The sequence below is a fragment of the Variovorax sp. YR266 genome (assembly GCF_900107295.1).
Taxonomy (GTDB): Bacteria; Pseudomonadota; Gammaproteobacteria; order Burkholderiales; family Burkholderiaceae_C; genus Variovorax.
In genome coordinates this window covers 275,252-331,463 of the sequence record NZ_FNPM01000003.1, presented here as the reverse complement: position 1 = coordinate 331,463, position 56,212 = coordinate 275,252, and the positions used below count along the sequence as shown (strand labels likewise).

The following is a 56,212-nucleotide window of genomic DNA, read 5'->3' as shown; positions in this document are numbered from 1 at the left end:
CCTCGAAGCTCACGGAAATCTTCTGGTCTTCTCCGGCGCTTTCAACGAGCACCTCGACACGGTAGTAGCGCTGGTCGCCGCTGGACAACGTGGCACCGGCCTGCCCGGCGTACGGCACCGCGCTCTGCAGCGCGTCACCGATCTGCTGGCGCAGTTCGGCGGTGCAGTCGCCGAGCTGGAAGCTGCGCGGCTGCGACAGGCCGGGCATGTAGGCCAGCCCGCCCTCGCGCGTCACGCGCACGATGGTCGCCTTGTCCAGTGGCGGCAGGCGGATCATGGCGAAATCACTCCCACGCCTTGCCAGGCATCAGCCACCGCCTTGTGTACCGCGCTGCCAGCGCCGAAGCGCCGCGAGGCGACGTCGGTGCTGAGCGTTGCGAAGGCCTCGAAATCGGCATCCTGGCGCAGGCGCTTGTCGCATACCGCGTCGTACCAGACACGGCCTGCGGTTTCCCATGCCTGCCCGCCGATGGCCATGGCCGCCAGATAGAAGGCGCGGTTCGGAATGCCTGAGTTGATGTGCACGCCCCCGTTGTCCTGCGAGGTGGTGACGAAGTCCTTCATGTGCGCCGGCTGCGGGTCCTTGCCGATCACCGGGTCGTCGTAGGCGGTGCCGGGCTCGGCCATCGAACGCAGGGCCTTGGCCCTCACGCTCGGCATGAAGAGGCCCGCACCGATCAGCCAGTCGGCCTGCTGCGCCGTCTGCCGCAGCGAGTGCTGCTTGACGAGCACGCCGAACACGTCGCAGATCGATTCGTTGAGCGCGCCGGGCTGCCCCTGGTAGACGAGGCCGGCCTCGTGGTCGATCACGCCGTGCGTGAGCTCGTGGCCGATGATGTCCACCGCGATGGTGAAGCGGTTCATGACCTCGCCGTCGCCATCGCCGAACACCATCTGCTCGCCGTTCCAGAAGGCGTTGTCGTAGTCCTTGCCGTAGTGCACGCTGCCGGTCAGCGGCATGCTCGCGCCGTCGATGGAGTCGCGCTCGTACACGTCGTGGTACAGACGCCAGGTTGCGCCCAGGTAGTCGTAGGCCTCGTCGGCCGCGATGTCGCCGGTGGCGGGCTTGCCCTCGGTGCGCACCAGCTTTCCTGGCAGCGTGGTCGTGCGGGCCGCGTCGTGGATGGCGCGCTCGGGCGAATTCGGCCGCGCCGGACGTGGCCGCGCGGCTGTCGTGCTCGCTGTGCCCGAGGCAAGCTTTGGCGGCACGAAGCCGCGCAGCGCGCGGTGCTCGCGATCGATCGTCAGGGTGTTCACTGCACGCGCGCTGATGGACGCGCTGGCGTGCTCGGCAAGGCGGCTCAGCAGGTACGGCGGTATGAAGCCGGGCGGCAGGATCTGCAGCGTGCGCGACGGCATGGGCGGGCCTTTCGTCGGGTGTCGATTGATCCAGAACACCGTAGCAGAAACACCCGTCCGCGCTTGTCGGATCGAAGCTCAAGCCCTCGGCGGCATGTCGTCTTTTCCGAGCGCGGCGGCCATGAAGTCGACGAAAGTTCGCACGCGTGCCGACAGCTGGTGGCGCTGCGGGTACACCGCGTAGATGTCGGCGTCGGGCGTGCGGTAGTTGGCCAGCACCTGCACCAGCCGGCCGCTGCGCAGGTAGCGCGCGATGTCCCACTCGGCGCGCATCAGGATGCCATGGCCGTCCAGGGCCCAGTTGACCGCGATTTCGCCGTCGTTGGTGCTGAGCGCACCGCGCGTCTTCACGGCCTCGGTGCGCTGCGCCGTGCCGCGTCCGGTGCTCAGCCGCCAGATGCCATAGGCCTCGTCGCCCTGGCGGATGCCGATGCAGCGGTGGTGCGTGAGGTCGTTGGGCACCTTGGGCTGCCCGGCGCGCGCCAGGTAGGCGGGCGAAGCGCACAGCAGCCGCCGGTTCGACGCGATGCGCCGCGCGATCACACGGGCCTCGGGCGGCGCGCCGAAGCGGATGCAGACGTCGAAGGCGTCGTCGGTCAGCGGCGGTGGATTGACCGAGAGCTGCAGCTGCACCTCCACCTGCGGATGCCTGCGTGCGAACTTCGAGATCAGCGGCGCCACGTGGCTGCGGCCGAAACCCAGCGTGGCGTTCACGCGCAGCAGGCCCTGCGCCTCGCCCTTCGCGCCGCCCAGCAGCTGCGCCATGTCGTCGATCTCGCCGAGGATGCGGCGCGCGTGCGCCACGTAGAGCTCGCCCTCGGGCGTGAGGCTCATGCGCCGCGTGGTGCGGTTCACCAGCGTCACGCCCAGGCGCGTCTCCATCTGCGCGAGCCGCTTGCTCACCGCGGGCGTGCTGATGCCGAGTTCGCGCGCTGCGGCGCTCAGGCTGCCGCAGGCCGCGAGCGAGGAGAAAAAGCCGAGGTCGGCGGGCTGGACCGGAGCAACCATGAGCGATCCGATTGTTGAATTGAGGTTAATGATGGATTCACTTCTGGCGTGAATCATTCGGCGCATCGGATCCTACAGTGGGCCACCACCACTACAGCGCACACAAGGACATCGATGAGCAGCTACAGCATTGCCACCATTCCCGGCGACGGCATCGGCAAGGAAGTGATCCCGGCGGGGCGCCAGGTGATGGAGGCGCTGGCCGCGGCCTCCGGCGGCGCCCTGCATTTCAGCTTCGAAGACTTCGGCTGGGGCGGCGACTGGTACCGCGCGCACGGCGAGATGATGCCGGCCGACGGCCTCGACGCGCTGCGCAAGAAAGACGCGATTCTTTTCGGCTCCGCGGGCGACCCGCACATTCCCGACCACATCACGCTGTGGGGCCTGCGCCTGAAGATCTGCCAGGGCTTCGACCAGTACGCCAACGTGCGGCCCACGCGCATCCTGCCGGGCATCGACGGACCGCTCAAGCGATGCGCTCCGGGCCAGCTCGACTGGGTGATCGTGCGCGAGAACTCCGAGGGCGAGTACGCCGGCGTCGGCGGCCGCGTGCACCAGGGCCACCCCATCGAAGCCGCCACCGACGTGAGCATGATGACCCGCGCGGGCGTCGAACGCATCATGCGTTTCGCTTTCAAGCTCGCTCGTTCGCGGCCGCGCAAGCTGCTCACCGTGGTCACCAAGAGCAACGCGCAGCGCCACGCGATGGTGATGTGGGACGAGATCGCGCTGCAGATCTCGAAGGAGTTCCCCGACGTGAGCTGGGACAAGGAACTGGTCGACGCCTGCACCGCGCGCATGGTCAACCGCCCGGCCTCGCTCGACACCATCGTCGCCACCAACCTGCACGCCGACATCCTCAGCGACCTCGCCGCCGCGCTGGCGGGCAGCCTGGGCATTGCGCCCACCGGCAACATCGATCCGGAGCGGCGCTATCCGTCGATGTTCGAGCCCATCCACGGTTCGGCCTTCGACATCATGGGCAAGGGGCTGGCCAATCCGGTCGGCACCTTCTGGTCGGTGGTGATGCTGCTCGAGCACCTGGGCGAGGCCGAGGCCGCGCGCCGCGTGATGGCTGCGGTGGAGCACGTCACGGCCAACCCGTCGCTGCACACGCGCGACCTGGGCGGCAGCGCGACCACCGAGCAGGTGACGCGCGCGGTGTGCGCGCACATTGCCGGCGAGCCCGTGCGGCTTGCGGCCTGACCGATTCGAGCGACACGACGGTATCCGCGCGCCTCGATGCGCGCATCACAACAACGAGCCGGAGACAACACCATGACAGCAGCTTCTTTCCCCCAGCGCCACCGGCGCACGGTGCTTCGGGCCGCGGCGCTCGCGCTCGGCCTCGGCGCCTCTGCGCTGGCGCTTGCGCAGCAGGCACCAGCCAACTGGCCGACGCGGCCCATCAGCCTCGTCGTGCCCTTCCCCGCCGGCGGCACCACCGACGTGCTGGCGCGCGCGCTGGCTGACAAGCTTTCGCAGTCACTCGGCCAGCCGGTGGTGGTCGAGAGCAAGCCCGGCGCCGGCGCCACGCTTGGCGCCGACTACGTGGCCAAGGCCAAGCCGGACGGCTACACGCTGCTGATGGGGGCGGTGCACCACACCATCGCGACCAGCGTCTACAAGAAGCTGCCCTACGACTTCCAGAAAGACCTGGCGCCGATCACCGTCGTGGCCATGGTGCCCAACGTGCTGGTCATCAACGCCGCGAACACGCCCGCGAAGAACGTGGCCGAACTGGTTGCGCTCGCCAAGGCCGAGCCCGGCAAGCTGGCCTACGGCTCCAATGGCAACGGCACGGCGCAGCACCTGATCGGCACGCAGTTCCAGTCCAGCACCGGCACCACGCTGCTGCACGTGCCCTACAAGGGCAGCGGCCCGCTCACCACCGACCTGCTCGGCGGCCAGGTGGCGATGTCCTTCGACACCATCACGCCGGTGCTGCAGCACATCAAGGGCGGCAAGCTGCGCGCGCTGGCCGTGACCACGGCGCGCCGCTCGTCGGTGCTGCCCGACGTGCCGACGCTGGAGGAAGCGGGGCTCAAGGGCTTCGACATCGGCACCTGGTTCGGCGTGCTTGCGCCGGCCGCCACGCCGAAGGAGATCGTCGCGCGCCTCAACGCCGAGATGGTGAAGATCATCCACTCGCCCGATTTTGCGCAGCGCATGCAGGCCATCGGCGCCGAGCCGCTGGGCGGCACGCAGGAAGAGATGGCGCGGCAGATCCGGGAAGAGACAGCCCGATTCGCGAAACTCGTCAAAGAGGGCGGAGTGGCGATCGACTAGCGAGCAGTCTGTTACGGGTGTGCACACCTCGCCCGGGCGGGCGTCTTGCCAAGGTCATAGGATCGGGGCTTCCGAATTCACCGCAGCCCTGCCCATGTTCATCGTCACCCTCACCTACATCCGCCCGCTCGAAGAAGTCGACGCGCTGATGGACCCGCACATGGTCTGGTTGAGGAAGCACTACGAAAGCGGGCTGTTCGTGGCTTCGGGCCGCCAGGTGCCGCGCACGGGTGGCGTGATCCTCGCCCGGTCGGGCGACCGTGAAGGGCTGGAGGCCGTGCTGGCGCGCGATCCGTTCGTGCAGGGCGGCGTGGCGCGCGCCGACGTGACCGAGTTCGTGCCCAGCATGACGGCCCCCAGCATCGAGGTGATCAAGACGTTCTGACGAAGAACGTCTTTTTTTTGCTCAGGCTCCCGGCACTTCTTCGTGGCCGCCGGGGTGCCGCGCAAAGCGCGCGGCCTCGCGGTCGTGCACCGGCGCCGGATCGTCCCACGGCCAGCCACCGAACTGCGTGCGGCGGTAGTCGGCCATGGTCTGGCTGATCTCGGCCTGCGTGTTCATCACGAAGGGGCCGTACTGCGCCACCGGCTCGGCGATCGGGCGGCCCTGCAACACCAGGAACTCGCTCGTCTCGTCGTTGCCGTTGACGATCTCGACGGCCGCATCCGCGCGCAGCTCGACAGCGGCCGGGCCTTCCACGCGCTCGCCGGCAATGTGCGCCACCACTCCCTTGAAGAAGTACAGCATGCGCCGCGTGCCTTCGCCCGTGGCGGCCGGCAGCGTCCATTGCGCGCCGGGCGTCATCTTCAGCGTCCAGATCGCCACGTCGGCGTCGGCCTGGGCAGCCCATGAGTCGGGCGGCGGCGCCAGCGGCTGGATCGGGTCCTGTCCGCTGGCGGCGTCGCCGAGCCGGCCCGCGATGACTGCAACCTCGGTGCGGCCGCCCTTCGCATCGTCGGAGGCGAAACGCGGAATGGCGTCGGACCAGAACATCGTGAAGTGCGGCTCGGCCATCTTGCTCCTGGCTGGCAGGTTGAGCCAGATCTGGAACAGCTCCAGCGGGTTCGGCGCGCCGGCGTCGAGCAGCGGGAACATTTCAGAGTGCACGATGCCCTTGCCGGCCGTGAGCCACTGCACGTCGCCGCCGCCGAAGCGCGCGGTGGCGCCCAGCGAGTCGGAATGATCGACCAGGCCCTTGCGCACGATGGTCACGGTTTCGAAGCCGCGGTGCGGGTGCGAGGGAAAGCCCGGCACCGTGTCGCCGTGGTACATGCTCCAGCCGTCCTTGCGGCTGAAGTCCTGGCCGATCTGGCGACCGGCCAGCGAGGCCTCGGGGCCCATCTGGCCGTTGGCCTTCGGGTAGGCGTCGTCGTGGTAGACGCAGAACAGGAACGGGTCGATCGTCTGCCACGGGAAGCCGAGTGGCTTGACCTGGACGACGGGGCCCTTGTTGTTGTCAGACATTTCGATATTCCTTTCCATATGGGGCGCGGCCGATGATGCCGCGCCAGTGGATGGAATATCGGGGCGCCGCCGCCTTCCGGTAGAGGCCTTCCGTGCAACAGTGAAGAGCGCGTATGGAACGATGGGCATCGCTCTGGTTCTTCAGCGGCGTGGCGTTACATCACGGGTTCTGGTGTGTCACGGCGGCGTTCGGGTCCATGTACACCAGCTCCCACAGGTGGCCGTCGATGTCCTGGAAGCCGTGGCCGTACATGAAGCCGTAGTCCTTCGGCTCGCCCGGGATGGTGCCTCCGGCCGCCTTTGCCTTGGCCACCAGCTCGTCGACTTCGGCGCGGCTCTCGCACGAGAGGCACAGCAGCACTTCGGTGCTCTTCGACGTGTCGGTGAGGCTCTTGGTGGTGAAGGTCTTGAAGAACTCCTCGACCAGCAGCATGACGTGGATGCTGTCCTTCTGGACGACCATGCATGCGGCATTGGCGTCGGTGAACTGCTCGTTGAAGGTGTAGCCCAGCGCGGCGAAGAAGGTCTTGGTCTTCTCGAGGTTCTTGACGGGGAGGTTCACGAAGATCTGCTTGGTGGCCATGGTGTCGTCCTGTATCGGTGGATGGATGGATGTGGAGGTGTTTCGCGGTGTCTTGTGTACACCGTCCACAAAAGATATCAAAGAAAATGGACGGCGTCCACATCTTTTTTCCAGGCGAGCATTCAGAAAGCCACGGTCGCCTGCGCCCACAGCCGCGCGCCGCGGCGGCCATCGCTGGCCCGGCCCTCGGTGGCCCAGGCAGAGGTGAGCGAGAACGCCAACTTGTCCGTCGCCCAGCCCACGCCCAGACCGGCGCCGGCCAGATGCGCACGGTTGCTGGTGCTGCCGGTCCGGTTCCAGGCACGGTGGTTGAGCTGCACGCCTCCCGCGTCGTAGAAAGCTTGCAGTTGCCAGCCCGGCGCGGGCTGCCAGCGCAGGGCCGCACTGGCCAGCCAGCCTGCGTCGCCAAGGGCCTCGCCTTGCGCATAGGCCCGCACTCCGTTGTTGCCGCCCAGGCTGAATTTCTCCGCCGAAGCCAGGTTCCTGTCGGCCATCTGGCCGCCGAGGTTGAGTACCAGCGACCAGTTGGGGCGCAAGGCCTGCACGCGTTGCAACTGGTAGTTCAGCTTGCTGAAGTGCCCGGCGCTTTGGGTGCTGGCCGCGTCTTGCGCCAGGCTGTCATTGTCCAGCCGCAGTTGGCCGGTGGTCAGGTTCACGGCCAGGCTGTTGCCGGCAGCACCACCCAGCGTATCCTGCCAGTCGCCGTTCAGCCCCAGCACGACATTGCGCAGCTGGTGCACCGACGTGGTGGCGGTGCTGCCCACGGTGTCGCGCAGATTCTTGGCGTCCACCTGGAGCTGGGCATACCAGTTGTTCTCCAGGCTGCGCAGCAAGGGCTGGCGCACATACAGGCTGACGGTATCGGCCTTGCCGTCGGCATCCAGTGCCGCAAAGTCCTTGCCCAGGCGATAGTCGAGGTGCGACACGGCCACGCCCACGCGCGTGCCGCTGGCGCCCAGCGGCAGCTGGTAGCCCAGGCGCGCGTAGTGCATGCTGGTGTTGCTGGCCTGCAGCCGCAAGCTCATCTGGTCGCCCCGGTCCAGCGGATTGTTCCAGTACAGGCTGGTGCCCACGCGGTACTGCCCGGTGTAGGTGCTGCCGAAGTTGTCGATATCGGCAATGCCCTGGATGGCGCGGGTCTTGTCCACCTCCACCAGCAGGTCCGATGCCCCCACGGTCGTGCCCGGGCGCAGAGTGGACTGCACGCGGGTGCCCGGCAGGTCCGACAGTGTGAGCAGGGTGCGGTCCAGGCTTTGGGCTTGCACCGGGGCGTTCAGCGGCAGGGCGCTCAAGGGAGCAAGGGCCGAGTCCTTGAGGCCGGCGTTGTTGGTGATGCTGACCTGGCCCAGGTTGCCCTCCAGCACGGCGATGTCGAGCACGCCGTTCTTGAGCTCTTGCGCCGGCAGGTAGGCCCGGGCGACAAGATAGCCCGCCTCCCGGTAATGCCGCGTCACGCGCGCGGCCAGGCGGCTGAGGTCGGCAAAGGTCTGTTCCTTGCCGATGGCGTCGGCCAGCAGGCTTTCCAGGGCGGCGCTGCCGAAGGCGGTGTTGCCGCTGAAGTGGATGGCCACCACGCGAACCTGGGCACCGCCCTCGGCCACGCTACCGGCGCCGGGCTTGTCGATGGTCAGGGCCGGAGCTCCGGTGCTGGGGATCGGCTGCGGAGCACGGGGTTCCTGCAGGATCTGGCCGGCATCGGGGAGCGTGCGGACCTGGCCGACGGCGATGGTGGGAACCAGAGCCAGGGCGATAGAAAGCAGGCTCAGCGGGATTCGAGGCGTGACATGCATGAAAGCTTGTTCTCGTTGCGGGTGAAGAAGTCGGTCGCGGGTTGGTCCATGTTCAGACCGCAATACTCGATGCGCAGCGGCTCGTGCGGATTGGCCGGCGGCTTCGGCCAGTCGGCCAGGCTGGCCACTGCGCGCTGCTGCGCATCGCCAAGCGACGGGTTGGCGCTCGACGGCACGGGGCTCAACGGCACGGGGCTCGACGGAGCGGGGCTCGACGGAGCGGGGCTGGGCGCCGCCGCGCTGATCACCAGCGCACCGTCGACATAGCTCAGCGTGTAATTGCCCGAGCTCAGCCCGCCGGCCGCGATGCTGTAGCTGCCGGCCGCGGTGGCGCCCTGGGCGCTGCCGCCATAGACCAGCCTGCCATTGAGCACGCTTGCGGTCTCGCCATTGACGAAGCCGCTGTAGCTGACGCCATTGCCGCCGCTGTAGGCACTGCCGTCGGCGACGCGGCTGTCGTTGTTGGCGGTGACCGTCAACGCGGCGGCGGTGATGCTGGCCGTGGTGGTGGCGCTGTTGCTGGCCAGCACGTAGTTGCCGGCATCGCTGCCGCTGATGGCGAAAGTCTCGGTGACAGTCTTGCCGGTGCCGGCGTTCTTGTCGCTGAAGCTGCCGCTCTGGCTGAGTGTCACCGCGTCGCCGCCGACCAGGCCGCTCAAACTGCCGCCGCTGACCGTGGCGGCAGTCGTGCCGTCATAGGTCTTGTCGGCCGCAGTCGCGCCGCTGACGGTCAGCGTGGCGGCATTGATGTTTGCCGTGGTCGTGCCGCTGCTGCTGGCCAGCACGTAGTTGCCGGCGTCGCTGCCGCTGATGGCGAAAGTCTCGGTGACGGTCTTGCCGGTGCCGGCGTTCTTGTCGCTGAAGCTGCCGCTCTGGCTCAGCGCCACGGTGTCGCCGCCGACCAGGCCGCTCAAACTGCCGCCGCTGACCGTGGCGGCAGTCGTGCCGTCATAGGTCTTGTCGGCCGCAGTCGCGCCGCTGACGGTCAGCGTGGCGGCGGTGATGCTGGCCGTACCCGCTGAAATCAGGTCGTAGCCCTGCTGGCTGGAATACAGGCCGCCGACGGTGATGGCGTAACTGCCCACATTCTTGCTGCTGGTGTCGTAGCTCGCGGTCCCCAAGATGAGGCCGGTGTTGGCACCTGGATCGCTGAGGGTGTAGCTGCTGCTGAAGCTGGTCGTGCCGTCATAGGTCTTGCTGACGTTGCCGGCCGTGACGGTCAGCGCGGTCAGGAAGCTGCGCAGCAAGGGCATGGTGTTGCCCTCGTAGATGCGCCACACCGCGCTGGTGCCGCCGGTGGTGGCGATGTCCCAGCCGGCGGCGCTGTAGATGCTGGCGCTGGTGGCTTCGCTGCCGCTCAGGCCGCGCGTCAGCGCATCGACCGACCCCGCTTGGGTGCCAACGCCAGTGTTGCCCGCACCGAGCCAGAACGATGCCGTGATGCTGCCGGCGTTGTGGCCCACCAGGCTGCCCAGAACGCCGGAGCTGCTGACGGCGCCGGTGGCGTAGGTGTTGAGGACGCTCCCGGCATTCCAGCCCATCAGGCCGCCTGCATAGGCATTGGACGCACTGACGGCCCCGGTGGCGTAGGCATTGCTGATGCTGCCAGCGCCGCTTCGGCCCACCAGACCGCCGGCATAGTCATTGGACGCACTGACGGCGCCCATGGCGTAGACATTGTTGATGCTGTTGGTGCCGCTGAAGTTGAAGCCCACCAGCCCGCCCACGTCGTCCGTGCCCGTGGCGGTGCCGATGGCGTAGGAACTGCCGATGCTGCCGCTGTTGCGGCCCACCAAGCCGCCCACCGCGGTGGTCCCGCTGACGGCCCCCGTGGCGTGGGCGGCGCCGATGCTGCCGTCGTTGAGGCCCACGAGGCCACCGACATTGATGCCGGAACCACTGACGTTACCCGTGGCGTAGGCATCGCTGATGCTGCCGCTGTAGTTGTAGCCCACCAGGCCGCCCAAGGAGGCGACACCGCTGACAGCTCCCGTGGCATGGGCGTTGCCGATGCTGCCGAGGGAGTTGTAGCCCACCAGGCCGCCCACGACCCCAGCCGCGTTGGAACTGCTGACAGCGCCCGTGGCGTATGCATTGCTGATGCTGCCAAGGTCGAGAAGGCCCGTAAGTCCACCGACATGGTTGCCCGCGCTGGTGACGGCACCAGTGGCGTATGAATTGCTGATGCTGCCGCGGTTGTAGCCCACCAGGCCACCGACATCGTTGCCGGTGCCATTGACGGCGCCGGTGGCGTAGGCATCGCTGATGCTGCCGCCACTGCCGGCGCTGTGGCCCACCAGGCCGCCGACATCGTTGCCGGAGCCATCGACGGCACCCGTGGCGTGGGCACCACTGATGCTGCCGCCGAAGTTGAAGCCCACCAGGCCGCCCACACTGTTGGCCCCGCTGACGGTTCCCGTGGCGTAAGCATTGCTGATGCCGCCTTCGTTGTGGCCCACCAGACTGCCCACCTCGTCGCGGCCGGTGACTCTGCCGCCCAGCAGGCCGACGCCTTGGATCACGCTGCTGCTGCCGGCCTGGCCGAACAGCCCGACCTTCGACGTCGTGCCGCGGTTGATCACCAGGTCAGTGATGGTGTGGCTTTGGCCGTCCAGGCTGCCGCTGAACGCCACCGTGTCATTGCCCACCGGCGAGAAGCCGGCCGTGGTCCACATGCCGCTGGGGTTGGCGCCGGCGGTTTCGCTGGCGTCGACATCGGCGGCCAGGCTGTAGCTGGCGGAGAGGTTGTAGGCCATCAGCTGCAGCTGGTGGGCGTTGCGGATGCTGGTGGAGTACTCGCTGTACAGGAACGGGCGGGTCGCGCCTTCGACCATCACCCACTGCGGGTTGCCGCTGCCGTCCTTGGCCACCCACACGCCGGAGCCCGAAACCGTTTCGGTCCAGGTGCCGAGGTTGGTATAGCTGCCGTGGCTATAGGCGGTGCCGCTGGTGACAGCGTTGACGCTGGTGACCGTGCCGCTGTTCGTACCCACCGCGGCGCCTTGGCCCGTGGTGCTGCTGTCCCAGTAGGCGTTGCCGATGCTGCCGTCGTTCAAGCCCACCAGCCCGCCAACGTTGGCGCCCCCCGAGACGCTGCCGGTGGCATAGGCGTTGCTGATGCTGCCAAGGTTCCAGCCCACCACCCCACCGACGTAGCTGGTTCCCGAGGCGCTGCCGGTGGCATAGGCGTTGCTGATGCTGCCAGCGTTCACGCCCGCCAGCCCGCCGACGGCGGTGTCTCCTGAAACGCTGCCGGTGGCATAGGCGTCGTTGATGCTGCCGCCGTTCGTGCCCGTCAGCCCGCCGGCGGAGCCGGCAGTTGCCAAAACGCTGCCGGTGGCATAGGCGTTGCTGATCGTGCCGCCGTCGTTCCAGCCCACCAGCCCGCCGGCGTTGAAGCCGGCCGCCGAAACGCTGGCCGTGGCATAAGCGTCGCTGATGCTGCCGCTGTTCCAGCCCGCCAGCCCGCCGACGTTGTCGCTGGTTCCGGCAACGCTGCCGGTGGCATGAGAGCTGCTGATCGTGCCGTAGTTCCGGCCCACCAGCCCGCCGACGTCGTCGCCAGTTGCCGAAACACTGCCGGCGACATAGGCGTTGCTGATGCTGCCGCTGACGCCGCTGTAGCCTGCCAGGCCGCCGACGCGGTCGCCGCCCGACACACTGCCGCCGACCAGGCCCAGATCACGGAGGGTGCCGAAGTTTTGCGCGAACAGGCCCACGTAGTCGGCGCTGCCGGCGCTGATGGTCAGGTTCGAGATGGCATGGCCCAGGCCTGCAAAGCGGCCGCTGAAGGGGGTGCTGGCCGAGCCCACCAGCGCACTGGTGTAGGTGATGCCGCCGGCATCGAGGTCCTGCGCGAGCGCGTAGTTGCCGCCCAGGCCGGTGCTGTCAATGGCATCGAGCTGCGCCATGCTGTGGATCAGCGTGTAGCTGGTGCCATTGATGCCCAGCGTGGCGTTGGCACCGCTCAAGGTGATGGGCGCCTTCACGTTGTAGTCGGTGCCGCTGGTGACCGTTCCTGTGCTGGCGTAGTTGCCGTGGTTGAGCACCAACCCGGCGCTGGTGCCCGTGGCAGTGATGGCTGCATTGATGTTGATGTCGTGGTACGCATTCAGCGTCAGCGTGGTGTTGGCCCCCCAGCTCACTGCCGCGTTGACGTTGATGTCGCCGCTGTCCGTGCCCGTGCTGTTGTCGGTGGCCAGCGTGACGTTGGTCGTTGCCAGGTTGGCCGACAGCGTGTCGGCGCCGATGCCGCTCGTGGTGCCGGCCGCGCTGCCGGCGCTGACGGTGAAGTCGGTCGGGTCGACCAGCCAGGTGCCGGTCTTGCCTGTCTCCGACAGCGTGCCGACCTTCGCCCCACCGGCCACCTGCACATGCGCGCCGCTGGTCTCGATGAAGCCGCCGTCGTGGGCGCCGCTGGCCGAGGCGTCCAGCGTGCCCGCCACCTTGACGGTGCCGCCGTTGAGGCCGCCCAGCAAGAGGATGGTGCCGCCCGCGGCATCGATGCCCTTGGCTTCGATCACGCCCTCGTTGTTGACCACCGTGTTCAGCAGCGCATCCTTGGCGCTGGCCGTGAGGATCACCTTGCCGTTGTCGGCGCGGATCAGTCCCTTGTTCTCGGCCAGGGCGTTCAGGGTGCCTTCGTCCACCTGCACCGACAGCAGCCTGCTGCCGCTGAAGTCCAGCGTGATCTTGTCGCCCGCGGCCAGTGCCGCCGTGCCGTTGGCGGTGGTGATGGTGCCGCTGTTGCCGGCCTGCTTGCCCAAGAGGGCCACGTAGCCGCCGGTCAGGCTGCCCTGGTTGACCACCGTGCCCTGGCCTCCATTCGCGCTGAAACTGCGTTTGCCGGCCAGGAAGTCGGCATCGCTCAGGCTCAGCGTGGAGGCCACCAGGCCACCGACGTTGACGCTGGCCGTGCTGCCGAACAGCACGCCGTTGGGGTTGAGGATCCACACCTGACCGTTGGCGCTCAGGCTGCCGTTGATGACCGAGGACTCGGAGCCAACGACCCGGTTCAGCGCAATGGCGCTGGCACCGGGCTGCACGAAGTTGACGCGTTCTCCGGCGGCAATGCCGAAGCTGGCCCAGTTGATGGACAGGTTCTGGCTGGCCTGGGTGATGGTGGTGGTGGCGCCGCTCTGGCTGATGCTGCCGCTACCGGCGCTTACGCTGCCACCGCTGGGGCCAGCCCACGCGCCGCTGGCCAGCAGCGCCACACAGAGCGCCACGACGGCAGCGCCACGGCCTGACGACTTGCCGCGCCCCTTGGCGGTCTCGGGGGCAGGCACGAAGCGTGCGGCGGCGTCGCTCCAGACGAGGCGGTAGGCGTGGTTCATGGAGAAATAGCCCCTGTTTTTTGCATGAAAAAATTGCATGCTGCCCAGGGCGCACCGGCCCGCATATAGTCAATATTGACTGATTGAAACTCTTTGCAACCAATGTTTTAATTTGCGCATGTCGCTTATGCATTTGCTGCTCATCGACGACCACGCGCTTTTCCGCTCGGGTCTGCGTCTGGTTTTGCTGCAGGGCATGGCCGACGTCGAGGTATTGGAGGCGGCATCCCTGGAGCAAGCCGTGCGCACGACGGACGAGCCCCCCGCGCTGGTGCTGCTCGACATCCAGCTGCAGGGTGTCAACGGACTGGAGGGGCTGGGGCTGCTTCGGCAGCGCTGGCCACAGGTGCCGGTGGTGATGCTGTCCTCCATCGCGACGCCCGACACCATCGCCCAGGCCCTGGCACGCGGCGCGGCGGCTTTCGTCTCCAAGGGCGATACCCCGGACAAGATCATCTCAGTGATTCGCCAAACCCTGGCGCATCTGCAGCAGCCGCCCCTCGCCGGCACCGCCCCGGCAAAGCCCACCGTGCCCCGGCTGACCCCCCGCCAATGCGAGGTGCTGGACCTGCTGTGCGAGGGTCTGCCCAATAAGCTCATTGCCCGGCGCCTGCAGGTGTCGGAGTTCACCGTGCGCGGACATGTGCAAGCGGTCCTGGGCTTGCTGGGGGTCAACAGCCGCTCGCAGGCCACGTTTGCGGCACGCCAAAACGGGCTGATTGGTTAACCGGACTTGCGCAACGGCCCCTGTCCGCCCGAGGGCGGACAGGGGGCGTTGCGCAAGCAAATCCTCAACGTGAAACAGCGCAGGCCCTGGTAGTTTCCGAAGGTTGCCTAGATGAACCCGTCTCCCGCTCCTTCGCCCCTGTCTTCCAAGGCCGAATCCCAGATCCAGTTGCATCAGTTCATCACGTTGCAGAGCAACGTGCCCTTCATCGTCCTTGGCAGCCTGTTGGTGGCCACTGCACTGCTGTGGGTGATGAACGAGGTTATTCCTCTGGCCGTGCTGCTGGTGTGGAGCGGGTTGCTGGTTGGGCACGCGTTGGTGCGCCTGGCATGCTGGTGGTGGCTGCGGCACCAGAGCGTTACGGAAGCGGAGGTGGGCCGCCGGATTCATCTGCACACGGTCCTGTCGCTCGCCTCGGGATTGCTGTGGGCTGGTGGTGCTCTGTGCTTGCTCCAGTACGGCGACATTGAGCACCGCTTGCTGGTCACCCTCATGCTGGCCGGCATGGTCTCGAGCTCCCTGATTTCGCAGACGATCCATCTGCCGACCTTCCATGCCTTTTTCCTGCCCTGCGCGGTGAGTGCCGTCGCGGGCAACCTGATGCTTGGCAATCGCTTGTACCAGGCCGTCGCCCTGACGATTTTTGCCTATTCGCTGCTGGCGGTGCGCTTTGCCCGGACGCTCAACGACAAGCTGACCGAATCGTTGCGGGCTCGCTTCCAGATTGCTGACCTGGCCGAACGCCTGCATGTCCAGAAAGAAGCGGCCGAACAGGCTAACCTGGCCAAGTCGCGTTTCCTGGCCGCCGCAAGCCACGACTTGCGCCAGCCGATCCACGCCCAAGGCATGTTTCTGGACGTGCTGTCGCGTACCCCGCTGTCACCGTATCAAAGCGAGGTGTTGGTCAGCACCCAGTCGGCCTGGCGCGCCTCCAGCGACATGCTCAACACCCTGCTGGACTTTTCGCGCATCGAAGCCGGTGTCGTGCAGCCCCAGATACAACCCTTTCTCCTGCAAGACCTGCTCTACCAGATCGAGAACGACTTCGCTCCGCTGGCCGATGCCAAGGGGCTGGTCTACCGCTCGCGGGAAACCCGGCTTGCCGTGCAATCCGATGCCATCCTGGTCGGCATGGTGGTGCGCAACCTGGTCTCCAACGCCATCCGCTATACCCAGCGCGGCGGCCTGCTGGTTAGCTGCCGAAAACGCCGGCACACCGTGAGCGTCGAGGTGTGGGACACCGGCATAGGCATCGCGCCAGCCGACCAGCAAGCCATCTTTCGGGAGTTTCACCAACTGGGCAACCCCGAGCGCGACCGGCACAAAGGTCTGGGGCTCGGCCTGGCCATTGCCGACGGACTGGCGAGATCAATGGGCCATGGGCTGACCTTGTCATCCAAGCCTGAGCGGGGCAGCGTGTTCCGGCTGGAGCTACCCCTGTCGGTAGCACCCGTGCCGCCTCCGCGACAAAAAGGGCCGCAGTTGCAACCCATGCGGGTACTGGTGATCGACGACGATGCCGCTGTGCGCAGCGCCATGGCGCACCTGCTGCAAAGTTGGGGCTGCCCCTGCGACAACGCCGAATCCCTGGAGGAAGCACTGCCGCTGGCCCTGCAAAACCCCCCTGCATGCATCATCAGCGACTATCGACTGCGCGGGCCACGCACCGGGGCTCACGCCATCACTGAATTGCGTCAGCAATTGCATCGGCAGGGGGGGCGTCATACACCCGCCCTCATCATCACCGGCGACACTGCCTCGGAGCGCCTGCGCGAAGCCCTGGCCAGCGGTATTCCACTGCTGCACAAGCCGATCTCAGCCGAGCAACTGTACCGGGCGCTGGTGGAGTTGCAGACCGATGAGCAACCACGCTAAACCGGTTGTTCGCAATCGAGGAAGCCATCCCCGTGCTCGCAACGGTTGGCAAGGGCGGCGTGCCCCGGAGTACCCGATGCGACGTTGCGCATGAGAAAAAAGACGGGGCATCATGGCCCCCATGGAAATCGAGTTCAAGTTCTGCATTCCCGCCGACCGCCTGAAGGCCGTCGAAGCCGCCCTGAAGCGTGGCGCCGTCGTGCGCACGCGCCTGCAGGCCCGCTACTTCGACACCGCCGACCAGCGGCTCGCCGCCGACGGCATGGTGCTGCGGCTGCGCAAGGAAGGCCGGCGCTGGGTGCAGACCGTGAAGGCCATCGGCGACAACGCGCTGCACCGGCTGGAGCACAACGTCGACCTGGGTACGGCGGCTGCGGCGCCGCAGATCGATCCGCAGCGCCATCAGGGCACGCCCGTGGGCGACCGGCTTTCGAAGCTGCTGGCCGAAGGGGGCGGCGCGCCGCTGGTCGAGCGGCAATCGACCGACATCGTGCGGCTCACGCGCGACGTGCGCGTCACCGGGCCCGGCGGCGCTGTGGTGGAGATGGCGCTCGACATCGGCAAGGTCGTCGCGCACGCGGGCACGCCCGAGCAGCGCGAATCACCAGTGTGCGAGCTGGAGCTCGAACTCAAGCGCGGCGACGTGCAGGGCCTTGTGTCGCTCGCGCGGCGCTGGTCGCAGCAGCATGGGCTGTGGTTCAGCACCGTGTCGAAGGCGGAGCGCGGCGCGCGCCTGCTCGCGGCGCAGGAGACCGTCGAAGCGGCGAAGGCCGAAGCGCCACGCTTCGCCACGCAGCACCCCGACGGGCGAGCCGTGCAGCAGGCCGTGGTGGCATCGTGCCTGGCGCAGATGCTGCCCAATGCCAGCGAGATCGCGGCGGGGAGTACCGATGAAGAGCAGATCCACCAGCTGCGCATCGGCATCCGCCGGCTGCGCACGGCGTTGCGCGAGCTGCCGGAGCTGGGCCAGTTCGACACGGCCGAATGGGAGCCGCCGCTGGTCGACGCCTTCCGCGCGCTGGGCGCATTGCGTGATCGCGAACAGGTCGTGAAGCTCGCGCAGCCCCGGCTGCGCGAGGCGGGCGCGCCGGACTTCGATCCGCTGGCCGGCGGCGACACGGCGGCCAGCACGCTATCGCCCGGTGACATCGTGCGTGCCCCGGCGTTCCAGAACGTGCTTGTTTCGCTGATCGGCTTTACCGCGGCGGAGCCTGCAGAAGCAGCACCGGCGACCGTCGCCACCGAAGACAGCCCGGCAGTTCCTTCGGCACCCGCGCCCATCAATGCCAACGCCGTGCGCCGCCTGCTGCGCAAACGCCTGCAGCGTCTGCACAAACAGGTGCGGCGCGACGGCGAGCGCTTCGAGTCGCTCGACACCGAAAGCCAGCACCGCGTGCGCAAGCGGCTCAAGCGCCTGCGCTACCTCGCCGAGTTCGTGGCGCCGCTGTTCGAGAAGGAAGACGGCAGCGCCGTCGCGCGCTACCTGAAAGCACTGCGCCCCGCGCAGGATGCGCTGGGCGAGTTCAACGACGAGGCCGTCGCGCTCGCGCTGTACCGAGAGGCCACCGCGCGCGATGCGCGTGCGTGGTTTGCGGTGGGATGGTTCACCGCGCGGCATGCAGCCGGCGCGAAGGCCTGCCACAAGGCGCTGGTGAAGATCGGGGATGCGCCGCGGTTCTGGAAGAAGCGCAGCTAGATGGGCAGATCCAGGCTCAGCTGGGAACCTGGGAGCGATGGGTCAATGCGGCGCTTTGCCAAGTTGTGAGCCGCGAATCCGGCCGCCCATGCAAACAGGCCGATCCATGAGAGCCACACGGAGAACGCTACTAACATCACCAGAGCCCAGCGCTGATCGCTCAATGCCTTCCTCGTGAATTCGGGCATGGTTTTCGATTTCAGAACATCGCAAAGAATGCCGACTTCCTGCTCGCTGAATGTCGTGCGTGCCGCGTTCGCACTTGCGGCTTGCGAACAGTCGCTGACTCCGAGTGCTGCGGCTCCCAGGGGCCAGAGCGGTTTCACCTCGGTAGGGCTTGCCCAGAAATATCTCTGCGTGCTCTTCAGCGAGAGAAGCGGTTGAGACGCGAAAAGACTCATCAAGCTGCCGCAGCCGACCGCCACGGCCGTGAAGAATCCGATCAGCCTCCAAGCTTGTGAAAAGCTTGATGGCAGCTTGTGAACCTTGACTTGACGAAGTTCTGGATCGAAGAGGTCTCCGCAAACGCTCAAGGTGCGCATCTGCACCCCGTTCAGCTTGGTCCACTCAATCAGCTGATGTGCCTCGTTCAGACTGGCGACGGGCACACCCGCAAACATGCGGAATGAAATCAGGCTTGTCTGTTCGTCGACAAATTCGCGGATCTGCGGGTCAGAGATTTCCTGCTTTCCGTGAACCAGCTGCCACAGGCGACTGAGCAGCACATAGCGCGATTCGGTGCGCCAGATAACCCACAGGAAAGCCGCCCCAATGAGCAAAGGCGCGACGACGCCGAAAATGCTGGATACGTTGGCAGCGTCCGGGAAATCCATGGCCCGCTATGCCTCAGTGATGGTGCCCGTGCGCCCCATGAACATGCCGGTGCTCGATTTCCACCGGCAGCGCCGCACGCACATCCGTCACCTGCAGGCTGAAGCGCAGCGCCTTGCCGGCCCATGGATGGTTGCCGTCGAGCAGCACGACCGGGCCCTTGATTTTCATGACGGTGAAGACATGCTCGGTGCCGTCGTCGAGCCGGCCCTGCAACTGGCCGCCGACCTTCACGCCCGGCGGAAAGTCGGTCTTGGGGATGCTGCGCACCAGCGTCTCGTCACGCTGGCCGAAGGCGTCTTCGGGCGCGAGGTTCAGCACGGTCTGGTAGCCCTTTTCCTTGCCATCGAGGGCTTCCTCGATCTTGGGCAGCGTGTTCTCGTAGCCGCCATGCAGGTAGGCCATCGGCTCGGGGCTCGCTTCGATGAGCTTGCCCTGGGCGTCGGAGACCTTGTACTTGATGGTGACGACGGTGTCTTTTTCGATTTTCATGGGGTGGCATTTTCAGTGGAAACGAAAAGGCCCTGAGCCTTCCCGGAAGACGGCAGCTCCTGCAGCATGTCCATCTGGTCGAGCTTGCCCAGCACCAGGTCAATGAACGCCGACACCGCCAGCGGCAGATGCTTGCGGCTCGGGTAGACCACGCTGAGCCCCCGGCCGGTGTACTCGTACTGCGGCAGCACCCGCACCAGCCGCCCTTCCTGTTCGTCGCGCGTCGCCATCGCCGGCGGCAGCTGCGCAATGCCGAGCCCGGCCAGCGCCGCCTTGCGCAGTGCCTGGGCGGTGTTGCCGGTGAACCGGCCGGTGACCTGCACTTCTTCTTCCACGCCCCCGGGACCCGTGAGGCGCCAGATCGTGTGGCCGCTGGGGTGCGGTGGCGTCACGCAGTCGTGGTCCGCCAGCTCCTGCAATGTTGTGGGCTCCCCGCGTTGCGCGATGTAGGCGGGGCTTGCCAGCAGGCCGCCGCTGCGGGTGGCCAGCCGCCGGCCGATGTAGCCCGAATCGCGCAGCACGCCGCCGCGGAAGGCCACGTCGATCTGCTCCGCGATGAGGTCGGCGGCCGCGTCGCTGAGCACGAAGTCGAGCTTCACCAGCGGATGCGCGGCCAGAAAGTCGGACACCCACTCCATCGGGAAGAAATCGAAAAAATCCGCCGGCGCCGCCACCCGCACGAGGCCGCTGGGCTCCTGGCCTCCGGCCACCAGCGCCTGCCCGGCCGCAGCCAGCCCGTCGACCAGCCCCGCGCACCGGTCATGAAAATCCTGCCCGGCGCCGGTCAGCGTCAGCTTGCGTGTCGAGCGCTGCATCAGCCGCGTGCCCAGTTGCGATTCGAGCTGCTGGATGCGCCGGCTCACGGTGTTGGGCGGCAGGCCCAGCCGCCGGGCCGCCTCGGCAAAGCTGCCGTGGCGCACCACCTGCACGAACATGGCGACGTCGTTGAGGTCGAACATGGCGGGTTGATCCCTTCAATTTTTGGACGAGTGCAATCCGACTCTACCGTCTAGTCGATCAATGGGTGCGTGCCTAACCTTATGCCCATGACTTCTTCATCTACTTCCTCTTCCATGCAGCGCCGCATCGTCTGGGGCGTTCGCATCCTGCTCGCGCTGGCTTTCGGCGCCGCCGGCGCTTCCAAGCTGGCCGGCGTGCCGCAGATGGTCCAGGTGTTCGACGCGATCGGCTTCGGCCAGTGGTTCCGCTACGTGACGGGCCTGGTCGAGGTCGGCGGTGCGCTGCTGCTGCTCGTGCCCGCAACCGGCTTCTTCGGTGGCCTGCTGCTGGCCGCGACCATGGTCTGCGGCGTGGCCACGCACCTGGTGCTGATTGGCGGCAACCCCGCGCCGGCAATGGTGCTGGCGCTGCTGTCGGGCTTTGTCGCCTGGCGCCTGCGACCCGTGCCCCGGCTGGCCGTCACGGCGGCCTGACCTCTTCATCTTCTTCAACTTTATTTGGAGTACCCCATGACCCAGCAGCAACCCCGCATCGGCATCATCCTCGGCTCGACCCGCGAAGGCCGCTTCGGAGAGAAGCCCGCGCAATGGATCCACGAGATCGCCAAGCAGCGCACCGACCTCGCCTTCGAGCTGGTCGACCTGCGCGACCATCCGCTGCCCTTCTTCAACGAGGCGGGCGCGCCGGCCTGGGGGCCGGTGAAGAACGAAGCCGCGCAGCGCTGGCAAGCCAAGCTGGCCACCTTCGACGGCCTGGTCGTCGTCACGCCCGAATACAACCACGGCCCGAGCGCGGTGCTGAAGAACGCGATCGACTGGGCCTACAAGGAATTCATCCGCAAGCCGATCGGCTTCGTGGGCTACGGCGGCGTGGGCGCGGCGCGGGCCGTGGAGCAACTGCGGCTGGTTGCGGTCGAGATGCAGATGGCGCCGGTGCGCAACGCCGTGCACATCGGCATGGTGGAGTTCCTCGGCATCTGGCAGCAGGGCAAGAGCTTTGATGACTTCCCGCACCTCGCGCAGTCGGCCACCGGCATGCTCGACGACATCGCCTGGTGGGCTCAGGCGCTGAAGACGGCGAGGGAGGCTGTATGACCACCGCTGCTGTCGAAACGCTGGCCCGCGCCATCGTCTACCGCACGCGCGGTTCGCAGCACGGCGGCATCGTGCGGCTGATGAGCCCCGGCGACCTGGGCGAGTTTCTCAAGCCCTTCGTGTTCCTCGACCTCTTCGGCTTCGACACCACGGGCGGCCACAAGGGCTTCGGCCTGCACCCGCACTCGGGCATTGCCACGCTCACTTATCTGATCGAGGGCGACACCCTCTACGAGGACACGACCGGCGAGCAAGGCACGCTGCTCGGCGGCGGCGTGGAATGGATGCGCGCCGGCAACGGCGTGTGGCACACCGGCGGACCCGCGCCGGGCGTGAAGCGCGTGCGCGGCTTCCAGCTGTGGGTGGCGCTGCCCGCCTCGGAAGAGAACGCACCGGCGCAAAGCATGTACCTCGCGCCCTCGCAGGTGCCGCAGGAGGGCCCGGCGCGCGTGCTGCTCGGGCGCTACGGCGCGGCGCAGAGCGCCATCGCGGCACCGGCTCCGATCAACTACCTGGCCGTGCAGCTGAAAGACGGCGAGCGCTGGAGCTACGTGCCGCCCGCCGGCCACACGGTGGGCTGGGTTGCGGTCAACGAAGGCGCGCTCGAAGCGGGCGACGACAGAGGCGGCCCGATCGGCAGCGGCGAGCTCGCGGTGTTCGAGGAGTCGAGCGCGGTCATCGACTTCGTGGCCCGTGGCGACACGTCCTTCGTGCTGGGCTCGGCGGCGAAGCACCCGCACGAGCTGGTAATGGGCCACTACTCGGTGCACACCAGCCGGGCGACGCTCGACCAGGGCGAGGCCGAAATCCGGCGCATCGGCGCACGGCTGCGCCAGGAAGGGCGCCTGCCCTAGCACCCCATCGGTGCGCTTGGGCGCACGAACGACAGCCTCCAACCACGCCGGCGGCGCGCATTTTCGGGTGCGCGCTGCCGGCTTTTTTGCGTTCCGCCCTCTGAACGGCGCCGGTCTGGAGGGCCATCCAAGGGCTTACCCCATCACGCGGGCCCGCATATTGCTTAAGACTGTCGCTGGTTGACTGTCGACAGCTCGCAGTCAATCCGACGAACCCATCAACAAGGCAAGGCCCGCCCGGCCGGGCCTGTGGAAAGGAACGCGATATGCAACTGCACGCAGTGGACCGCAAGGCCCCGCCCGTCTCAGACGCCGAGCGCCAGGTCCGACAAGACCTGGCCGCGGCCTACCGGCTGGTGGCGCACTACGGCATGGACGACAGCATCTACACGCACATCTCCGCGCGTGTGCCGGGAACCGAAGACCAGTTCCTGATCAACCCCTTCGGGATGCTATTCCGCGACATCACGGCCTCGTCGCTGGTCAAGATCGACCTGGAAGGCCGCATCCTCGACGACTCGCCCTACGACGTGAACCCGGCCGGCTTCACCATTCACAGCGCGGTGCACGCGGCGCGCCACGACGCGGCCTGCGTGCTGCACACCCACACGGTGGCGGGCGTGGCGGTGTCGTCGCTGGCCGGCGGGCTGCAGCCCTGCAACCAGTGGGCGCTGCAGTTCTATCAGCGCGTGGTCTATCACGACTTCGAGGGCATCGCGCTCGACCCAGAGGAGCGCGAGCGCCTCGTAGCCGACCTGGGCCCCACGGCGCGCGCGCTCATCCTGCGCAACCACGGCCTGGTGACGCTGGGCCGCACGGTGTCGGAAGCCTTCATCCTGATGCTGAACCTGGAGCGTGCCTGCCGCGTGCAGGTGGCCATCCAGTCGAGCGGCCTGCCGGTGTACCCGGTGCCGGCCGAGGTCTGCGAAAAGACCGCGCAGCAGTACGAGGCCGGCGGCGGCAGCCACCTGCCCGGCCAATCCGACCCGAACGCGCGCGAATGGCGCGCGATGCTGCAGCGCATCGAGCCCGCACCGGCCACGTCGTTCCGCGACTGAGCCGCTGCCCCCCGCTTTCCCATCCCGTCCCCCTGACCCTGTCCACCACCTCGAAAGAGCCAGAAGGAGTTCGCCCTCATGAAACGTCGCAACCTCATCCAGATGGGTGCCGCTGCCACCGCCGGCCTGACGCTGGCCGGCGTTCCCCTGCACCTCCTGGCCGCGGGCAGGAAGGGCGGCGTGATCAACGCCGTCGTCCAGCCGGAGCCGCCGGGGCTGATGCTGGGCATCACGCAGAACGGCCCCACGCAGATGATCTCCGGCAACATCTACGAAGGCCTGCTGCGCTACGACGAGAAGATCACCCCGCTGCCCTCGCTGGCCACCGCGTGGACCGTCAACAAGGAAGGCACGCTCTACACCTTCAAGCTCAAGCCCGGCGTCACCTGGCATGACGGCAAGCCCTTCACCTCGGCCGACGTGGTGTTCTCGGCCGACGTGTTCCTGCGCAAGACGCATGCGCGCCTGCGGGCCAACCTGGCTGCGGTGGAAAGCATCCGCGCGGTCGATCCGCTCACCGTCGAGTTCAAGCTCAAGTACCCCTTCGGCCCCTTCATCGGCATCTTCGAGGTCGGCAGCATGCCGATGATCCCGAAGCACATCTACGAAGGCACCGACTTCGCGACCAACCCCGCCAACGCCACGCCCATCGGCACCGGGCCGTTCAAGTTCAAGGAGTGGGTCAAGGGCTCGTACATCCAGCTCGTGGCCAACGACAAGTACCACGTGAAAGACGTGCCGTTGGTCGACAGCGTCTATTTCCACGTCATTCCCGACGCGGCCTCGCGCGCCGCGGCCTTCGAATCGGGCAAGGTCGACCTGGTGCCCGGCGGCGCGGTCGAGTACTTCGACGTGCAGCGCCTGTCCAAGCTGCCGGGCGTCGCGGTCACCACCAAGGGCTGGGAGTTCTTCGCGCCGCATTCGTGGCTGTGGCTGAACAACCGCAAGGCGCCGATGGACAACGTCAAGTTCCGCCAGGCCATGATGTTCGCCATCGACCGCGAGGCCATGGCCAAGATCGCATGGCAGGGCTTCGCCAAGCCCGCCACCGGCCCCTTCAACAGCAACATCAAGTTCTACAGCACCGACGTCGCCAAGTACCCGCGCAACGTGGAAACGGCCAAGAAGCTGCTGGCCGAATCGGGCTACAAGGGCGAGACGCTGCGGCTGCTGCCGCTGCCCTACGGCGAGACCTGGTCGCGGCAGGCCGAGATCCTGAAGCAGAACCTGGCCCAGGCCGGCATCAAGGTCGAGATGACCGCCACCGACGTGGCCGGCTGGAACCAGCGCCTGAATGACTGGGACTACGACCTCGCCTTCACCTACGTCTACCAGTACGGCGACCCGGCGCTGGGCGTGGCGCGCAACTACACCACCGCCAACATCGCCAAGGGCTCGCCCTTCAACAACGTCGAGGGCTATTCCAACCCGAAGATCGACGAGCTGTTCGATTCCGGTGCGCGCGAGACCGACCCGGAAAAGCGCAAGGCCATCTACCTGCAAGCGCAAAAAATCCTGCTCGACGAGGTGCCCGTGGCCTGGCTGCTGGAGCTCAACTTCCCCACGCTCTACCGCACCAAGCTCAGCAACATCGTGAGCTCGGGCATCGGCCTCAACGACAGCCTCGGCAACGCAAGCGTCGGCTGACGCGCGGAGTGACGACCGAATGAAACGTACGCAGTTCATGTTGACCCGCGTGCTGCAGGGCCTGGTGGCGATCCTGCTGATTGCGACGGTCAACTTCATGCTGGTGCGCGCCGCGCCGGGCGATCCGGTGTCGGTGCTGGCCGGCGAGGCCGGCGCGTCCGACCCGCAGTTCGTGGCGCAGCTGCGCGCGCAGTTCGGGCTCGACCAGCCGCTGTCGACGCAGCTCGCCACCTACGTCGGCAAGGTGGTGCGGCTCGACCTCGGCTATTCGTACCGCCAGCAGCAGCCGGTGCTGAAGCTCATCATGGACCGGCTGCCCGCCACGCTGCTGCTCACCGGCACGGCCTTCGCGCTCTCGCTGCTCTTCGGCATCACGCTGGGGGCGCTGTCGGCGCGGCGCGCGGGCACGTGGGTCGACAGCGCCATCACCGTGGTGGCGCTGCTGTTCTATGCCACGCCGCTGTACTGGCTGGCGCTGATGGCCGTGCTGGTGTTCACGGTGCAGCTCGAATGGCTGCCGGGCTTCGGCCTCATGACCGTGGGTTCGGGCCACACCGGCTTCGCGCTGGCGCTCGACGTCGCGAAGCACCTGGTGCTGCCGGCGCTCACGCTCGCGCTGTTCTACATGGCCGTCTACGCACGCATGACGCGCGCCGCGATGCTCGAGGTGGCGCAGATGGACTTCGTGAAGACCGCGCGCGCCAAGGGCGTGAAGCCCGGCCGCATCCTGCGCGCGCACGTGCTGCGCAACGCGCTGCTGCCGGTGGTCACGCTGGCGGGCATCCAGGCCGGCGGAATGATCGGCGGCGCCGTGCTCACCGAGACCGTGTTCGCCTGGCCCGGCATCGGCCGCCTGATGTTCGACGCGCTGCTTCAGCGCGACTACAGCCTGCTGCTCGGCGCCTTCCTGGTGACGGCGGCGATGGCAGTGCTCTTCAATCTCATCACCGACCTGGTCTACACCCTGGTCGATCCGCGGATCGAGCTGACATGACGACGACGATGCAAAGCGATTTCTGGCGGCGCTTTCGCCGCAACAAGGGCGCCGTGGCCGGCATGGTCGTGTTGCTGATCGTGGCAGCGGTTGCATTGCTCGGGCCGTGGCTCGCCACCAACGACCCGTGGGCCATGGTCGAGCAGCCCTTCGTGCGCCCCTGGACCGAGCCCGGCTTCCTGCTGGGCACAGACACGCTCGGTCGCGACATCCTCGCGGGCCTGGTCTACGGCGCGCGCATTTCGCTGTTGATCGGCGTGGTGTCGACCATCGTGGCGCTGCTGATCGGCGTTACCTTCGGCGCAATCGCGGGCTACTTCGGCGGCTGGATCGATGCGGCGCTGATGCGCTTCACCGAGCTGTTCCAGGCGGTGCCGAGCTTCGCGCTGGCCATCGTGCTGGTGGCGATCTTCGAGCCTTCGATCAAGTCCATCGTCGTGGCCATTGCGATCGTCTCTTGGCCGCCGGTGGCGCGCCTCGTGCGCAGCGAGTTCCTCACGCTGCGCCAGCGCGACTTCGTGCAGGCCGCGCTGCTCGCGGGCCAGTCGACGCCGCGCATCATCCTCACGCAGATATTGCCCAACGCCATGTCGCCCATCATCGTGATGGCCTCGCTGATGGTGGCCACGGCCATCCTGCTCGAAAGCAGCCTCAGCTTTCTGGGCCTGGGCGATCCGAACCAGATGAGCTGGGGCTACATGGTCGGCGCCGCGCGCACCGTGCTGCGCCAGGCCTGGTGGATGGCGCTGTTCCCGGGGCTGGCCATCGTGCTGACCGTGCTCGCGCTCAACCTCGTGGGTGAAGGCCTGAGCGACGGCCTCAACACGCGGCTGCACGGAAGGGGCAAGTAAGAAATGAACGCCACCGTGACGCCCATGAAACCCCTGCACCCCGTGCTCGACATCGTCGACCTGAGCATCTCGCTGCCCTCGGGCGCCGACCGCGCGCTGGCCGTCGAGGGCGCCACGCTCTCCGTGCTGCCGGGCCAGACGCTGTGCGTGGTCGGCGAGTCCGGCTCGGGCAAGTCGATGATCGCCAACGCCGTCATGGGCCTGCTGCCGCGCCCGCACGTGGCGCCGGTGGCGGGCCGCATCATGTTCGAGGGCCACGACCTGCTGCAGCTCACCGAGCCGCAGATGCGCGAGCTGCGCGGCCGGCGCATCGGCATGGTGTTCCAGGAGCCGATGACCGCGCTGAACCCTGTGATGCGCATCGGCGAGCAGATCGGCGAAGTGTTCGACGCGCACGGCAGCGTGCCCGCGGCCGAGAAGCGACGCCGCATCCTCGCGGCGCTGGCCGACGTGGGCCTGCCCGACCCCGAACTGCTGATCGACGCCTACCCCTTCCGCCTCTCGGGCGGCCAGCGCCAGCGCGTGATGATCGCCTGCGCGCTGGTGCTGGAGCCCGTGCTGCTGATTGCCGACGAGCCCACCACCGCGCTCGACGTGACCACCCAGGCGCAGATCCTCGCGCTGATACGCGAGCTGCAGCAGCGCCGCGGCACGGCAGTGCTCTTCATCACGCACGACTTCGGCGTGGTCAGCGAAATCGCCGACCACGTGGTGGTCATGCAGACCGGCCACGTGGTCGAGAGCGGCCCGGCCGCGCAGGTGCTCGGCGCGCCGCAGCATCCCTACACGCGCAAGCTCATCGCCGCCATTCCCGACGGCCAGGCGCAGACCGTGCCGCACGACGACCTCACGCGCGTGCTGCAGGTGCAGGACCTGTGCAAGACCTACCGTTCGAGCGGCGGCCTGTTCAAGCGCGGCCGTGCGGTGCAGGCGGCAAAGGACATCAGCTTCGAGCTGCACCGCGGCGAAACGCTGGGTCTCGTGGGTGAGTCGGGCTCGGGCAAGTCGAGCGTCGGGCGCTGCCTGGTGGGGCTCGCGCCTTTCGACAGCGGCCGCATCATCTTCAAGGGCCGTAATCTCGCGCAGGGCCGCAACTTCCGCAGCGCGGCGGCCGGCAAGATCCAGATGGTGTTCCAGGACCCATATGCATCGCTCAACCCGCGCCACCGCGTGGGCGCGGCCATTGCGGGTGGACCCATCGCGCAGGGCGTGAGCAAGGCCGAGGCAATGGCGCGGGCCATGGAACTGCTGCAGCTCGTGGGCTTGGGCGCCGATGCAGCGCAGCGCTATCCGCACGAGTTCTCGGGCGGGCAGCGCCAGCGCATCGGCATTGCCCGCGCGCTCGCGATGCAGCCCGAGCTGCTGGTGGCCGACGAACCCGTGTCGGCGCTCGACGTGTCGGTGCAGGCGCAGGTGCTGGAGCTCTTCGCGCAGGTGCGCGCGCAGTTCCAGCTCGCGATGGTGTTCATCACGCACGACCTGCGCGTGGCCGGGCAGATGTGCGACCGCATCGCGGTGATGCAGCGCGGCGAAGTCGTGGAGTACGGCGAGACGCAGAAGGTGCTCAACGATCCGCAGCACGCCTACACGCGCAAGCTGATCGACGCCGTGCCGCGCCTTGCGCCGCAGGCCGACATGTCTGCGAAGGTGGCCTGATGCCTTGCGTTGCGCTCCTGAGCGATGTGCTCGACATGCACTACCTGGCGCCCGCTTTTCGCGAGCATTGCCCCGACATCGATTTGCGCCTTGGGTCCGACCTCGGCCCGCTCGATCAGATCGATGCGGCCGTCTGCTGGTTTCCGCCGCATGGCCTGCTCGCGAGCCTGCCGCAGCTGCAGCTGGTGCAGTCGCTGGCAGCGGGCGTCGACCACATCACGGCCGACCCCCGGCTGCCGCGCGCGCTGCCGCTGTGCCGCATCGTCGATCCGGAGATGGCCACGGGCATGAAGGCATACGTGTGCTGGGCCGTGATCCAGCACCAGCGGCAGATGCCCGCGTACCTTGCGAGCGCGGCCCGGCGCGTGTGGGAAGAGCAACCGATGAGCCCGCCCGGGCGCCATCGTGTCGGGATCGCGGGGCTCGGCACCCTGGGGCTGGCCTGTGCCGAGGCGCTGGCCGCCATCGGCTATGCGGTGCGTGGCTGGAGCCGCAGCGCCAAGGCCGAACTGCCGGCCGGTGTCACGGGCTTTCACGGCGATGCGCAGCTCGACGAATTCCTCTCGGGCTGCGACACGCTGGTGTGCCTGCTGCCGCTCACGCCGCAGACGCAGGGCTTCCTGGACGCCGACCTGTTCGCGCGGCTGCCGCGTGGCGCGCACCTGGTCAACGTAGGGCGTGGCGCGCATCTGGTCGAAGCCGACCTGCTGCGCGCGCTGGACCTCGGCCAGCTCTCTGCCGCCACGCTCGACGCCTTCACGCAGGAGCCGCTGCCGGCCGACCACCCCTTCTGGGGCGACCCGCGCATCCTGGTCACGCCGCACATCGCCACCCGCACCGACACCTCTGTGATCGCGCGGCAGACACTTCACAACCTCGCGCTCGTGCAGCGCGGCGAGCGGCCCCACACGGCCGTCGACCTCGACCGGGGCTACTGAGCCGCGAGGTTTTCTTCTCTATCGCAATTCAAGCAAGAAAAACGGAGCAGGCCCCATGAACGCATCGATTCCCAACGCCGCCCTGCAATCGGCACACGCCGAGCGCGCGGCGAACGACATCGCGGCCCATCTGCACCCCTTCACCAATCTTGCGGCGCATCCGCAGGTCGATCCGCTCGTGATCGAGCGCGGCGACGGCATCTACGTGCAGGACGACCAGGGCCGCCGCTACCTGGAAGCCATGTCGGGCCTGTGGTGCGTCTCGCTGGGCTTCAGCAACGCGCGCCTGGCCAAGGCCGGCAGCGAGGCGCTGCACACGCTGCCTTGCTATCACACCTTCAACCACCGCTCGAACGCAGCCGCCATCGCGCTGGCCGAGAAGCTGATTGCGATGGCGCCGGTGCCGATGTCCAAGGTGTTCTTCGCCAACTCGGGTTCGGAGGCGAACGACACGGCCGTCAAGCTGGTCTGGTACTACCACAACGCCATCGGCAAGCCGGCCAAGAAGAAGATCATCGCGCGCCGCAACGCGTACCACGGCGTCACCGTGGCGGCGGCCAGCCTGAGCGGGCTTGTTCCCAACCACCGCGACTTCGACCTGCCTATCGACCGCATCCTGCATGTCGACTGCCCGCACCACTACCGCTATGCCGAGCCCGGCGAAACCGAAGAAGCCTTCGCCACGCGGCTGGCCGATGCGCTGGAGCAGCGCATCCTGGCTGAAGGGCCCGACACCGTGGGCGCCTTCATCGCGGAGCCGGTGATGGGCGCGGGCGGCGTGCTGGTGCCGCCGGCCACCTACTTCGAGAAGGTGCAGGCCGTGCTGCGCAAGTACGAGGTGCTGCTGATCGCCGACGAGGTGATCTGCGGCTTCTGCCGCACCGGCGAGATGTTCGGCTCCACCACCTTCGGCCTGCGGCCCGACATCCTCACGGCCGCCAAGGCGCTGTCGTCGGGCTATGTGCCGATCTCGGCCGTCATGGTGTCCGAGCAGGTGCATGCGGCCGTGGCCGCCAACAGCGGAAAGATCGGCACCTTCGGCCACGGCTTCACCTACTCGGGCCATCCGGTGACCGCCGCGGTGGCGCTCGAAACACTGCGCATCTACGAAGAGGAAAAGGTGCTCGCGCATGTGCAGTCGCTGGCGCCACAGTTCCAGGCTGGCCTGCGCCGCTACGCCGGCCATCCGCATGTGGGCGAGGTGCGCGGCGTGGGGCTGATCGGCGCGATCGAACTCGCAGCCGACCCGGCCACTCGCACGCCGTTCGATCCGGCGATGAAGGCCGGCGCGCGGCTGGCCGAGCTTGCATTGCAGGAAGGCCTGATCGTGCGCGCCATGGGCGATGCCGTTGCCTTCTGCCCGCCGCTGATCATCACGCCCGCGCAGGTCGACGAGATGTTCGAACGCTTCGACCGCGCGATGGCCCGCTTCGAGGCTTCGCTGGCGTGAACACAGCGAACGCCGCAGTGCTGTTGCGACCGCCGGGCTCCAGGAGCACCGGCGTTGCGCTGTTCTTCTGCGCGCTGATGGCCTTTGCGAGCTACGACGCCTTCTGCAAGCACATGCTGCAGTTCTACCCGGCGCCGTTCATCAACCTGATGCGCTACCTGTCGGTGATCTGCATCGCCTTTGCCATGCTGCTGCGCCATGGCGACCTGCGCATCTGGCGGGCGCCGCAGAAAAAGCTGCTGCTGTTGCGCGGCACGATGCTCGCGACGGTGGCCACCTGCTTCATGACGGCGCTGATCTGGATGCCGCTGGCCGAGGCCACTGCGATCTACTTCACCGCGCCGCTGCTCATGGTGGCGCTGTCGCCCTGGCTGGTCGGCGAACAGGTGCAGCGCAGCCGCTGGGTGGCGGTGAGCGTGGGCTTTGCCGGCATGCTGCTGATCGTGCGGCCCGGCGGCAATCTGCCCTGGGTGGGCACGGTGCTGATGGCGGTGTCGGCCGTCTGCTATGCGATTTTCCAGCTGCTCACGCGCCGCCTCGCGGGGCTCGTTGAAAGCCCGGTGCAGTACGCGTACACGGCGCTCGTGTGCCTTGTGGTCACGGCCGTGCCGGCACCCTTCTTCCTGCCGGCCGAGCGGCCTGCCGCCGGCGCCGTGTTGCTGTTGCTCGCGGGCGGCGCGTGCAGCGGGCTCGCGCAATGGCTGCTGCTGGCTGCCTTCGAGCGCGTCGAGGCCGCGACGCTGGCGCCGCTCAACTACTTTCAGCTGCTGCTGGCGGTGGCCTTCAGCACCTTCTGGTTTCACAGGCCGCCCGATGCGCTGGCAATGGCGGGCATTGCGCTGATCATGGCGGCGGGCGTGTACCTGGCCCGGCGGCCGATCAAGAATAAGAACCCGATCCCTCTCACATGACGAGACAAACACCATGGCTTTTTCTTCTTCCACTGCCGACAGCGCCGGCTTCGAGTCCGTCGAGGCGCAAGACCTCGTCGGGCTGGTCGAAGCGCAGCTGACGCGCGCGATCGTCGAAGGGCGCCTGGCCCCCGGCAGCCGCATCGTCGAGGCCGAGATCGCACGCCGCATGGGCGTGAGCCGCGCCCCGGTGCGCGAGGCCGCGCGCCGGCTCGAACGCCAGGGCGTGCTGGTCGCGCGGCCGCGCCACGGCTTCGCGGTGCGCACCATCAGCGTCCAGGAGATCGACGACCTGTTCGAAGTGCGCATCAGCCTCGAGATGACATCCGTCGAACTGGCCTGCCGCAAGGCCGACGACGCGGGGCTGCAGCGCCTGCGCACGCTGGTCGACGGCATGGTGCGCGAGGCGCCCACGCAGCCGCAGCACGTGCGCATCGCGACCGACCTGGCCTTTCACACGCTGATCTGCGAGCTCTCGGGCAACGCGCACCTGCACCGCATCTTCTCGAACACGCAGACCGAGATGCAGATGATCATCGCGCTCATCGACGCGGTCTACCACGACCCCGAGACCATGGCCAACACGCACTACCCGATCGTCGATGCGCTGATGAGCCGCGACGTCGATGCCTCGCGCCTGGCCATGCGCGAGCACCTCGACGACGCATGGCAGCAGGTGCGCGCGCTGTTCGTGAAGCAGCACGGCACGGTTTCTCCATCTACCCCGACGCAAGGCCCCGCGCGATGAAGATCGTCTACAGCGACGCCCACAAGGACCACGACCCACAGCTCTTCATGGTGCGCGGGCGCCTGAAGCGCAGCAACGAGCAGCCCGAGCGCGCCTTCCGCCTGCTGTCGGCGGTCGAACATGACGGCCACGAGGTCATCGCGGGCGAAGACTTCGGTGCCGGCCCGCGCGCCGCGATCCACACGCCCGAGTACCTGCGGTTCCTCGAGACGGCCTATGCGCGCTGGCGCCTGCTGGACGACCCCTCCGACGAGGTCATGCCCAACATCCATCCCTTTCCGGGAGAGCCCTGTACCTACCCGGAGAGCGTGGTCGGGCAGGCCGGCTACCACATGGGCGACAACGCCTGCTCCATCGGCCCGCACACCTGGGCAGCGGCCGTGGGCTCGGCCCACGTGGCCACGCATGCGGCACAGCTGGTGCTGCAGGGTGAGCGCGCGGCCTATGCGCTGTGCCGTCCGCCGGGCCACCACGCGTATGCAGACCGGGCCAACGGCTTCTGCTACCTGAACAACACGGCCATCGCCGCGCAGCAGCTGCGCGCGGCGCACGAGCGCGTGGCGATCCTCGACATCGACGTGCACCACGGCAATGGCACGCAGGGCATCTTCTACCGCCGCGCCGACGTGCTGACGATCTCGCTGCACGGCGATCCGCGCAACTTCACGCCCTTCTTCACTGGCTACGCGCACGAGCGCGGCGAAGGCGCGGGCCTGGGCTACAACATCAACAAGCCGCTAGCGTTGGGCACTGACATCGATGGCTACCTGCCTGCGTTGCGCGATGCCTGCGAGAGCATTCGCGCCTTCGCGCCCGGCGCGCTGGTGGTGGCACTGGGCCTGGACACGCACGAGCGCGATCCCTACAAGGGCATGAAGATCACCACGCCGGGCTTCGCGCAGCTGCTCGCCGAGATCGCGCGTCTGGGCTTGCCGACCGTGCTGGTGCAGGAGGGCGGCTATCTCTCCGACGACCTGGGCCCCAACCTCGCCAGCGCGCTGCGCGGCTTCGCGGGCGCCGCATGACGGCAGCGGACGGGTTCGACGATGCGGAAGTCCTGAGCGAAGGCTCGCCCGAACTCGACGCCGAATGGGTGCGCGCGTTCGCGCTGCGCCATTACGGCATCGAGGGCGAGATGCGGCCGCTGACCGGCGAGCGCGACCGCAACTACCGCCTTGAATCGGCGCTGACCGGCGAGCACTTCATGCTGAAGATCTCGCACCCGAGCGAAACACCGCTGGTGGCGGACTTCCAGACCCAGGCGCTGCTGCACATCGCGGCTGCCGACGCGGGGCTGCCGGTGCAGCGCATCGTGCCCACGCGCGAGGGCCAGCCCTCGCTGCTGTGCGATCCGGGCGACGGCCTGCCGCGCGTGGCTCGGCTCTTCAGCTATCTGCCGGGCCTGCCCTTGCCCGAAGCGCCGCGCACAGCCGCGCAGCAACTGAACCTGGCGCGCATGCTGGCCCGGCTCGACCTCGCGCTGCGCGACTTCGACCATCCGGCCGGCGCGCTCGCGCTGCCCTGGGACATCCAGCGCGCCGACAGCGTGCGCGGCCTGCTCGCGCACATCGGCGATCCGCAGCGGCGCGCGCTGGCCGGGCGCTCGCTCGACCGCTTCGAGCGCGATGCAAAGCCCGTGTTGGCGGGCCTGCGCACGCAGCCCATTCACAACGACTTCAACATCTACAACGTGCTGGTCGACCCCGCCGACACCGACCGAATTGCCGGCATCCTCGATTTCGGCGACATGGTGCGCGCGCCGCTGATCGACGACCTGGCAGTGGCCGCGGCCTACCAGCTCGATCCGGCGGGCGATGCGCTGGCCGGCATCGTGCCCTTCATCGCCGCGTACCACGCCGTGCTTCCGCTGACGCGCGAGGAGGTCGACGTGCTGTTCACGCTGATCACCGCGCGGCTCGTGATGGTGGTGGCCATCAGCGGCTGGCGCGCTGCGCGCCACCCCGACAACGCGGCCTACCTGCTGCGCAACAACGCGCTTTCGTGGGCCCGCCTGCAGGCCTGCGACCGCATCGGCAACGAAGCCGCAAGCACCGCCTTCCGGCGCGCCTGCGGCATGAACCAGAGTCACGCAAATGCCTGAAGAATCGCTCCTGGAGCGCCGCGCGCGGCTGCTCGGCCCGGCCTACCGCCTGTTCTACGAAGCGCCGCTGCATCCGGTGCGCGGCGAGGGCGTATGGCTCGACGCCGCCGACGGCAAGCGCTATCTCGATGCGTACAACAACGTCGCGTCGGTGGGGCATTGCCACCCACACGTGGTGGAGGCCATCGCGCGGCAAGCCGGCGTGCTCAACACCCACACGCGCTACCTGCACGAGGGCGTGCTCGACTATGCCGAGCGGCTGCTCGCCACCATGCCGCGCGAGCTCGGCCACGCGATGTTCACCTGCACCGGCAGCGAGGCCAACGACCTCGCGATGCGCATCGCCAAGGCCCACACCAAGGCAGAAGGGCTGATCGTCACGCGCTTCGCGTACCACGGCGTGACCGAGTCGATCGCGCAGGCCTCTCCTTCGCTCGGGCGCTTCGTGCAGCTTGGCCGTGCGGTGCGCACCGTGCCGGCGCCGGACAGCTATCGCGTGCCGGCCGGGGAGCAAGGCGCGGCGTTTGCGGCCGGTGTGCGTGCAGCGATTGCCGACTTGCAGGCTCATGGCATTCGGCCTGCCGCGTTGATGGTCGACACGGTGTTCTCGAGCGACGGCATCTTCACCGACCCGGCGGGCTTTCTCACTGAGGCGGTGGCGGCGATCCGCGAAGCCGGCGGCATCTTCATTGCCGACGAAGTGCAGCCGGGCCTGGGCCGCACCGGCGATGCCTTCTGGGGCTTCATGCGCCACGAGGGCCTGGTGCCCGACATCGTGACCATGGGCAAGCCGCTGGGCAACGGCCACCCGCTGGCCGGGCTGGCGGTGCGCCCCGAGGTGCTGGCCGCGTTCGGCCGCGAGTGCCGCTACTTCAACACCTTCGGCGGCAATCCGGTGTCGATGGCCGCCGGCATGGCCGTGCTCGACGTGATCGAGCGCGAAGGCCTGATGGCCAATGCGCAGCGCGTCGGCCGCCATCTGCGCTCGGGGCTCTCGAAGCTTGCCGAGCGCCACGAGTTGATCGGCGACGTGCGCGGCGCGGGCCTGTTCGTGGGCCTGGAGCTCGTGACGGACCGTCGCGCGCGCACGCCTGCCACAGCCGAGACCGTGCGCGTCGTCAACGGCCTGCGGGAGCGGCAGGTGCTGCTGAGCGCCACCGGCGAGCATGCCAACACGCTGAAGATCCGTCCGCCGCTGGTGTTCTCCGAAGCCAATGCCGATCTGCTGATCGACACGCTGGACGAAGTGCTGGCCGGGCTTTGACCCAACGCCATAGCGGCGAACGCCGCCTTGCGCCAGAATCGTCCGCCTCCCACGACAGCGCCCTTGCCGCCATGAACATCGCCGATTCCTTCCTCGCCAACGCCGCCCGTTTCGTCGAGATCCGACGCGACATCCACGCCCACCCCGAACTCGGTTTCGAGGAGCACCGCACCTCCGAGAAGGTCGCGAACCTGCTGACCGGATGGGGCATCGAGGTGCACCGAGGCATCGCCGGCACGGGACTCGTCGGCGTGCTGCGCAAGGGCACGGGCTCGCGCACCATCGGCCTGCGCGCCGACATGGACGCGCTGCCATTGCACGAAGCCAACGAGTTCGCCCACAAGTCGACCAACCCCGGCCGCATGCACGCCTGTGGCCACGACGGCCACACGACGATGCTGCTGGCCGCCGCGTGGCACCTGTCGCAGCAGGGGCCGGACGACTTCGACGGCACGGTGCATTTCATCTTCCAGCCCGCCGAGGAGATGGGCAAGGCGGGTGCCAAGAAGATGATCGACGAAGGCCTGTTCGAGCGCTTTCCGTGCGACGCGGTCTTCGGGCTGCACAACTTTCCGGTGGGCGACGTGGGCCGCTTCGCGCTCAATGAGGGCGCGCTGATGGCGTCGAGCAACACGTACAAGATCACCGTGCATGGGCGCGGCACGCACGCCTCGATGCCGCACACGGGCATCGACCCGGTGGCGGCGGTGGTCACGCTCGCGCAGCAGCTGCAGACCATCGTGGCGCGCACCATTCCGAGCACCGAGCGTGCGCTGCTTGCGGTCACGCAGCTGCAGGGCTCCGATGCGCCGAACGTGATTCCCGACGTGGCGACGGTGGGCGGCACCATCCGTACCTTCTCCATCGAGGCCATCGACAAGATCGAGGCCCGCCTGCGCGAGGTGGCCGCGGGCGTGGCGGCGGCGCATGGCTGCACGGCCGAGGTGTATTTCAACCGCTCGTCGCCGCCGACCGTGAACCACCCAGCCGAGGCGCGTTTTGCCGCCGGCGTGATGCGCGAGGTGGTGGGCGACGACATGGTGACCGACAACTTCCCCGCCGTGATGGGCGCCGAAGACTTCGCGCACATGCTGCTCGTACGGCCCGGCTGCTATGCCTTCCTGGGCAATGGCGATGGCGACCACCGGCTGGACGGCCACGGGCCCGGCCCTTGCATCATCCACAACACCTCGTTCGATTTCAACGACGAGATCATCCCGATCGGTGCCAGCTACTTCGTGAAGCTGGTGCAGCGCTGGCTGCCGTCGGGCGTTTGAATTTTTCACTGTCGACGATGACGAAGAAAGAAGTGGCCACCCAGATGACCTCCACCCCGTTCACCCGACGTTCATTGACCGCGCTTGCAGCCGCGGCGGTGCTCTGTGCCGTTGCACCGGCGCATGCGCAGCAGCGCGTGATCCACATCGTCGTGCCCTTCGCCACCGGCGCGGTGCAGGACACGGTGGCGCGCGCCTTCAACAACGAGCTGGGCGCGGCGCTGAATGCCAGCGCCATCGTCGAGAACCGCGCGGGCGCGGGTGGCACCGTGGGCGCGGCCCTGGTGGCGCGCGCGCCGGCCGACGGCAACACGCTGATCCTGGCGGCCGCGAGCCACAACATCGCGGGCTTTCTCTACAACAAGCTGAGCTACGACCCGCTGAAGGATTTCGTCGGCGTGGCCAACGTCGGCAACGCGGGCTATGTTCTGGCGGTGGCCAGCGGCATGAATGTGTCGAGCACGGCCGACTTCATCAAGGAGGTCAAGGCCAACCCCGGCAAGTACAACTACGCCTCGGCGGGCAACGGCAGCGCTACGCACCTCGCGATGGCGTCGTTTCTCGCGAAGGCGGGGCTGCAGATGACGCACATCCCGACCAAGTCGACCGGCGAGGCCGTCAACGAGGTGCTCGCGGGCCGCGTGCAGGCGGTGATCTCGTCGAGCATCGGCGTGATCGGCTTCCAGGACGACGCGCGCATGAAACTGCTGGCTTCCACCGGCCAGTCGCGCAGCCCCTTCCTGCCGAAGCTGCCGACGGTGGCCGAAAGCGGGCTGCCGGGCTACGCCTTCGATTCGTGGATCGGTCTGCTTGCGCCGGCCGCCACGCCCAAGGCGGAGGTCGAGCGCCTGAACGCCGCGGCCAACAAGGTGCTGGCCGACCCGGCGATCCAGGAACGCTTCAAGCGCTTGGGTGTGGAGCCGCGCAGCCAGAGTGCGGAGGAATTCCAGAAGCTGCTGCGTTCGGATTGGGATGCGATGGGGGTTGTGGTGAAGGCTTCCGGGGCGAAGATCGACTGAGGCGGTGATCGAATAACGGCCAGGCCTTGTTTCGGAGAAAACAAGACAGGGCTTGTAACTTATAAAAATATCCCAAAGCTGATATTTTGACAAAATAAGCTACAGCCGATACTCTGGTCGGCGATGGACTATCCCCTTCGTTTCGTCGACCAGCTGCGGCCGCACCTCAAGGCACTGCGGAAGAAGCGCGGCCTGACGCAGGCGCAGGCAGGTGCGCTGGTCGGTGTCAGCCAGGCCCGGATCGCGGAGATCGAAGCGAATCCCGGGGCGGTCAGCTTCGAGCAACTGATGAAGTTGATGGCGGCGTTGGGGGCATCCTTTTCCCTGCAGGACGGGACGTCCCCAAGTCCCATCGCGGACGCCGCGCAGCAGCATCCCGGGGAGCGCGACTCGCTGCCGGACGATGCCGTGAACCTTCCGGAGGGATGGATCGCCAAGAGGATGAGCGATCAATCGGTGCTGGTCCGCCTGCCTTCCGGGCAATCGAGCGCTCCAGGCGCATCGCTTCGTGCGCTTCAGGCGCTGAATCCCGGCAAGGACATCAAGCCGACGTCTCGCCGGAGCTTCGTCGTCCGGCCGAAGAAGGAGTCATGGTGACGCAAGCGCTCGGCGCGTGGATGAACGGGGAGCCCGTTGGCACCTGGTCCGTCGACCACGGCGTCCACACCTTCCGGTACGACCCCCGATGGCTCGAATCGCCCCGGCGGCGCTCGCTGTCGTTGTCGATTCCGCTCACCGGCACGCTCGAAGTCCGCGGCGAGGTGGTCCGCAACTACTTCGACAATCTGCTGCCCGACAACGACAGGGTCCGCGCGCGTCTGCGCAATCGCTTCAAGCTCAAGGACGCCAAGACTTTCGACCTGCTCGAAGCCATCGGCCGCGACTGCGTCGGGGCCGTGCAATTGCTGCCCGAAGGCGCCGCGCCGGAACGCTGGAATGCCGTGAACTGCGAGCCCCTGGACGAAGAGCAGATCGCCGCGCTGCTGCAAGCCGTTCCGTCCGAAGACACCCCGGAAGGCATGCGCGACGAAGACCTGTTTCGCATTTCCCTTGCCGGTGCGCAGGAGAAGACCGCCCTGACTTTCTGGAACGGCGAATGGTGCCGGCCGCATGGCGCCACGCCCACCACGCACATCATCAAGCTGCCGCTGGGATTGATCGGCGGCTCCAAGCGCGTGGACGCCTCGGACTCGGTGCAGAACGAATGGCTGTGCGCACAGATCGTCGAGGCACTCGGCCTGCCAGTGGCACCGACGTCCATGGCCACTTTCGGCGGGCAGACGGTCCTGGTCGTGGAGCGGTTCGACCGCGAGTGGATGGACGGTGGCGCCTGGATCGCGCGCCTGCCGCAGGAAGATTTTTGCCAGACCATGGGCCTGCCGTCCGACAGGAAGTACGAGCAGCACGGCGGCCCCGGCATGAGCAAGTGCCTGCAGCTTCTGCAAGGCAGCGGGAGCGTGGATGACGGCGCCCGGTTCCTGCTCGCGCAATTGGCCTTCTTTCTGCTCGCCGCCACCGACGGCCATGCCAAGAACTTTTCGATTCACCTCCTGCGCGGCGACGCCTACGAGATGACGCCGCTCTACGACATCATTTCGATGTGGCCGTACTTCGGCAACGGGCCCAATCAGTTCCAGCCGCGCAAGGCGGGTCTGGCCATGACCATCCGTTCCAAGAATGCGCACTATGTCTTTCACACCATCCAGGCTCGCCACTGGCATGGGCTGGCCATGAAGAACGGTGGCATCGACGTCTGGAACGCCATGCTGGACATGGTGGCCTCGGTGGAGGACGCACTGAGCGAGGTCGAGGCCCTGTTGCCGTCGGATTTCCCTGCATGGACCTGGGAGTCCATCTCGCGGGGCATGCGAAGCGAGGCCGAGCGGTTCCTCTCAGGTGTGGCCGACATCGCTGTGTAGGACGCCGGTCAATTGACAACGCGCCGCCCGCGTTCATGCTTCCTGATGGGTTTCGGGGCATTCCGCTTCGGACCGTAAAAGGGGCTTTTCATGGATCCGACGTCGCCATTCAACCCGCCTCCGGGCCAGCCGGCGGGCAAGTCGCCCAAGGCGCTGTGGGCCGTGATCGGCGCATTGAGCGTGGCCGTGGTGGCGCTTGGCGGCGTGTTGCTTCACCGGCAGGAGCCGGTCGCGAGTGCGAGTGTTCCGCCGCCAGTCGTTGCCGCAGCATCACCCGCCGCACCGGACGATTTCAAGCCTGAAGCCATGCCGCCAGCGCCCGCAGTGCCGCCCACGGCGGCAGGCCCGGCGCCACAAGCGAGGGCGGCTGCGCCGATGCCCGCTCCCATGCCAGCCCCGGCTATCGAGCCCGGACCTGCGCCAGGCGTGATGAATGCACCACAGGTCGCTGCCGCGCCTCCCGCCCCGCCACCTTGCGCGGTCTGCGGCCATGTCGAATCGGTTCGCCCGGTTCAGAAGCGCATCCAGAACACCTCGGGCGTGGGGGCCGTGGCCGGCGGCGTGGTGGGTGGCCTCGTCGGCAACCAGTTCGGCCATGGCAATGGGCGCGTCGCGACCACGGTGCTCGGCGCGGTGGGCGGCGGCTTCGCGGGCAACGAGATCGAGAAGCACGTGCGCACGGTCACGGTCTACGAGGTGGGCGTGCGCATGGACAACGGCACGCTGCGCACGGTCGAGACGAAGACCGCGCCGCCCATCGGCAAGCCGGTGACGCTCAAGCGGGGCCTGCTGCGCCCCGCGGACGGCCGCAAGTAGCGCGACCTACCCGCTCCCGGATATCACAGAAAAACCGGGCGCGGAAGAGCGCATGCCCGAAAGATATCTTGACCATATATCCTTAATATATTTAAAGTGCGACGCTTCCACACCACCGCACATCCACAAGGAGCGATCAAGTGAGCAATCCCCGCTGGCAAGGCATCTTCCCCGCCGTCACCACCAAGTTCCACGCCGACGAGAGCATCGATGCCGAGGGCACGGCCCGTCACATCGACTTCCAGATCCGCAACGGCATCCACGGCCTCGTCACCTGCGGCTCGCTCGGCGAAGCCAGCACGCTGACGCTGGAAGAAAAGCTGCAGGTCGCGAAGATCGCGCTCGAAGCCGCCGACGGCCGCATCCCGGTGCTGGCCAATGTGTCCGAAACCAGCACGCGCGAAGCGCTGCGCTACGTGGACGGCGCCAACAAGCTCGGCGTGGCCGGCTTCATGGTGATGCCCTCGGTGATCTACGTGGCCGACGCGCGCGAGGCGATGCTCAACGTGCGCACCATCGCCAATGCAGCGCAGAAGCCCATCATGGTCTACAACAACCCGGTGGCCTACCGCGTCGACCTGAAGCCCGAGCACATGGTCGAGCTGGCCGACTGCGAATGGATCGCGGCCATCAAGGAAAGCACCGACGACATCCGCCGCATCACCGACCTGCGCAACACCGTGGGCGACCGCTACCAGCTGTTCCTGGGCGTGGACGACCTCGCCTATGAGGGCCTGGCGCTCGGCTGCGACGGCCTGCTGGCCGGCGTGGGCTGTGCCTTCCCGCGCGAGACCGTGGCGCTGTACGACCTGATGAAGGCCGGCAAGTTTTCCGAAGCGCTCAAGCTCTACCAGTGGATGACGCCGATGCTGCATCTCGACGTGTCGACCAAGCTGGTGCAGAACCTCAAGCTCATCGACGTGCTGGTGGGCGTGGGCAGCGAGCACATGCGCCGTCCGCGCCTGCCGCTCATCGGCGAGGAGCGCGGCTTCATCGAAGCCATCGTCAAGAAGGCGCTCGCGACGCGGCCCACTCAGTACCAGTCGGTCATGTAATCGCACACAACGAACGTCCTTTTCATCGTCCCCAACCTAGGAAGAAGCATGAAGACAAAAGCAGGCATGGTTCCGTTTCTAAGCCTCGTGGCCCTCGCCCTTGCAGGCCAGGCGTACGCGCAGGAGCAGGTGGTCAAGATCGGTCACAGCGGTCCGCTGTCGGGCCCCAATGCCTTCGCGGGCAAGGACAATGAAAACGGCGTGCGCCTCGCCGTCGAGGAGCTCAACGCGAAGAAGCTTGTCGTCGGCGGCAAGACGCTGAAGTTCGAGATGGTGTCGGAAGACGACCAGTGCGACGCCAAGACCGGCGTGAGCGTCGCGCAGAAGTTCGTGGACGACGGCGTCAAGTACGTCATGGGCCCGTACTGCTCGGGCGTGGCCATCCCGGCTTCGCGCATCTACAGCGAAGGCGGCACCATGGTCTCGACCGTGGGCACGAATCCGAAGGTCACGCAGGGCGGCTACAAGAACCTCTACCGCATCATCGCGAGCGACAACCAGATCGGCTCCAGCATGGCCGTGTATGCGGCCAAGGTGCTGAAGGTGACGAAGGTCGGCGTAATCGACGACCGCACCGCCTTCGGCCAGGGCCTCGCCGAAGAGTTCACCAAGGAAGCGAAGAAGCAGGGCCTGACCGTGGTCGGCCAGGAGTTCACTACCGACAAGGCCGTGGACTTCACCGCCATCCTGACCAACATGAAGGCCAAGGCGCCAGAGGCCATCTTCTTCGGCGGCTATGCACCGCAGGCCGCGCCCATGGCGCGCCAGATGAAGCAGCTGGCCGTGCCCGGCAAGCTGCTGGGCGGCGACACCGTGTGCAGCCCCGCCACCGGCAAGCTCGGCGGCGATGCGGTCAACGACCTGGTGTTCTGCGCGCAGGGCGGCTCCATCCTCGAGAAGGCGCAGAGCGGCCCGGCGTTCAAGGAAAAATTCAAGAAGCGCTTCAACGCCGACCCTGATGCCTACGCTGCTTCGTACTACGACCAGGTGCTGTTCATCGGCGAGTCGATGAAGAAGGCCAACTCCATCGACCCAGACAAGGTGGGCGCGGAGCTCTACAAGGCAACGTACAAGGGCGTGGCCGCAACCTATGCCTACGACGACAAGGGCAACATGAAGCAGGCGCCCATCACCGTGTTCACGTTCAAGAACGCGGCCCCGGTACCCATCGCCAGCTACTGAACGAACGAACGGACGACGCCACATGCAACGCATCCAGGTCATCGACTCGCACACGGGCGGCGAGCCCACGCGCCTTGTGATCGGCGGCTTCCCTGATCTGGGCGGCGGCAGCATGGCCGAGCGCCGTGCGCTGCTGGCCGACCAGCACGACAAATGGCGCGCGGCCGCCGTGCTGGAGCCGCGCGGCAGCGACGTGGTGGTGGGCGCGCTGCTGTGCGAGCCGGTGTCGCCGGATGCGGCTGCCGGCGTGGTCTTCTTCAACAACGCCGGCTACCTCGGCATGTGTGGCCACGGCACCATCGGGCTGGTTGCGAGCCTCGCGCACATGGGGCGCATCGGCGTGGGCGAGCACCGCATCGAAACGCCTGTGGGCACCGTCACGACCACGCTGCACGAAGACGGCTCGGTGAGCGTGCGCAACGTGCCCGCGTACCGGCATCTGCACCAGGTGGCGGTCGAGCTGCCGGGCCATGGCACCGTGCGCGGGGATGTGGCCTGGGGCGGCAACTGGTTCTTCCTGGTGAGCGAACACAGCCAGCGCGTGGCGAGCGACAACCTCACGGCGCTGACCGACTACACCGCGGCGTTGCGCAAGGCGCTCTCGGCCCAGGGCATCACGGGCGCGGACGGCGCGGAGATCGACCACATCGAACTCTTCGCCGCGGACGATGAAGGCGCCGACAGCCGCAACTTCGTGCTGTGCCCCGGCAACGCCTACGACCGCTCACCCTGCGGCACCGGCACCAGCGCCAAGATCGCCTGCCTCGCGGCCGACGGCAAGCTTGCGCCCGGCGAGGTGTGGAAGCAGGCCAGCGTGATCGGCAGCGTCTTCGAGGCCAGCTACGCGATGGACGGCGACAAGGTCATTCCAACGCTGCGTGGCCGCGCGCACATCAGCGCGGAAGCCACGCTGCTGATAGACGACGAAGACCCGTTCGGCTGGGGCATCCGGCTCTGACGCCGCGCGGCATGGACGCGGATGTCATCGTCATCGGCGCCGGCATCGTCGGCGCGGCTTGCGCGCAAGCGCTTGCACAGGCGGGGCGCCGTGTGCTGGTGCTCGATGCGCGCATCGGCGGCGCCACCGGCGCGGGCATGGGTCACCTCGTGGTGATGGACGACAACGCGGCCGAACTCGAACTGAGCCGCCATTCGGTCGCGCAATGGCGCGAGCTTGCACCGCGCATGAGCGAAGACTGCGCGTACAGCGCCTGCGGCACGCTGTGGATTGCCGCCAACGACGAAGAGATGGCCGAGGCCGAGCGCAAGCAGCAGCGGCTGCGCGCGCACGGCATCGACAGCCGGCTGCTCGATGCACGCGAACTGGCGAGCGCCGAGCCCGCCTTGCGCAAGGGCCTGTCGGGCGCGCTCGAAGTGCCGGGCGACGGCATCCTCTATGCGCCGAATGCGGCGCGCTGGCTGCTTGCGCAGGCCGCTGATTTGGTCCGTGTGGAGCACGCGAAGGTCGATGCCATCGAAGACGACGGCGCGCTGCGTCTCGCGGACGGCAGCCGCCGCACCGCGCCGCAGATCGTGCTCGCCAACGGCATCCAGGCGACGACGCTGTGCCCCGAACTCCCGATACGCCCGAAGAAGGGACACCTGCTGATCACCGACCGCTATCCGGGCACGGTGCATCACCAACTGGTCGAGCTCGGCTACGTGACCAGCGCACACCACAGCGACGGCGACTCAGTCGCCTTCAACGTGCAGCCGCGTCCCACGGGGCAACTGCTGGTCGGTTCGTCGCGCCAGTTCGACACGACCGATCCGACGGTCGAGGCGCCGATGCTGGCGCGCATGCTCCAGCGCACGCTGGACTACCTGCCGGGGCTCGCGAATATCAACGCCGTACGTTCGTGGACCGGTATGCGCGCGGCGTCGCCCGATGGGTTGCCGCTGCTGGGCAAGCACCCGTGGCGCGAGAAGCTCTGGCTTGCCGTTGGGCACGAAGGCCTGGGCGTGACCACGGCGCCGGGCAGCGCGCATCTGCTTGCTGCGCTGATGACCGGCGCGACTCCTGATTTCGATGCGGCGCCATACGCGCCGCGTGGACTGCGGGAGATCGCATGAGCGCCCACACCCTGTTGAACATCGACGGCCACCTGGTCCGCGTGAAGGCGGGCAGCTCGGTCGCCGCCGCGTTGCGTGTGGCTGGTGGCATGGGCGTCGCGCGCACGTCGGTCACGGGCCAGCAGCGCGCGCCGTTTTGCGGCATGGGCGTGTGCCAGGAGTGCCGTGTGCTGATCGATGGCCGGCGCAGGCTCGCATGCCAGACGGTCTGCGTCGAAGGCATGCGCGTGGAGACGGCGGAATGAACATGGAATATTGCGATGTGCTGGTCGTCGGTGCGGGCCCGGCTGGCATGGCGGCGGCGGTGGCTGCCGCGCAGGGTGGCGCATCGATCGTCGTCATCGACGACAACCCCGCGCCCGGAGGACAGATCTGGCGCGACGGCCCCGGCGCGACGCTGCCGCCAGCGGCGCGCAAGTGGCGCGATGCGCTCGAGCGCCACGCCAACATCCGCGTGCGCAGCGGCACCCGCGTTGTCTCCGCACTTTCGCCCAACGAGCTGCTGCTCGAAGACGCGGAGCGCGCCACGCGCATGCAATGGCGCAAGCTCATCCTCTGCACCGGCGCGCGCGAGCTGCTGCTGCCCTTCCCCGGGTGGACGCTGCCCGGCGTGACCGGCGCGGGCGGCCTTCAGGCGCTCATCAAGGCCGGCATGCCGGTCGAGGGCGAGCGCATCGTCATCGCGGGCAGCGGTCCCTTGCTGCTCGCCGCCGCCGCAACGGCACGTGCGGCGGGTGCGAAAGTGCTGCGCATCGCCGAACAGGCTTCGTTCGCCTCGGTCGCGCGCTTCTGTGCCAGCCTCGCGCGCTGGCCGGGCAAGGCCGCGCAGGCAGTGACGCTCGCCGATCCGCAGTACCGCACTTCGTCGCGCATTGTCTTGGCGCAGGGCGCGACGCAGGTCGAGTCGGTTCGCCTTCGACAAGGCAGCGGCAGAGAAGTCGAGATCGCCTGCGAGCGCATCGCCTGCGGCTTCGGCCTTACGCCCAACACGCAGCTGGGGCAACTGCTCGGCTGTGCCCTCACGCCCGCGGGCCCAGGTGCGCAGGCCCTGGCGGTCGATGCCTCGCAGGCCACCAGCGTCGCTGGCATCTATGCAGCGGGCGAGTGCACCGGCTTCGGCGGCAGCGAACGCGCGCTGGCACAGGGCACCATCGCCGGCCATGCCGCCGTCGGCAACGAGCGCGCTGCAAAGACGCACGAGGGCGAGCGCGCCCGCTGGAACGCCTTCGCCGACCAGCTGCACCGCAGCTTCGCGCTGGCCGCCGACATCAAGGCCATGCCGCAACCCGACACGCTCGTGTGCCGTTGCGAAGACGTGCCCTTCTCCGCGCTGGCAGCCTGCAGCGGCTGGACAGACGCCAAGCTGCACCGCCGCTGCGGCATGGGCGCCTGCCAGGGCCGCGTCTGCGGCGATGCCGCGCAATTCCTCTTCGGATGGACTCCGCCCGTGCCGCGCCCGCCGCTGTCGCCGGTCCGCATAGCGACACTGGCGGGTCTCGTGGGTCTCGCGAACGACGGCGACGCCCGACAATGACGCCGCCGCATCCGCGGAAAAAGAAAACCATGGCCGCCCCGAAGAAGACTGCTCCAAAGAAGACAAGCTTGCGCGCACCGCCCAAGCGCCGCGCCGCCGACATGGCCTACGACGCCATCGAGACGCTGCTGTCGACCATGCTGCTGAAACCCGGCAGCCAGATCGTCGAGGCCGAACTCGCCGAGCGCACGGGGCTGGGCCGCACGCCGGTGCGCGAGGCGCTGATGCGCATGGTGTCCATCGGCCTCATCGTGCAGCAGCCGCGCCGCGGACTGCTGGTGTCGGCCATCGACCTGGCCGACCATCTCGACGTGATCCAGACCCGCCGCGTGCTCGAACTGCTGATTGCCGCCTGCTCCGCGCGCCGGGCCACCGCGCAGCAGCGCAAGGAAATCGTTCATTGCGCCGAGATGATGGTCGAGGCCGCGGGCCGCGGCGACCTGAACGACTACATGCAGGCCGACCGCGCGCTGGACCTCGTCAACCACCAGGCGAGCCACAACGATTCAGCGGTGAAGGCGGTGGTGCCGCTGATCGTGCAGTGCAGGCGCTTCTGGTACGCGTACCAGCATGAAGGCGAGATCGTCGAGGGCGCGAATGCGCACCTCGAACTGGCGCAGGGCATCGCGACGGGCGATGAGGCCGCGGCCATCGCGGGCGCCAACCGGTTGATGGACTATCTCGAAGTCTTCGCCCGCAAGATCATCGACAAGTAGCGGCGAGTAGGCCGAAGGGCCTCGCCCGGCACCCGGGGAATTCCGTGTGTTCCACAGCGGCTCGCGGCGCCATACTGGCCTCATGGCCGCAGCTCCCCGTGCCCAACCCGAAGACTTCTTCACCACCGACGAGTGGCAGTCTCTCACCGCGCGCTCGTCGTGGAAGGGCCTGTGGCTGGTGCTGCACTGCTGGGGCGTGATCGGCGCCGCCATGCTGGCGGGCATCGTGTGGCCGTGGACCATTCCGCTGGTGGTGCCCGTCGTCGGCGCGCGGCAGCTGGGGCTCTTCATCCTCATGCACGACGCGGCGCATGCGGGGCTGCACCGCAACCGCAAGGTCAACGACTGGGTGGGCTACTGGCTGTGCTCGTCGACACTGCGCGACTACCGGCCGTACCACCTGCAGCACCACCGCTTCGTGCAGCAGACCGAAGACCCCGACCTCGTGCTGTCGGCGCCCTTCCCGATCACGCGGGCCTCGATGTGGCGCAAGGTGGTGCGCGACCTGAGCGGGCAGACTTTCTACAAGCAGCGCTTCGGGCACATCGCCGAGGGCATTCGCAAGCGTGCGGCGGGCGAGTCGGCCTTGAAGGTGCTGGGCCGGGAGCTTGCGAAAGACCGCCGCTTTCTCGTCGCCAACGGCCTAGGCTTCCTGGCCTTTGCCGTGGCCGGCTACTGGTGGGCATGGCTGCTGATGTGGCTGCTGCCGATGGCGACATGGCTGCCGCTCGTGAGCCGCGTGCGCAACATCGCCGAACACGCGCTCGTCGCGCAGAACGAGGCCGATCCGCTGCGGCAGGCCCGCACCACGCACGCCGGCTGGCTCGAACGCATCCTGGTGGCGCCCTACTGGGTCAACTACCACTGCGAACATCACATGTTCACCAACCTGCCCTGCTGGGCCCTGCCGAAGGCGCACCGCCTGCTGCAGCGGCAGGGCGCGATCGTGCGCATGGAAGTGCAGCCCGGCTACCTGAGCCTGCTGAAGCGCGCCACGGCGCTTGCCGCCTAACGGGTGGCCGCGGCAGGCCGCACCAGCGGCTGCGCGCCGCGCTGCGCATGCTGGCTGAGCCAGATGCTCGCGATCACGATGCCGATTCCCGCCACCTGCCACGCTGAAAGGCTCTGCCCCAGCAGCGCCCAGCCGAGGATCACGGCCGTCACCGGGCTGAGAAAGGCCAGCGGCGCGATCGCTGATGGCTCAAGCTTGGCCACGCCACGGAACCACACGATGTAAGTCAGCGCGGCGCCCACGAGGCCGAGCCAGCCGAAGCCGATCCAGTTCTGCACCGTGAGCGCGGGCAGCGGCGGCTCCAGCAGCAGTGCCACCGGCAACAGCAGCAGGCCGCCCGCGGTGAGCTGCCAAGCGGTGAAGGTCAGCGCCGACACCGGCGGCTGCCAGCGGCGGCTCAGCACTGTGCCGAAGGCCATCGACACGGCCGCGGCGATGGCTGCGGCAATGCCGATGGCGTCGAGCGCCGCATTCGGCGTGAGCACCAGCAGCGCGACCCCGCCGATGCCGACCACCGCCGCCGCCACCGACAACGCACGCACCGGCGAGCCCAGGAAGACGCTCGCGAGAAACACCACGAGCAGCGGCTGCACCGAGGTGATCGTCGCCGCCACACCGCCCGGCAGTCGATACGCCGCGAGGAACAGCATGGCCCAGAGGATCGAGAAGTTCAGCGCCCCGAGCACGAAGATGCGGCCCCACCAGGCGCGTTCGGGCAGCTTGCGCACGATCAGCAGCAACAGCAGGCCCGCGGGCAATGCGCGAAGCAAGGCGACGGTCAGCGGGTAGTTCGCCGGCAGCAGCTCGGTGGTGACGATGTAGGTGCTGCCCCAGATGGCGGGCGCGGTCGCAGTGAGGAGGATGTCGGTGGTGCGGCTGGTCATGCCTCGAATCTAGTGAGTTGACCCTTGGTTGTGAATGCTCGAATAATGAATTGATTCTTTACTGTCGGTCGTCAATCCAGCATGGACCATCTCACGGCTCTCAAGGTCTTTCGCACCACCGCCACCGCGGGCAGCTTCGCCGGCGCCGCGCGGCAGATGGGGCTCTCGGCCGCGGCCATCAGCAAGAACATCGCGGAGCTGGAGGCGCATTTGAAGGTGCGGCTCATCAACCGCACCACGCGGCAGATGAGCCTGACCGAAGCGGGCGCGGCGTACTTCGAGCGTCTGTCGCGCATCCTCGACGAACTCACCGAGGCCGATGCCGCGCTCGCGCCCATGGGCAGCAGCCCCGGCGGCGTGCTGCGCGTGAGCGCGCCGCTGACTTTTGCGCTCACCTCGCTGTCGCCGGCCATTCCCGAGTTCATGAAGCGCTACCCGAACCTGCGGCTCGAACTGAACCTGCAGGACAGCCGCTCGGACATCATCGGCGAGGGCTACGACCTCGCCATCCGCGGCAGCGACCGGCTGGAAGATTCGAGTCTCGTCGCGCGCAAGCTGATGACCATGACCCACGTGCTGTGCGGCGCGCCCGGCTACTTCGCCTCCGCCGGCCGGCCTGCGCAGCCTGAAGATCTGAAGGCCCACGAGTGCGTGCAGTTCACGCTCTCGGGCCACGCGAACAAGTGGACCTTCAGCCGCGCCGGCCGCAGCGTGGTGGTGCCCATCGACGGGCGCTACAAGGTCAGCTCCAGCATCGCGACGCGCTGCTTGCGGGCTTCGGCCTGAGCCTGATCCCGCGCATCTATGTCGAGAGCGAGCTGGCTTCAGGCCGGCTGCAGGCTGTGCTCGAAGACTGGGAGGCCGATCGGACGCCCATCTATGCCGTCTACCCCTCGCGTCACTTGGCGGCCAAGACCCGCGCCTTCGTCGACTTCCTGGTCGAGCGCTTTTCCGCGCGCTGACCGTTCAGCAGCGTGCCGAGGCGGGTGTGGCGCACCAGCAGCTGGTAGCTGGCGAGCGCCACCAGCGACGTGGCCGCGATGTTCAGGCCCATCTTCGCGACCGCGCCGAGGGGCGCGTTGAACAGCAGGATGCCGAAGCCGATGGTGCCGAGCATGTGCACCAGGTACACCCAGTACGAGCTTTGCGACAGGTAGGCCAGCACGGCGTTCTGGCGCGGCAGGTAGCGCACGAAGCCGCCGATCAGGGCCAGGCTCCAGAGCCATGCGGTCGCGTCGTAGACGAAGGCGATCCAGAACTCGGGGTGCGGCAGCGACTGGAGACGGTTGTCGCGGAATGCACCCAGCAACACCACCGTTGCCACCAGGAATGCGAGGCCGGCCACCGCGTGGCCTTTGCAGCGCGACGCGAACAGCGCCAGCAGCCGCTCCTGCTGGCCGTGCACGTACCAGCCGACCACGAAGAAGAGTCCGCTCTGCACCCATTCGGCCAGCGGCGGCAGGAACGAGCCGCTTTCCGTGACCATGCCGGACGGATAGAAAGTGCCGACGAGCGCCAGGGGCAACGCCAGCACAGCGAAGCCCCAGCGCCGTTCGGCCAGCGTCACGAAGCTTCGGGCCAGCGCCGCGCGCAGCCGTATCGGCACGAAGCGCTGCAGCCGCACGCCGGCCCAGGCCATCACGCTGAACCAGAACAGCTGGTACAGGAACCACAGGTGCATGGTGTTGAAAGGCGAGCCGCCAGGCTGCCGCGCGGGCGTCAGCGCGGGGTCGATGCCCGGCACGCCGCGCGCCGTCAGGTGGATGTAGACCATCGCCAGCACGGTGGTCGCCACGAACAGCGGCGGCCAGAAAATCGCGAAGGGCAGCGCCAGCCGCAGCGCGCGGTTTCGCAGCATGCCGCCGGCACCGCGTCGTGCAACCAGCAGCGCGACGAAGAAGCCGGCCAGCATGAAGAACACCGGCATGCGGAAGCTGTGGATGAAGAGCAGCAGCAGGTCGGCGACCGGCGATGTCTTCGGGTCGCGCCATGGCAGCGGCGAATTGATCGTGAGGTGGTTGATCGCCACGTGCAGCACGATGCCGAGCCACATCATCAGGGCGCGGAGGTTGTCGAGCGCGTGGAGCCGTTGGGGTGTGGTTGGGTTGTTCATGCGGCCACTGTCGGGCCTCACGCAACGTCAGGGTCAAGCGCTGCCGGCGGATGGCGGCGGATTTTTCTGCTGCAGCACGGCCATGGCGCGCATCAGGTACTCGCGCACTTCGGGCGTGGTCACGGCGGCGGCCTGCAGCACCGGCTCCGCGTTCATCGCCCGCATCAGGCGTGCCGCCAGGCCGGGGTCGTGGTTGGTGAAGGCGGCGAACAGGCGCGCCCATTCGCGCGCGATGGCCTGCACCGACTCGTCTTCAGGAGGGACGGCGCGCGCCCGCAGCACGGCGAGTTCGCCCGCCAGGCGCCGCCATTCGTCCTCGGGCGGGCGGCTCAGGTGCGCGAGATCGTCGGTGCTCAGGTGGCGCAGCAGCGCGGCCATGCGCATGCCGATGGCTTCGCCGATGTACTCCACCAGTTCGGCGGGAGGCCCGTCGTCGCTGCGAGCCACGGGCTCGCGCCGGTACATCTCGCCCCAGCGCGTGATGAGGTCGAAGCTGCCGTCCATCCACTGGCCCATCAGCGTCATCCAGCGGGCGGCCAGCGGCTGCACCTCGGGGGCGCCGGCCGGCACGCCGCGCGACATCAGCGTGGCCACCTCGGCCACCAGCGGCGGCCACCGGTCGGCCACGTCCTTCCAGTTGGCCATGAACGACCTGATCTCGGCGGGGCTGAAGTAGCGCCCGTAGGTGGTCATCTTCTCGAGCGTGTCCAGCCAGTCCTTCATGTCGGGCTGGGCGCCTTCGTCCAGGCGCTGCTGCAGCAGGCCGAGCCGTTCGCGCAAGGCCGTGGCCTGTGCGATCTGCTGGTCGAGCGATTCGATCTGCCGCGCGATGATGGTGGGCAGCGAGCTGCTCTCCGCGCCCAGCAAGGCGCCGATCTCCGCCAGCGGCAGGCCCAGCAGCCGCAGTGCCTGGATCGCGTGCAGGCGGGCGATGTCGGCCGCGTTGTAGAGCCGGTAGCCGGCCTCGGAGCGTGCCGAGGGCGCGAGCAGGCCGATAGCGTCGTAGTGGTGCAGCGTGCGCACCGTGAGGCCCGTGTGCCGGGCGAGTTCTCCGACCTTGAGCAGCATGGGTCGCTCCGGCAGGGGCTCAGTCCGCTTCGGGCGCCGGCTCGGGCCCTTGCCAGCCCAGCAGCTCGGCCAGCCGCTGCACGATCCAGCCCGCCTCGGCCGCCGATACGCCCGATTCAGGCGTGGCCAGCCCCACGTGGATGCGCCGCAGGATCTCGCTTTCGACCGGCACCTCGGTGTGGTGCTGGATCTGCGCATGGCCCACGAGGTGGCTGGCGAGGTCTTCGCAGATCTCGTAGCGCTCGCGCACCACGCCGATCGGCTCGCTCAGGCGCTGGCGCGCGTCGGTGTACACCGCGAAGAACGAGGGCGGGATGAGGATCTGGTTGTCGTCGGACATTGCGATTTATAGCTGCCCCAATGACAAAACGCGCCCTGGGGCGCGTCTGTCGTGGCTCAGGTGGGAGCCAGGCGGGGGCTGATGGATCAGCCGCCCTTCTTGGCGCGCTTGCCAGGGTTCTTCTTGCTGCGCGTTGCGGTGCCGCGTTCCAGGCTGACCTTCTGGCCGCCACCGGAGCGAGGCGCCGTGTAGCCGGGCAGGGGCGTCGGCTTCGGGGTGGCAACGCGGTCGGCTTCGGTACGAATTTTCTTGGGCATGAAAAGCTCGGGTAAAAGTAATGTTCGAGCCGCAATTAGGCCACATCGAGAATTTCACATGCCAATAGCCGAAACAACCGGCGGTGTCGAGCGCGCGCGCTTCGTTTCGGGGTCGCTGCTGCGGCATGTCTGCGTGATGGCGGGCACGGGGGCCATCGGACTGATCGCGGTGTTCGCGGTCGACCTGATCAACCTGTTCTACATCTCGCTGCTCGGGGAGAAAGCGACGGCCGCGGCGGTCGGCTTCGCGGGCGTGGTGGGGTTCTTTCATGCGTCGCTGTGCATCGGGTTGACCATCGGCATCGCGGCGGTGGTGTCACGCACGGTGGGGGCGGGACGCACCGAAGACGCGCGGCGCATCGGCACCTCGAGCCTCGTGCTGATGACGGCGGTGTCGGTAGTGGTGGGCACGGGCACGGCCTTCTTCCTGCACCCAGCGCTGCAGGCGCTCGGCGCCGAGGGCGAGACGGCGCGGCTCGCGCAGCGATACCTCTCGGTGACGGTGCACACGCTGCCCCTGCTGGGCATCGGCATGGCGACTTCCGCGCTGCTGCGTTCGATCGGCGACGCACGCCGCGCGATGACGGTGACGCTCGCGGCCGCCTTCGTGACGGCGGTGCTCGACCCGATATTGATCTTCGGCTTCGGGCTGGGGCTCGACGGCGCGGCCATCAGCGCGGTGGTCTCGCGCATGGTGCTGGCGGCCATCGGGCTGCATGGCGTGATGGTGAAGCACCGCATGCTCGGGCGCTTCGATGCGCGGCAGTTGGCCGACGACGCGCGCGCGCTCGGCATGGTGGCCGGGCCGGCTGTGCTGACCAATCTTGCGACGCCCGTGGGCGCGGCCTTCGTGACGCATGCGGTCGCGCAGTTCGGGCCGTCGGCGGTGGCGGGCGCGGCCACCATCGACCGGCTGACGCCGGTGGCCTTCGGGCTGGTCTACGCGCTCAGCGGCGCGGTCGGGCCGATCCTTGCGCAGAACCTGGGCGCAGGGCAGTATCGCCGCGTGCAGGAGGGGCTGCGCGACAGCCTGCTGTTCATGGTGGCGTCGGTGGCCGTGGCGTGGCTGGTGCTGGCACTGGGCCAAGGCGTGCTGATTCGCGCGTTCTCGGCCGACGGGCTGGCGGCGGAGCTGATCTCGCTGTTCTGCAGCTGGCTGGCCGCGAGCTTCTTCTTTGCGGGCGGGCTGTTCGTGGCGAATGCGTCGTTCAACAACCTCGGGCATCCGCTGTTGTCGACGGCGTTCAACTGGGGGCGCGCCACGCTGGGCACGATTCCGTTCGCCTGGTGGGGCTCGCACTACGGCGCGGCCGGCGTGCTGATCGGGCAGGCCGTGGGCTCGTCGATCTTCGGCTTGCTGGCGGTGGTGGTGGCGTTCCGGCTGGCCGCGAAGCTGGCGCGGCAGGAGGCGCCCGATGCGGCACCGGCACCGGTGCTCGACGCACCGGTGGCGCCTACGTCGGCGCTCGTCACGCCGCAGCCTGCTGCGGCTGCTACAGGTCCTGCAGCGTCAGCAGCCGCACCTTGACCGACTTGCCCTTCACGCGGCCGCTGGACAGCTTGCGCGCCGCCTCTTCGGCAATGGCGCGGTCCACCGCCACGTAGGTCGAGAACTCGTTGACGTTGATCTTGCCGACCTGGTCCTTCGCGTAGCCGCAGTCGCCCGTGAGCGCGCCCAGCACGTCGCCGGCGCGGATCTTTTCCTTGCGCCCGCCGACGATCTGCAGCGTGGCCATCGGCGGCTGCAGCGGCGCGCCCTTGCCCGGCGTGAGCTCGGCCAGTTCGTGCCATTCGGACTCGCGGCCCTGCAGCTGCTCGATCTTTCCGACGCTGCCCATCTCGTTCATGCTGGCGAGGTTCAGCGCCAAGCCCTCGGCGTCACCCGACTGGCCCACGCGGCCGGTGCGGCCGATGCGGTGGATGTGGATTTCCGAATCGGGCGTCACGTCGACGTTGATTACCGCTTCGAGCTGCGCAATGTCGAGCCCGCGCGCCGCCACGTCGGTTGCCACCAGCACCGAGCAGCTGCGGTTGGAGAACTGCACCAGCACCTGGTCGCGCTCGCGCTGCTCCAGTTCGCCGAACAGCGCCAGCGCACTGAAGCCCTGGGCCTGCAGCACCTCGACGAGGTCGCGGCACTGCTGCTTGGTGTTGCAGAAGGCCAGCGTGCTCACGGGGCGGAAATGATCGAGCAGCAGGCTCACGGTGTGCAGCCGCTCGCTGTCCTTCACCTGGTACCAGCGCTGGCGGATCTTGCTGCCTTCATGCTGGGCCTGCACCGTGATCTGCTCGGGGTTCTTCATGAACTGCTGCGCGAGCTTGGCGATGCCTTCGGGATACGTGGCCGAGAACAGCAGCGTCTGGCGTTCCTTCGGGCACTGGCGCGCCACCTTCACGATGTCGTCGAAGAAGCCCATGTCCAGCATGCGGTCGGCTTCGTCGAGCACCAGCGTGTTGAGCGCCGAGAGGTCGAGGTTGCCGCGCTCCAGGTGGTCCATCAGGCGGCCGGGCGTGCCGACCACGATGTGGGCGCCGTGCTCCAGGCTGGCGATCTGCCCGCGCAGTGCGACGCCGCCGCAGAGCGTGACGACCTTGATGTTTTCCTCTGCGCGCGCGAGGCGGCGGATTTCGGTCGTGACCTGGTCGGCCAGCTCGCGCGTCGGGCACAGCACCATCGACTGCACCGCGAAGCGGCGGGGGTTCAGGTTGGAGAGCAGCGCCAGGGCGAAGGCGGCGGTCTTGCCGCTGCCGGTCTTGGCCTGGGCGATCAGGTCCTTGCCGAGCAGCGCCGGCGGCAGGCTGGCCGCCTGGATCGGCGTCATCTGCGTGTAGCCGAGCTGCGTGAGGTTGGCCAGCATCTGGGGCGAGAGCGCCAGCGCGGCGAAGCCGTTGTCGGCAGGGGCCTGGGCTTGCGGGCCGCCGGCTGTGGGATTGGGTGTGGTCATCGTTCAGCAGCCGGACAGACGCACG

Annotated in this window: 51 protein-coding genes and 1 pseudogene (1 of these 52 only partly in view); 36 read left to right on the top strand and 16 right to left on the bottom strand. The window is 67.9% G+C overall.

Features of this window, described 5'->3' with window-relative positions; translation table 11 throughout:
- The 3 genes from BLW48_RS10715 to BLW48_RS10705 all read right to left on the bottom strand — a co-directional run.
- A protein-coding gene (locus tag BLW48_RS10715; RefSeq protein ID WP_093174557.1) for a protealysin inhibitor emfourin crosses the window boundary here: on the bottom strand, window positions 1–277 show its 5' portion. The gene continues 62 nt to the left of window position 1, outside the view; only the first 277 of its 339 coding nucleotides appear in the window; it begins with the start codon at window positions 275–277; its stop codon lies off the left edge, out of view.
- Window positions 274–1,359 (bottom strand): M4 family metallopeptidase, encoded by a 1,086-nt coding sequence (locus tag BLW48_RS10710; protein WP_093174555.1) that lies wholly within the window; start codon window positions 1,357–1,359, stop codon window positions 274–276. The genes BLW48_RS10715 and BLW48_RS10710 overlap by 4 nt, the downstream gene beginning before the upstream one ends.
- A gap of 78 nt (window positions 1,360–1,437) precedes the next feature.
- Window positions 1,438–2,367, bottom strand: a complete 930-nt coding sequence (locus BLW48_RS10705; protein ID WP_093055080.1) for a LysR family transcriptional regulator — start codon at window positions 2,365–2,367, stop codon at window positions 1,438–1,440.
- Between the two features lie 114 nt (window positions 2,368–2,481).
- Here BLW48_RS10705 and BLW48_RS10700 point away from each other — a divergent pair, with 114 nt between their 5' ends.
- From BLW48_RS10700 to BLW48_RS10690, 3 genes are all read left to right on the top strand, one after another.
- Entirely contained in the window at window positions 2,482–3,573 is a 1,092-nt protein-coding gene (locus tag BLW48_RS10700; protein WP_093055082.1) for a tartrate dehydrogenase, read from the top strand.
- Between the two features lie 72 nt (window positions 3,574–3,645).
- Window positions 3,646–4,656, top strand: coding sequence for a tripartite tricarboxylate transporter substrate binding protein (locus BLW48_RS10695; RefSeq protein ID WP_093174553.1), 1,011 nt, complete (start codon window positions 3,646–3,648; stop codon window positions 4,654–4,656).
- A 94-nt stretch (window positions 4,657–4,750) separates the two neighbouring features.
- Entirely contained in the window at window positions 4,751–5,041 is a 291-nt protein-coding gene (locus BLW48_RS10690; protein ID WP_093055086.1) for a YciI family protein, read from the top strand.
- A gap of 21 nt (window positions 5,042–5,062) precedes the next feature.
- On the opposite strand, the gene BLW48_RS10685 is transcribed toward BLW48_RS10690, so the two are convergent.
- The 4 genes from BLW48_RS10685 to BLW48_RS10670 all read right to left on the bottom strand — a co-directional run bounded on the left by BLW48_RS10685 (window position 5,063) and on the right by BLW48_RS10670 (window position 13,830).
- Window positions 5,063–6,121: a pirin family protein gene (locus BLW48_RS10685; RefSeq protein WP_218137502.1), complete on the bottom strand. Its 1,059-nt coding sequence runs from the start codon at window positions 6,119–6,121 to the stop codon at window positions 5,063–5,065.
- Between the two features lie 160 nt (window positions 6,122–6,281).
- Window positions 6,282–6,704, bottom strand: coding sequence for a VOC family protein (locus BLW48_RS10680; RefSeq protein ID WP_093174549.1), 423 nt, complete (start codon window positions 6,702–6,704; stop codon window positions 6,282–6,284).
- A gap of 122 nt (window positions 6,705–6,826) precedes the next feature.
- On the bottom strand, window positions 6,827–8,494 hold the full coding sequence (locus BLW48_RS10675; RefSeq protein WP_093174547.1) for a ShlB/FhaC/HecB family hemolysin secretion/activation protein: 1,668 nt from the start codon (window positions 8,492–8,494) through the stop codon (window positions 6,827–6,829).
- On the bottom strand, window positions 8,467–13,830 hold the full coding sequence (locus BLW48_RS10670; RefSeq protein ID WP_177142312.1) for a beta strand repeat-containing protein: 5,364 nt from the start codon (window positions 13,828–13,830) through the stop codon (window positions 8,467–8,469). The genes BLW48_RS10675 and BLW48_RS10670 overlap by 28 nt, the downstream gene beginning before the upstream one ends.
- Window positions 13,831–13,957: 127 nt before the next feature.
- Between BLW48_RS10670 and BLW48_RS10665 the strand changes: the two genes are divergently transcribed.
- The 3 genes from BLW48_RS10665 to BLW48_RS10655 all read left to right on the top strand — a co-directional run bounded on the left by BLW48_RS10665 (window position 13,958) and on the right by BLW48_RS10655 (window position 18,128).
- On the top strand, window positions 13,958–14,557 hold the full coding sequence (locus BLW48_RS10665; RefSeq protein WP_256216731.1) for a response regulator transcription factor: 600 nt from the start codon (window positions 13,958–13,960) through the stop codon (window positions 14,555–14,557).
- A 111-nt stretch (window positions 14,558–14,668) separates the two neighbouring features.
- Entirely contained in the window at window positions 14,669–16,432 is a 1,764-nt protein-coding gene (locus BLW48_RS10660) for an ATP-binding response regulator (RefSeq protein WP_256330750.1), read from the top strand.
- Between the two features lie 112 nt (window positions 16,433–16,544).
- Window positions 16,545–18,128, top strand: a complete 1,584-nt coding sequence (locus BLW48_RS10655; RefSeq protein WP_093174543.1) for a CYTH and CHAD domain-containing protein — start codon at window positions 16,545–16,547, stop codon at window positions 18,126–18,128.
- Here the strand turns inward: BLW48_RS10655 and BLW48_RS10650 are convergent.
- From BLW48_RS10650 to BLW48_RS10640, 3 genes are read right to left on the bottom strand one after another with little or no spacing between them, the layout of a single operon-like run.
- Complete coding sequence (locus BLW48_RS10650) at window positions 18,125–18,961, bottom strand: DUF6216 family protein (RefSeq protein ID WP_093174541.1); 837 nt, start codon at window positions 18,959–18,961, stop codon at window positions 18,125–18,127. The genes BLW48_RS10655 and BLW48_RS10650 overlap by 4 nt on opposite strands.
- A gap of 13 nt (window positions 18,962–18,974) precedes the next feature.
- Entirely contained in the window at window positions 18,975–19,451 is a 477-nt protein-coding gene (locus BLW48_RS10645) for an FKBP-type peptidyl-prolyl cis-trans isomerase (RefSeq protein ID WP_093055094.1), read from the bottom strand.
- Window positions 19,448–20,410: a LysR family transcriptional regulator gene (locus BLW48_RS10640; protein ID WP_093174539.1), complete on the bottom strand. Its 963-nt coding sequence runs from the start codon at window positions 20,408–20,410 to the stop codon at window positions 19,448–19,450. The genes BLW48_RS10645 and BLW48_RS10640 overlap by 4 nt, the downstream gene beginning before the upstream one ends.
- An 87-nt stretch (window positions 20,411–20,497) precedes the next feature.
- On the opposite strand from BLW48_RS10640, the gene BLW48_RS10635 reads away from it, so the two are divergent.
- The 28 genes from BLW48_RS10635 (at window position 20,498) to BLW48_RS10500 (ending at window position 48,580) form a co-directional block, all read left to right on the top strand.
- Window positions 20,498–20,884: a DoxX family protein gene (locus BLW48_RS10635; protein ID WP_093174915.1), complete on the top strand. Its 387-nt coding sequence runs from the start codon at window positions 20,498–20,500 to the stop codon at window positions 20,882–20,884.
- 36 nt (window positions 20,885–20,920) lie between these two features.
- Window positions 20,921–21,505 (top strand): NADPH-dependent FMN reductase, encoded by a 585-nt coding sequence (locus BLW48_RS10630; protein WP_093174537.1) that lies wholly within the window; start codon window positions 20,921–20,923, stop codon window positions 21,503–21,505.
- Window positions 21,502–22,359, top strand: a complete 858-nt coding sequence (locus BLW48_RS10625) for a pirin family protein (RefSeq protein ID WP_093174535.1) — start codon at window positions 21,502–21,504, stop codon at window positions 22,357–22,359. Before BLW48_RS10630 ends, BLW48_RS10625 begins: the two co-directional genes overlap by 4 nt.
- A 266-nt stretch (window positions 22,360–22,625) precedes the next feature.
- Window positions 22,626–23,417, top strand: coding sequence for a class II aldolase/adducin family protein (locus tag BLW48_RS10620; protein WP_093076365.1), 792 nt, complete (start codon window positions 22,626–22,628; stop codon window positions 23,415–23,417).
- Between the two features lie 78 nt (window positions 23,418–23,495).
- Complete coding sequence (locus tag BLW48_RS10615; RefSeq protein WP_093174533.1) at window positions 23,496–25,064, top strand: ABC transporter substrate-binding protein; 1,569 nt, start codon at window positions 23,496–23,498, stop codon at window positions 25,062–25,064.
- A 19-nt stretch (window positions 25,065–25,083) separates the two neighbouring features.
- On the top strand, window positions 25,084–26,058 hold the full coding sequence (locus BLW48_RS10610; RefSeq protein ID WP_093076361.1) for an ABC transporter permease: 975 nt from the start codon (window positions 25,084–25,086) through the stop codon (window positions 26,056–26,058).
- On the top strand, window positions 26,055–26,909 hold the full coding sequence (locus BLW48_RS10605; protein WP_093076359.1) for an ABC transporter permease: 855 nt from the start codon (window positions 26,055–26,057) through the stop codon (window positions 26,907–26,909). Before BLW48_RS10610 ends, BLW48_RS10605 begins: the two co-directional genes overlap by 4 nt.
- A gap of 3 nt (window positions 26,910–26,912) precedes the next feature.
- Window positions 26,913–28,565 carry an ABC transporter ATP-binding protein gene (locus BLW48_RS10600; protein WP_093174531.1) on the top strand — a complete coding sequence of 551 codons (1,653 nt, stop codon included), beginning with the start codon at window positions 26,913–26,915 and terminating at the stop codon, window positions 28,563–28,565.
- Complete coding sequence (locus BLW48_RS10595; RefSeq protein WP_093076355.1) at window positions 28,565–29,503, top strand: 2-hydroxyacid dehydrogenase; 939 nt, start codon at window positions 28,565–28,567, stop codon at window positions 29,501–29,503. Before BLW48_RS10600 ends, BLW48_RS10595 begins: the two co-directional genes overlap by 1 nt.
- 55 nt (window positions 29,504–29,558) lie before the next feature.
- Window positions 29,559–30,953: an aspartate aminotransferase family protein gene (locus tag BLW48_RS10590; RefSeq protein ID WP_093174529.1), complete on the top strand. Its 1,395-nt coding sequence runs from the start codon at window positions 29,559–29,561 to the stop codon at window positions 30,951–30,953.
- Complete coding sequence (locus BLW48_RS10585; protein ID WP_093174527.1) at window positions 30,950–31,864, top strand: DMT family transporter; 915 nt, start codon at window positions 30,950–30,952, stop codon at window positions 31,862–31,864. The genes BLW48_RS10590 and BLW48_RS10585 overlap by 4 nt, the downstream gene beginning before the upstream one ends.
- A gap of 13 nt (window positions 31,865–31,877) precedes the next feature.
- Window positions 31,878–32,612: a GntR family transcriptional regulator gene (locus BLW48_RS10580; protein ID WP_093174525.1), complete on the top strand. Its 735-nt coding sequence runs from the start codon at window positions 31,878–31,880 to the stop codon at window positions 32,610–32,612.
- Window positions 32,609–33,637, top strand: coding sequence for a histone deacetylase family protein (locus BLW48_RS10575; RefSeq protein ID WP_093055120.1), 1,029 nt, complete (start codon window positions 32,609–32,611; stop codon window positions 33,635–33,637). The genes BLW48_RS10580 and BLW48_RS10575 overlap by 4 nt, the downstream gene beginning before the upstream one ends.
- Window positions 33,634–34,713, top strand: a complete 1,080-nt coding sequence (locus tag BLW48_RS10570; protein ID WP_093174523.1) for a phosphotransferase — start codon at window positions 33,634–33,636, stop codon at window positions 34,711–34,713. Before BLW48_RS10575 ends, BLW48_RS10570 begins: the two co-directional genes overlap by 4 nt.
- A complete protein-coding gene (locus BLW48_RS10565; RefSeq protein WP_093174521.1) occupies window positions 34,706–35,977 on the top strand; it encodes an aspartate aminotransferase family protein in 1,272 nt (423 codons plus the stop codon). Before BLW48_RS10570 ends, BLW48_RS10565 begins: the two co-directional genes overlap by 8 nt.
- A 71-nt stretch (window positions 35,978–36,048) precedes the next feature.
- Window positions 36,049–37,254, top strand: a complete 1,206-nt coding sequence (locus tag BLW48_RS10560) for a M20 aminoacylase family protein (protein ID WP_093174519.1) — start codon at window positions 36,049–36,051, stop codon at window positions 37,252–37,254.
- Window positions 37,255–37,271: 17 nt separating this feature from the next.
- A complete protein-coding gene (locus BLW48_RS10555) occupies window positions 37,272–38,273 on the top strand; it encodes a tripartite tricarboxylate transporter substrate-binding protein (RefSeq protein ID WP_093174517.1) in 1,002 nt (333 codons plus the stop codon).
- 123 nt (window positions 38,274–38,396) lie between these two features.
- Window positions 38,397–38,870: a helix-turn-helix domain-containing protein gene (locus BLW48_RS10550; protein ID WP_093174515.1), complete on the top strand. Its 474-nt coding sequence runs from the start codon at window positions 38,397–38,399 to the stop codon at window positions 38,868–38,870.
- On the top strand, window positions 38,864–40,192 hold the full coding sequence (locus BLW48_RS10545; protein WP_177142311.1) for a type II toxin-antitoxin system HipA family toxin: 1,329 nt from the start codon (window positions 38,864–38,866) through the stop codon (window positions 40,190–40,192). Before BLW48_RS10550 ends, BLW48_RS10545 begins: the two co-directional genes overlap by 7 nt.
- A gap of 90 nt (window positions 40,193–40,282) precedes the next feature.
- Window positions 40,283–41,008: a glycine zipper 2TM domain-containing protein gene (locus BLW48_RS10540; protein ID WP_093174513.1), complete on the top strand. Its 726-nt coding sequence runs from the start codon at window positions 40,283–40,285 to the stop codon at window positions 41,006–41,008.
- Between the two features lie 140 nt (window positions 41,009–41,148).
- Window positions 41,149–42,063 (top strand): dihydrodipicolinate synthase family protein, encoded by a 915-nt coding sequence (locus BLW48_RS10535; RefSeq protein WP_093174511.1) that lies wholly within the window; start codon window positions 41,149–41,151, stop codon window positions 42,061–42,063.
- 48 nt (window positions 42,064–42,111) lie between these two features.
- Window positions 42,112–43,245, top strand: coding sequence for a branched-chain amino acid ABC transporter substrate-binding protein (locus tag BLW48_RS10530; RefSeq protein WP_093055138.1), 1,134 nt, complete (start codon window positions 42,112–42,114; stop codon window positions 43,243–43,245).
- 22 nt (window positions 43,246–43,267) lie between these two features.
- Window positions 43,268–44,203, top strand: coding sequence for a 4-hydroxyproline epimerase (locus BLW48_RS10525; RefSeq protein ID WP_093174509.1), 936 nt, complete (start codon window positions 43,268–43,270; stop codon window positions 44,201–44,203).
- Window positions 44,204–44,214: 11 nt separating this feature from the next.
- A complete protein-coding gene (locus BLW48_RS10520) occupies window positions 44,215–45,318 on the top strand; it encodes an NAD(P)/FAD-dependent oxidoreductase (RefSeq protein ID WP_093174507.1) in 1,104 nt (367 codons plus the stop codon).
- Entirely contained in the window at window positions 45,315–45,563 is a 249-nt protein-coding gene (locus BLW48_RS10515) for a (2Fe-2S)-binding protein (protein ID WP_093174505.1), read from the top strand. Before BLW48_RS10520 ends, BLW48_RS10515 begins: the two co-directional genes overlap by 4 nt.
- Window positions 45,560–46,852, top strand: a complete 1,293-nt coding sequence (locus BLW48_RS10510; RefSeq protein ID WP_093174503.1) for an NAD(P)/FAD-dependent oxidoreductase — start codon at window positions 45,560–45,562, stop codon at window positions 46,850–46,852. Before BLW48_RS10515 ends, BLW48_RS10510 begins: the two co-directional genes overlap by 4 nt.
- Before the next feature lie 29 nt (window positions 46,853–46,881).
- Window positions 46,882–47,568: a GntR family transcriptional regulator gene (locus BLW48_RS10505; RefSeq protein WP_093174501.1), complete on the top strand. Its 687-nt coding sequence runs from the start codon at window positions 46,882–46,884 to the stop codon at window positions 47,566–47,568.
- Window positions 47,569–47,650: 82 nt separating this feature from the next.
- Complete coding sequence (locus BLW48_RS10500) at window positions 47,651–48,580, top strand: fatty acid desaturase family protein (RefSeq protein WP_093174499.1); 930 nt, start codon at window positions 47,651–47,653, stop codon at window positions 48,578–48,580.
- Here the strand turns inward: BLW48_RS10500 and BLW48_RS10495 are convergent.
- A complete protein-coding gene (locus tag BLW48_RS10495; protein ID WP_093174497.1) occupies window positions 48,577–49,464 on the bottom strand; it encodes an EamA family transporter in 888 nt (295 codons plus the stop codon). The two genes, BLW48_RS10500 and BLW48_RS10495, sit on opposite strands and share 4 nt — an antisense overlap.
- Before the next feature lie 81 nt (window positions 49,465–49,545).
- Here BLW48_RS10495 and BLW48_RS10490 point away from each other — a divergent pair.
- Window positions 49,546–50,426: pseudogene (locus tag BLW48_RS10490) on the top strand (LysR substrate-binding domain-containing protein).
- Here BLW48_RS10490 and BLW48_RS10485 read toward each other — a convergent pair.
- From BLW48_RS10485 to BLW48_RS35380, 4 genes are all read right to left on the bottom strand, one after another.
- A complete protein-coding gene (locus tag BLW48_RS10485; RefSeq protein ID WP_093174495.1) occupies window positions 50,363–51,577 on the bottom strand; it encodes an acyltransferase family protein in 1,215 nt (404 codons plus the stop codon). The pseudogene BLW48_RS10490 and the gene BLW48_RS10485 overlap by 64 nt on opposite strands.
- A gap of 33 nt (window positions 51,578–51,610) precedes the next feature.
- On the bottom strand, window positions 51,611–52,645 hold the full coding sequence (locus BLW48_RS10480) for a MerR family transcriptional regulator (protein ID WP_093174492.1): 1,035 nt from the start codon (window positions 52,643–52,645) through the stop codon (window positions 51,611–51,613).
- Window positions 52,646–52,664: 19 nt separating this feature from the next.
- Window positions 52,665–52,985, bottom strand: a complete 321-nt coding sequence (locus tag BLW48_RS10475; protein ID WP_093174490.1) for a hypothetical protein — start codon at window positions 52,983–52,985, stop codon at window positions 52,665–52,667.
- Between the two features lie 86 nt (window positions 52,986–53,071).
- Complete coding sequence (locus BLW48_RS35380) at window positions 53,072–53,242, bottom strand: hypothetical protein (protein ID WP_176928792.1); 171 nt, start codon at window positions 53,240–53,242, stop codon at window positions 53,072–53,074.
- Between the two features lie 58 nt (window positions 53,243–53,300).
- Here BLW48_RS35380 and BLW48_RS10470 point away from each other — a divergent pair, with 58 nt between their 5' ends.
- Entirely contained in the window at window positions 53,301–54,770 is a 1,470-nt protein-coding gene (locus tag BLW48_RS10470) for an MATE family efflux transporter (protein WP_093174488.1), read from the top strand.
- On the opposite strand, the gene dbpA is transcribed toward BLW48_RS10470, so the two are convergent.
- The gene (dbpA, locus tag BLW48_RS10465; protein ID WP_093076324.1) at window positions 54,736–56,187 is read right to left on the bottom strand and encodes an ATP-dependent RNA helicase DbpA; all 1,452 of its coding nucleotides are present in this window, start codon (window positions 56,185–56,187) and stop codon (window positions 54,736–54,738) included. The two genes, BLW48_RS10470 and dbpA, sit on opposite strands and share 35 nt — an antisense overlap.
- Between the last annotated feature and the right edge of the window lie 25 nt (window positions 56,188–56,212).

Excerpts from the sequence above, each read along its gene's own strand:
- BLW48_RS10710 (WP_093174555.1), bottom strand. The coding sequence starts at position 1,359 with ATGCCGTCGCGCACGCTGCAGATCCTGCCGCCCGGCTTCATACCGCCG.
- BLW48_RS10705 (WP_093055080.1), bottom strand. The coding sequence starts at position 2,367 with ATGGTTGCTCCGGTCCAGCCCGCCGACCTCGGCTTTTTCTCCTCGCTC.
- BLW48_RS10700 (WP_093055082.1), top strand. The coding sequence starts at position 2,482 with ATGAGCAGCTACAGCATTGCCACCATTCCCGGCGACGGCATCGGCAAG.
- BLW48_RS10695 (WP_093174553.1), top strand. The coding sequence starts at position 3,646 with ATGACAGCAGCTTCTTTCCCCCAGCGCCACCGGCGCACGGTGCTTCGG.
- BLW48_RS10690 (WP_093055086.1), top strand. The coding sequence starts at position 4,751 with ATGTTCATCGTCACCCTCACCTACATCCGCCCGCTCGAAGAAGTCGAC.
- BLW48_RS10685 (WP_218137502.1), bottom strand. The coding sequence starts at position 6,121 with ATGTCTGACAACAACAAGGGCCCCGTCGTCCAGGTCAAGCCACTCGGC.
- BLW48_RS10680 (WP_093174549.1), bottom strand. The coding sequence starts at position 6,704 with ATGGCCACCAAGCAGATCTTCGTGAACCTCCCCGTCAAGAACCTCGAG.
- BLW48_RS10675 (WP_093174547.1), bottom strand. The coding sequence starts at position 8,494 with ATGCATGTCACGCCTCGAATCCCGCTGAGCCTGCTTTCTATCGCCCTG.
- BLW48_RS10670 (WP_177142312.1), bottom strand. The coding sequence starts at position 13,830 with ATGAACCACGCCTACCGCCTCGTCTGGAGCGACGCCGCCGCACGCTTC.
- BLW48_RS10665 (WP_256216731.1), top strand. The coding sequence starts at position 13,958 with ATGCATTTGCTGCTCATCGACGACCACGCGCTTTTCCGCTCGGGTCTG.
- BLW48_RS10660 (WP_256330750.1), top strand. The coding sequence starts at position 14,669 with ATGAACCCGTCTCCCGCTCCTTCGCCCCTGTCTTCCAAGGCCGAATCC.
- BLW48_RS10655 (WP_093174543.1), top strand. The coding sequence starts at position 16,545 with ATGGCCCCCATGGAAATCGAGTTCAAGTTCTGCATTCCCGCCGACCGC.
- BLW48_RS10650 (WP_093174541.1), bottom strand. The coding sequence starts at position 18,961 with ATGGATTTCCCGGACGCTGCCAACGTATCCAGCATTTTCGGCGTCGTC.
- BLW48_RS10645 (WP_093055094.1), bottom strand. The coding sequence starts at position 19,451 with ATGAAAATCGAAAAAGACACCGTCGTCACCATCAAGTACAAGGTCTCC.
- BLW48_RS10640 (WP_093174539.1), bottom strand. The coding sequence starts at position 20,410 with ATGTTCGACCTCAACGACGTCGCCATGTTCGTGCAGGTGGTGCGCCAC.
- BLW48_RS10635 (WP_093174915.1), top strand. The coding sequence starts at position 20,498 with ATGACTTCTTCATCTACTTCCTCTTCCATGCAGCGCCGCATCGTCTGG.
- BLW48_RS10630 (WP_093174537.1), top strand. The coding sequence starts at position 20,921 with ATGACCCAGCAGCAACCCCGCATCGGCATCATCCTCGGCTCGACCCGC.
- BLW48_RS10625 (WP_093174535.1), top strand. The coding sequence starts at position 21,502 with ATGACCACCGCTGCTGTCGAAACGCTGGCCCGCGCCATCGTCTACCGC.
- BLW48_RS10620 (WP_093076365.1), top strand. The coding sequence starts at position 22,626 with ATGCAACTGCACGCAGTGGACCGCAAGGCCCCGCCCGTCTCAGACGCC.
- BLW48_RS10615 (WP_093174533.1), top strand. The coding sequence starts at position 23,496 with ATGAAACGTCGCAACCTCATCCAGATGGGTGCCGCTGCCACCGCCGGC.
- BLW48_RS10610 (WP_093076361.1), top strand. The coding sequence starts at position 25,084 with ATGAAACGTACGCAGTTCATGTTGACCCGCGTGCTGCAGGGCCTGGTG.
- BLW48_RS10605 (WP_093076359.1), top strand. The coding sequence starts at position 26,055 with ATGACGACGACGATGCAAAGCGATTTCTGGCGGCGCTTTCGCCGCAAC.
- BLW48_RS10600 (WP_093174531.1), top strand. The coding sequence starts at position 26,913 with ATGAACGCCACCGTGACGCCCATGAAACCCCTGCACCCCGTGCTCGAC.
- BLW48_RS10595 (WP_093076355.1), top strand. The coding sequence starts at position 28,565 with ATGCCTTGCGTTGCGCTCCTGAGCGATGTGCTCGACATGCACTACCTG.
- BLW48_RS10590 (WP_093174529.1), top strand. The coding sequence starts at position 29,559 with ATGAACGCATCGATTCCCAACGCCGCCCTGCAATCGGCACACGCCGAG.
- BLW48_RS10580 (WP_093174525.1), top strand. The coding sequence starts at position 31,878 with ATGGCTTTTTCTTCTTCCACTGCCGACAGCGCCGGCTTCGAGTCCGTC.
- BLW48_RS10575 (WP_093055120.1), top strand. The coding sequence starts at position 32,609 with ATGAAGATCGTCTACAGCGACGCCCACAAGGACCACGACCCACAGCTC.
- BLW48_RS10570 (WP_093174523.1), top strand. The coding sequence starts at position 33,634 with ATGACGGCAGCGGACGGGTTCGACGATGCGGAAGTCCTGAGCGAAGGC.
- BLW48_RS10565 (WP_093174521.1), top strand. The coding sequence starts at position 34,706 with ATGCCTGAAGAATCGCTCCTGGAGCGCCGCGCGCGGCTGCTCGGCCCG.
- BLW48_RS10560 (WP_093174519.1), top strand. The coding sequence starts at position 36,049 with ATGAACATCGCCGATTCCTTCCTCGCCAACGCCGCCCGTTTCGTCGAG.
- BLW48_RS10555 (WP_093174517.1), top strand. The coding sequence starts at position 37,272 with ATGACGAAGAAAGAAGTGGCCACCCAGATGACCTCCACCCCGTTCACC.
- BLW48_RS10550 (WP_093174515.1), top strand. The coding sequence starts at position 38,397 with ATGGACTATCCCCTTCGTTTCGTCGACCAGCTGCGGCCGCACCTCAAG.
- BLW48_RS10545 (WP_177142311.1), top strand. The coding sequence starts at position 38,864 with ATGGTGACGCAAGCGCTCGGCGCGTGGATGAACGGGGAGCCCGTTGGC.
- BLW48_RS10540 (WP_093174513.1), top strand. The coding sequence starts at position 40,283 with ATGGATCCGACGTCGCCATTCAACCCGCCTCCGGGCCAGCCGGCGGGC.
- BLW48_RS10530 (WP_093055138.1), top strand. The coding sequence starts at position 42,112 with ATGAAGACAAAAGCAGGCATGGTTCCGTTTCTAAGCCTCGTGGCCCTC.
- BLW48_RS10525 (WP_093174509.1), top strand. The coding sequence starts at position 43,268 with ATGCAACGCATCCAGGTCATCGACTCGCACACGGGCGGCGAGCCCACG.
- BLW48_RS10520 (WP_093174507.1), top strand. The coding sequence starts at position 44,215 with ATGGACGCGGATGTCATCGTCATCGGCGCCGGCATCGTCGGCGCGGCT.
- BLW48_RS10515 (WP_093174505.1), top strand. The coding sequence starts at position 45,315 with ATGAGCGCCCACACCCTGTTGAACATCGACGGCCACCTGGTCCGCGTG.
- BLW48_RS10510 (WP_093174503.1), top strand. The coding sequence starts at position 45,560 with ATGAACATGGAATATTGCGATGTGCTGGTCGTCGGTGCGGGCCCGGCT.
- BLW48_RS10505 (WP_093174501.1), top strand. The coding sequence starts at position 46,882 with ATGGCCGCCCCGAAGAAGACTGCTCCAAAGAAGACAAGCTTGCGCGCA.
- BLW48_RS10500 (WP_093174499.1), top strand. The coding sequence starts at position 47,651 with ATGGCCGCAGCTCCCCGTGCCCAACCCGAAGACTTCTTCACCACCGAC.
- BLW48_RS10495 (WP_093174497.1), bottom strand. The coding sequence starts at position 49,464 with ATGACCAGCCGCACCACCGACATCCTCCTCACTGCGACCGCGCCCGCC.
- BLW48_RS10485 (WP_093174495.1), bottom strand. The coding sequence starts at position 51,577 with ATGAACAACCCAACCACACCCCAACGGCTCCACGCGCTCGACAACCTC.
- BLW48_RS10480 (WP_093174492.1), bottom strand. The coding sequence starts at position 52,645 with ATGCTGCTCAAGGTCGGAGAACTCGCCCGGCACACGGGCCTCACGGTG.
- BLW48_RS10475 (WP_093174490.1), bottom strand. The coding sequence starts at position 52,985 with ATGTCCGACGACAACCAGATCCTCATCCCGCCCTCGTTCTTCGCGGTG.
- BLW48_RS35380 (WP_176928792.1), bottom strand. The coding sequence starts at position 53,242 with ATGCCCAAGAAAATTCGTACCGAAGCCGACCGCGTTGCCACCCCGAAG.
- BLW48_RS10470 (WP_093174488.1), top strand. The coding sequence starts at position 53,301 with ATGCCAATAGCCGAAACAACCGGCGGTGTCGAGCGCGCGCGCTTCGTT.
- dbpA (WP_093076324.1), bottom strand. The coding sequence starts at position 56,187 with ATGACCACACCCAATCCCACAGCCGGCGGCCCGCAAGCCCAGGCCCCT.